52 protein-coding genes (1 of these 52 running past the window's edge) are annotated in these 57,308 nt (G+C 68.1%); 21 read left to right on the plus strand and 31 right to left on the minus strand.

Going from position 1 to position 57,308, the window contains the following annotated elements:
• Positions 1-1,015, minus strand: a 1,015-nt coding sequence (locus NX1_RS14880; protein WP_245668521.1) for a hypothetical protein, incomplete at its 3' end; no start/stop codon positions are given.
• Positions 1,016-1,166: 151 nt separating this feature from the next.
• Between NX1_RS14880 and NX1_RS14885 the strand changes: the two genes are divergently transcribed.
• The 3 genes from NX1_RS14885 (at position 1,167) to NX1_RS14895 (ending at position 4,798) form a co-directional block, all read left to right on the plus strand.
• On the plus strand, positions 1,167-1,706 hold the full coding sequence (locus NX1_RS14885; RefSeq protein WP_068058803.1) for a lipoprotein LpqH: 540 nt from the start codon (positions 1,167-1,169) through the stop codon (positions 1,704-1,706).
• Positions 1,707-1,838: 132 nt separating this feature from the next.
• A complete protein-coding gene (locus NX1_RS14890) occupies positions 1,839-2,642 on the plus strand; it encodes a hypothetical protein (protein ID WP_068058805.1) in 804 nt (267 codons plus the stop codon).
• A gap of 86 nt (positions 2,643-2,728) precedes the next feature.
• Entirely contained in the window at positions 2,729-4,798 is a 2,070-nt protein-coding gene (locus NX1_RS14895) for a PhoX family protein (RefSeq protein ID WP_068059057.1), read from the plus strand.
• Between the two features lie 57 nt (positions 4,799-4,855).
• On the opposite strand, the gene NX1_RS14900 is transcribed toward NX1_RS14895, so the two are convergent.
• Both NX1_RS14900 and ggh read right to left on the minus strand, forming a co-directional pair.
• On the minus strand, positions 4,856-5,578 hold the full coding sequence (locus tag NX1_RS14900) for a glycoside hydrolase family 25 protein (RefSeq protein ID WP_068058807.1): 723 nt from the start codon (positions 5,576-5,578) through the stop codon (positions 4,856-4,858).
• Between the two features lie 92 nt (positions 5,579-5,670).
• Positions 5,671-7,008 carry a glucosylglycerate hydrolase gene (ggh, locus tag NX1_RS14905; protein WP_068058809.1) on the minus strand — a complete coding sequence of 446 codons (1,338 nt, stop codon included), beginning with the start codon at positions 7,006-7,008 and terminating at the stop codon, positions 5,671-5,673.
• A 188-nt stretch (positions 7,009-7,196) separates the two neighbouring features.
• Here ggh and NX1_RS14910 point away from each other — a divergent pair, with 188 nt between their 5' ends.
• The gene (locus NX1_RS14910) at positions 7,197-7,898 is read left to right on the plus strand and encodes an SDR family oxidoreductase (RefSeq protein ID WP_068058811.1); all 702 of its coding nucleotides are present in this window, start codon (positions 7,197-7,199) and stop codon (positions 7,896-7,898) included.
• A 55-nt stretch (positions 7,899-7,953) separates the two neighbouring features.
• On the opposite strand, the gene leuS is transcribed toward NX1_RS14910, so the two are convergent.
• On the minus strand, positions 7,954-10,800 hold the full coding sequence (gene leuS / locus NX1_RS14915; protein WP_068059059.1) for a leucine--tRNA ligase: 2,847 nt from the start codon (positions 10,798-10,800) through the stop codon (positions 7,954-7,956).
• A 113-nt stretch (positions 10,801-10,913) separates the two neighbouring features.
• Here leuS and NX1_RS14920 point away from each other — a divergent pair, with 113 nt between their 5' ends.
• Positions 10,914-11,321, plus strand: a complete 408-nt coding sequence (locus tag NX1_RS14920) for an SdpI family protein (protein ID WP_068058813.1) — start codon at positions 10,914-10,916, stop codon at positions 11,319-11,321.
• Between the two features lie 146 nt (positions 11,322-11,467).
• Positions 11,468-11,776 (plus strand): hypothetical protein, encoded by a 309-nt coding sequence (locus NX1_RS14925; RefSeq protein WP_176580385.1) that lies wholly within the window; start codon positions 11,468-11,470, stop codon positions 11,774-11,776.
• Between the two features lie 18 nt (positions 11,777-11,794).
• On the opposite strand, the gene NX1_RS14930 is transcribed toward NX1_RS14925, so the two are convergent.
• The 6 genes from NX1_RS14930 to NX1_RS14955 all read right to left on the minus strand — a co-directional run bounded on the left by NX1_RS14930 (position 11,795) and on the right by NX1_RS14955 (position 17,401).
• Positions 11,795-12,181 (minus strand): cupin domain-containing protein, encoded by a 387-nt coding sequence (locus NX1_RS14930; RefSeq protein ID WP_245668513.1) that lies wholly within the window; start codon positions 12,179-12,181, stop codon positions 11,795-11,797.
• Positions 12,182-12,422: 241 nt separating this feature from the next.
• Positions 12,423-12,860 (minus strand): DoxX family protein, encoded by a 438-nt coding sequence (locus tag NX1_RS14935; RefSeq protein ID WP_068058817.1) that lies wholly within the window; start codon positions 12,858-12,860, stop codon positions 12,423-12,425.
• A 126-nt stretch (positions 12,861-12,986) separates the two neighbouring features.
• On the minus strand, positions 12,987-14,021 hold the full coding sequence (locus tag NX1_RS14940; RefSeq protein ID WP_068058819.1) for an aminotransferase class I/II-fold pyridoxal phosphate-dependent enzyme: 1,035 nt from the start codon (positions 14,019-14,021) through the stop codon (positions 12,987-12,989).
• Positions 14,018-15,031 (minus strand): 3-oxoacyl-ACP synthase III family protein, encoded by a 1,014-nt coding sequence (locus NX1_RS14945; RefSeq protein WP_068059063.1) that lies wholly within the window; start codon positions 15,029-15,031, stop codon positions 14,018-14,020. The genes NX1_RS14940 and NX1_RS14945 overlap by 4 nt, the downstream gene beginning before the upstream one ends.
• A 43-nt stretch (positions 15,032-15,074) precedes the next feature.
• Positions 15,075-15,734, minus strand: coding sequence for a DUF8713 domain-containing protein (locus NX1_RS14950; RefSeq protein WP_068058821.1), 660 nt, complete (start codon positions 15,732-15,734; stop codon positions 15,075-15,077).
• Positions 15,731-17,401, minus strand: a complete 1,671-nt coding sequence (locus NX1_RS14955; protein ID WP_068058823.1) for a thiamine pyrophosphate-binding protein — start codon at positions 17,399-17,401, stop codon at positions 15,731-15,733. Before NX1_RS14955 ends, NX1_RS14950 begins: the two co-directional genes overlap by 4 nt.
• 176 nt (positions 17,402-17,577) lie before the next feature.
• Between NX1_RS14955 and NX1_RS14960 the strand changes: the two genes are divergently transcribed.
• From NX1_RS14960 to NX1_RS14970, 3 genes are all read left to right on the plus strand, one after another.
• On the plus strand, positions 17,578-18,093 hold the full coding sequence (locus NX1_RS14960; protein ID WP_068058825.1) for an EXLDI protein: 516 nt from the start codon (positions 17,578-17,580) through the stop codon (positions 18,091-18,093).
• Between the two features lie 163 nt (positions 18,094-18,256).
• Positions 18,257-19,234 (plus strand): ATP-binding cassette domain-containing protein, encoded by a 978-nt coding sequence (locus NX1_RS14965; protein ID WP_068058827.1) that lies wholly within the window; start codon positions 18,257-18,259, stop codon positions 19,232-19,234.
• A complete protein-coding gene (locus NX1_RS14970) occupies positions 19,231-20,001 on the plus strand; it encodes an ABC transporter permease (protein ID WP_068058829.1) in 771 nt (256 codons plus the stop codon). Before NX1_RS14965 ends, NX1_RS14970 begins: the two co-directional genes overlap by 4 nt.
• Positions 20,002-20,101: 100 nt before the next feature.
• Here NX1_RS14970 and NX1_RS14975 read toward each other — a convergent pair whose 3' ends face one another.
• The 3 genes from NX1_RS14975 to NX1_RS14985 all read right to left on the minus strand — a co-directional run bounded on the left by NX1_RS14975 (position 20,102) and on the right by NX1_RS14985 (position 22,104).
• A complete protein-coding gene (locus NX1_RS14975; protein ID WP_068058831.1) occupies positions 20,102-20,812 on the minus strand; it encodes an anti-sigma factor family protein in 711 nt (236 codons plus the stop codon).
• On the minus strand, positions 20,809-21,393 hold the full coding sequence (locus NX1_RS14980) for a sigma-70 family RNA polymerase sigma factor (protein ID WP_084501443.1): 585 nt from the start codon (positions 21,391-21,393) through the stop codon (positions 20,809-20,811). The genes NX1_RS14975 and NX1_RS14980 overlap by 4 nt, the downstream gene beginning before the upstream one ends.
• 66 nt (positions 21,394-21,459) lie before the next feature.
• Positions 21,460-22,104, minus strand: coding sequence for a YqgE/AlgH family protein (locus tag NX1_RS14985; RefSeq protein WP_068058833.1), 645 nt, complete (start codon positions 22,102-22,104; stop codon positions 21,460-21,462).
• A 174-nt stretch (positions 22,105-22,278) separates the two neighbouring features.
• On the opposite strand from NX1_RS14985, the gene NX1_RS14990 reads away from it, so the two are divergent.
• Positions 22,279-23,040 carry a lysophospholipid acyltransferase family protein gene (locus tag NX1_RS14990; protein ID WP_068058835.1) on the plus strand — a complete coding sequence of 254 codons (762 nt, stop codon included), beginning with the start codon at positions 22,279-22,281 and terminating at the stop codon, positions 23,038-23,040.
• Position 23,041: 1 nt separating this feature from the next.
• Here NX1_RS14990 and NX1_RS14995 read toward each other — a convergent pair whose 3' ends face one another.
• Positions 23,042-23,353, minus strand: a complete 312-nt coding sequence (locus NX1_RS14995; protein WP_068058837.1) for a GNAT family N-acetyltransferase — start codon at positions 23,351-23,353, stop codon at positions 23,042-23,044.
• A gap of 161 nt (positions 23,354-23,514) precedes the next feature.
• On the opposite strand from NX1_RS14995, the gene NX1_RS15000 reads away from it, so the two are divergent.
• Positions 23,515-25,095 (plus strand): alpha/beta hydrolase, encoded by a 1,581-nt coding sequence (locus NX1_RS15000; protein ID WP_068058839.1) that lies wholly within the window; start codon positions 23,515-23,517, stop codon positions 25,093-25,095.
• A gap of 178 nt (positions 25,096-25,273) precedes the next feature.
• Here the strand turns inward: NX1_RS15000 and NX1_RS15005 are convergent, their stop codons facing one another.
• Positions 25,274-26,389 carry a glycerate kinase gene (locus NX1_RS15005; protein ID WP_068058841.1) on the minus strand — a complete coding sequence of 372 codons (1,116 nt, stop codon included), beginning with the start codon at positions 26,387-26,389 and terminating at the stop codon, positions 25,274-25,276.
• Positions 26,390-26,460: 71 nt separating this feature from the next.
• A complete protein-coding gene (locus NX1_RS15010) occupies positions 26,461-26,814 on the minus strand; it encodes a winged helix-turn-helix transcriptional regulator (protein ID WP_068058843.1) in 354 nt (117 codons plus the stop codon).
• 137 nt (positions 26,815-26,951) lie between these two features.
• Here NX1_RS15010 and NX1_RS15015 point away from each other — a divergent pair, with 137 nt between their 5' ends.
• Positions 26,952-27,842: an NAD(P)-dependent oxidoreductase gene (locus tag NX1_RS15015; protein ID WP_068058845.1), complete on the plus strand. Its 891-nt coding sequence runs from the start codon at positions 26,952-26,954 to the stop codon at positions 27,840-27,842.
• A gap of 63 nt (positions 27,843-27,905) precedes the next feature.
• Here NX1_RS15015 and NX1_RS15020 read toward each other — a convergent pair whose 3' ends face one another.
• The 5 genes from NX1_RS15020 to NX1_RS15040 form a co-directional block, all read right to left on the minus strand.
• The gene (locus NX1_RS15020; protein WP_174555485.1) at positions 27,906-28,148 is read right to left on the minus strand and encodes a helix-turn-helix transcriptional regulator; all 243 of its coding nucleotides are present in this window, start codon (positions 28,146-28,148) and stop codon (positions 27,906-27,908) included.
• Positions 28,138-28,989 carry an ABC transporter permease gene (locus tag NX1_RS15025; protein WP_068058847.1) on the minus strand — a complete coding sequence of 284 codons (852 nt, stop codon included), beginning with the start codon at positions 28,987-28,989 and terminating at the stop codon, positions 28,138-28,140. Before NX1_RS15025 ends, NX1_RS15020 begins: the two co-directional genes overlap by 11 nt.
• Positions 28,986-29,915: an ABC transporter ATP-binding protein gene (locus NX1_RS15030; protein WP_068058849.1), complete on the minus strand. Its 930-nt coding sequence runs from the start codon at positions 29,913-29,915 to the stop codon at positions 28,986-28,988. The genes NX1_RS15025 and NX1_RS15030 overlap by 4 nt, the downstream gene beginning before the upstream one ends.
• A gap of 107 nt (positions 29,916-30,022) precedes the next feature.
• On the minus strand, positions 30,023-34,528 hold the full coding sequence (locus NX1_RS15035; protein WP_068058852.1) for a DUF6531 domain-containing protein: 4,506 nt from the start codon (positions 34,526-34,528) through the stop codon (positions 30,023-30,025).
• 275 nt (positions 34,529-34,803) lie between these two features.
• Positions 34,804-35,094: a hypothetical protein gene (locus NX1_RS15040; protein WP_068058854.1), complete on the minus strand. Its 291-nt coding sequence runs from the start codon at positions 35,092-35,094 to the stop codon at positions 34,804-34,806.
• 711 nt (positions 35,095-35,805) lie between these two features.
• Between NX1_RS15040 and NX1_RS15050 the strand changes: the two genes are divergently transcribed.
• The gene (locus tag NX1_RS15050; RefSeq protein ID WP_068058857.1) at positions 35,806-36,252 is read left to right on the plus strand and encodes a nitroreductase/quinone reductase family protein; all 447 of its coding nucleotides are present in this window, start codon (positions 35,806-35,808) and stop codon (positions 36,250-36,252) included.
• A 1-nt stretch (position 36,253) separates the two neighbouring features.
• Here the strand turns inward: NX1_RS15050 and aroQ are convergent, their stop codons facing one another.
• Both aroQ and abmR read right to left on the minus strand, forming a co-directional pair.
• Positions 36,254-36,691 (minus strand): type II 3-dehydroquinate dehydratase, encoded by a 438-nt coding sequence (aroQ, locus tag NX1_RS15055; RefSeq protein ID WP_068058859.1) that lies wholly within the window; start codon positions 36,689-36,691, stop codon positions 36,254-36,256.
• 79 nt (positions 36,692-36,770) lie between these two features.
• Positions 36,771-37,352 carry an ATP-binding transcription factor AbmR gene (abmR, locus tag NX1_RS15060; protein WP_068058861.1) on the minus strand — a complete coding sequence of 194 codons (582 nt, stop codon included), beginning with the start codon at positions 37,350-37,352 and terminating at the stop codon, positions 36,771-36,773.
• Positions 37,353-37,794: 442 nt separating this feature from the next.
• Between abmR and NX1_RS15065 the strand changes: the two genes are divergently transcribed.
• Positions 37,795-39,405: an NTF2-like N-terminal transpeptidase domain-containing protein gene (locus tag NX1_RS15065; RefSeq protein ID WP_245668514.1), complete on the plus strand. Its 1,611-nt coding sequence runs from the start codon at positions 37,795-37,797 to the stop codon at positions 39,403-39,405.
• Between the two features lie 65 nt (positions 39,406-39,470).
• Here the strand turns inward: NX1_RS15065 and NX1_RS15070 are convergent, their stop codons facing one another.
• The 3 genes from NX1_RS15070 to NX1_RS15080 form a co-directional block, all read right to left on the minus strand.
• A complete protein-coding gene (locus NX1_RS15070) occupies positions 39,471-39,830 on the minus strand; it encodes a DUF3054 domain-containing protein (protein WP_068058865.1) in 360 nt (119 codons plus the stop codon).
• A gap of 96 nt (positions 39,831-39,926) precedes the next feature.
• Entirely contained in the window at positions 39,927-41,021 is a 1,095-nt protein-coding gene (locus NX1_RS15075; protein WP_068058866.1) for a lysylphosphatidylglycerol synthase transmembrane domain-containing protein, read from the minus strand.
• A 4-nt stretch (positions 41,022-41,025) separates the two neighbouring features.
• Positions 41,026-42,546, minus strand: coding sequence for an adenylate/guanylate cyclase domain-containing protein (locus NX1_RS15080; protein ID WP_174555487.1), 1,521 nt, complete (start codon positions 42,544-42,546; stop codon positions 41,026-41,028).
• 179 nt (positions 42,547-42,725) lie between these two features.
• Between NX1_RS15080 and NX1_RS15085 the strand changes: the two genes are divergently transcribed.
• The 5 genes from NX1_RS15085 to NX1_RS15105 all read left to right on the plus strand — a co-directional run bounded on the left by NX1_RS15085 (position 42,726) and on the right by NX1_RS15105 (position 47,287).
• Positions 42,726-43,991, plus strand: coding sequence for an AI-2E family transporter (locus NX1_RS15085; protein ID WP_068058868.1), 1,266 nt, complete (start codon positions 42,726-42,728; stop codon positions 43,989-43,991).
• On the plus strand, positions 43,963-45,195 hold the full coding sequence (gene macS, locus NX1_RS15090) for a MacS family sensor histidine kinase (protein WP_084501460.1): 1,233 nt from the start codon (positions 43,963-43,965) through the stop codon (positions 45,193-45,195). The genes NX1_RS15085 and macS overlap by 29 nt, the downstream gene beginning before the upstream one ends.
• Before the next feature lie 32 nt (positions 45,196-45,227).
• On the plus strand, positions 45,228-45,860 hold the full coding sequence (locus NX1_RS15095; RefSeq protein WP_068059069.1) for a response regulator: 633 nt from the start codon (positions 45,228-45,230) through the stop codon (positions 45,858-45,860).
• Between the two features lie 141 nt (positions 45,861-46,001).
• Entirely contained in the window at positions 46,002-46,640 is a 639-nt protein-coding gene (locus NX1_RS15100; RefSeq protein WP_157119767.1) for a DUF1707 SHOCT-like domain-containing protein, read from the plus strand.
• 50 nt (positions 46,641-46,690) lie between these two features.
• A complete protein-coding gene (locus NX1_RS15105) occupies positions 46,691-47,287 on the plus strand; it encodes a Uma2 family endonuclease (protein WP_068058872.1) in 597 nt (198 codons plus the stop codon).
• 9 nt (positions 47,288-47,296) lie between these two features.
• Here NX1_RS15105 and NX1_RS15110 read toward each other — a convergent pair whose 3' ends face one another.
• Entirely contained in the window at positions 47,297-48,487 is a 1,191-nt protein-coding gene (locus NX1_RS15110; RefSeq protein ID WP_068058874.1) for a helix-turn-helix domain-containing protein, read from the minus strand.
• Positions 48,488-48,809: 322 nt separating this feature from the next.
• On the opposite strand from NX1_RS15110, the gene NX1_RS15115 reads away from it, so the two are divergent.
• Positions 48,810-49,271 (plus strand): hypothetical protein, encoded by a 462-nt coding sequence (locus tag NX1_RS15115; RefSeq protein ID WP_068059072.1) that lies wholly within the window; start codon positions 48,810-48,812, stop codon positions 49,269-49,271.
• A gap of 658 nt (positions 49,272-49,929) precedes the next feature.
• Positions 49,930-51,684, plus strand: coding sequence for a DUF2339 domain-containing protein (locus NX1_RS15120; RefSeq protein WP_245668515.1), 1,755 nt, complete (start codon positions 49,930-49,932; stop codon positions 51,682-51,684).
• Positions 51,685-51,688: 4 nt separating this feature from the next.
• Here NX1_RS15120 and NX1_RS15125 read toward each other — a convergent pair whose 3' ends face one another.
• The 4 genes from NX1_RS15125 to NX1_RS15140 form a co-directional block, all read right to left on the minus strand.
• Positions 51,689-54,637, minus strand: coding sequence for an MMPL family transporter (locus NX1_RS15125; protein WP_068058876.1), 2,949 nt, complete (start codon positions 54,635-54,637; stop codon positions 51,689-51,691).
• Positions 54,637-55,365 (minus strand): NYN domain-containing protein, encoded by a 729-nt coding sequence (locus tag NX1_RS15130; RefSeq protein WP_068058877.1) that lies wholly within the window; start codon positions 55,363-55,365, stop codon positions 54,637-54,639. The genes NX1_RS15125 and NX1_RS15130 overlap by 1 nt, the downstream gene beginning before the upstream one ends.
• 88 nt (positions 55,366-55,453) lie before the next feature.
• Positions 55,454-56,263, minus strand: a complete 810-nt coding sequence (gene trmB, locus NX1_RS15135; protein ID WP_068058879.1) for a tRNA (guanosine(46)-N7)-methyltransferase TrmB — start codon at positions 56,261-56,263, stop codon at positions 55,454-55,456.
• Positions 56,264-56,322: 59 nt separating this feature from the next.
• Positions 56,323-57,308 carry the 3' portion of a lipase family protein gene (locus tag NX1_RS15140; protein ID WP_068058881.1) on the minus strand. 397 nt of this gene lie beyond the right edge of the window, so the window shows 986 of its 1,383 coding nt (coding positions 398-1,383); the start codon falls outside the window, past its right edge — the gene reads right to left on this strand; the stop codon is at positions 56,323-56,325.

Below are 57,308 nucleotides of genomic sequence, written 5' to 3' on the forward strand. Positions count from 1 at the left end.
GCCCCGGCCGCGCCGCATCCGCCAAGTGGCGCACCCGCGCCTCCCCATGGCCGCGCTCGTCCGACACCGTGCCGAACGGCGAAAGACCCACGGCGAGTGCGGCTCCGGTGGCTGCCGCGACCCGCAGCGTCTCGTCCAGCAGGGCCCACGGCGAACAGCTGCGGGCGATCTCGTCGGTGACGAGTTCCGGGATCGGCGGCAGTTCGGCGCGTTCGCTCGAGGCCTGCAACACCGTGAAGACTCGTTCGTAGATCGTGCGGTCGAACGGAAGCCCGAGGTCGGCCTTGGACGCGGAGGCGCCGAGCGCGGGCGGGCGCGGCAGCGGATGCGCGGTGAGACCGAGTTCCTGTGCGCTGTCCGGCGCCGCTCGGCGCCAGAGGTCGATACCGGAGTGGGTGCCGACGCGCGCCGCGACGAGACGGTCCAGTTCGGGCTGCCCGTCGCCGGTCGTCCGGCTGGTCGCGCACGCGTCGAGCAGGTCGTCCAATGCCACGATGTGCTCGTCGCCGACCGGGCCCGCGGAAGGCCGCCGCCGCCAAGCGATCTCGATCAATCCGCCCAGCTGTCGCGCCACCTCCGCGTCCGTGAGGTGTTCCTTGAGCGCCTGCGTGGTCCGTCCCGCGGCGAACTCGTGGATATCGCGCAGCGCGGCCTCCGCGGTCTGCCTGTCGCGCACCGGATCAGGATGGCCGTTCGTCGTCGCGAGCTCGAAACAGCGCTGGAAGTAGAGATCCTGCGGATTGCCCTCGGTGATGCGCAGCGCGCGGCGGACCTGTTTGAGCAGCGTGAACCAGGCGGCGGTGGCCCGCAGCACGTCGGCTGCGGCGAAGATGCGGGATGCGAGTAGCGTCGCGCCGTCCGCGGTCAGGATCGCCCCGGCGCAGCTCGGATGCTGGACAGGACGAATCACCAGTGGGTCGAGCAGGAGTTTGACGGTCCGGCGCAGCGGTCCGCCCTGCGGGCCGCTGAGTGCCTCGACGCCGTCGAGCCTGCGCCACACCTCGTCGAGCACCATGGCGCGCGGTCGTCGCATTCGACCAGGTTAACGGACCTTTGGCCGGTTCGGGCCGGCGAAACCTGGGATCGGTAGGCGGCGCGCGATTCCTACCTTTCTCTCAACGGCCCGATCACCGGGCCGGACCAACCGAGAGAGAGAACGGATCACCATGAACGCCAAGTACTTCCGCACCGCCACCGCCGCCGTCGCCGCCCTCGCGCTGACCGGTTTCCTCACCGCCTGCGGTGACGACTCCGCGAGCAGCTCGCCCACGACCTCGAAGCAGACCACCGCCGCCGCGCCCGCCGGGCCCGCCGCGGGCAAGTCCGCGGCGCTGGTCGACGGCAAGGCGCTGGCAGGCACCTTCGAGACCACCTGCGCGAAGCAGGGCAACACGCTGGCCCTCGCCCTGACCGACAACAACAACGCCACCTACGGCCAGCTGACGGCCAGCGCCACCATCACCGACGCCAACACCGTGCAGGCCGTCGGCATCGCTGGCAGCAAGGGCGGCTCCTCGGGTCTGCCTTACGCGGTGGGCTACGGCAACGGCCAGCCGGGCGGCTCGGCGAAGGTCGTCAAGGACGGCAACACCTACAAGGTCACCGGCGAAGGCGTCGGCGCGCCTGACCTGAGCAACCCGCTCGCGGGGCCGTCGACCTCCACCTTCGACATCACCTTCGCCTGCTCGACCATCGTCGGCGCCTGACGGACGGTCCGCGTGCTCGGCTCCCCGTCGTCCCGCGAGCCCGGCGCCACCGAGGGGTGCGCCAGGCCGGAACGACGGGGTTGCCCGGGATTCGGAAAGTCCTTCCGGCAAACAACAACTCAGGAGTACACCATGGCAACCAAACTGCGCACCGCCGCGATCGTCTTCGCCATCGCCGCGATCGGCCTCTACCTCTGGCACGGCCTCACCTACGAGCCGACCAGCCCTTACGAACCGGAGTTCATCGCCTGGGTGAACGGCTTCATGGCCCTGCCGATCATCGCGTTCACCGCGGTGGTGATGGTCTTCGCCTTCACCGGCGAGGGCATCATGTCCGCCTTGACCGGGCTCAACTCCACGGAATTCCGCGGCGGGCTGCTCGGCATCGGCACCGTGAAGTCGTTCCGGCAGACCGGGCTCACCGTCAACGACCAGCCGCAGATCCGCATCGAGTTCAGCGTCGAGGGCGTGGACGGCAAGGTTTTCGAGTCCGCGGCCAAGATGATCGTGCCGCTCACCGAGCTGGCGCTGCTGCGTCCCGGCGTGGTGCTTCCGGTGCGATACCTGCCGGACCGCACCGACAAGGTCGAGGTGGACCTGTCCGGCGACAGCGTCGAGGCGCAGCAGGCGATGAACGAATCCATGATTCGCAAAGGCTTCACCACCAAGGCCAAGCTCGACATCGCGGCGCGCGGCATCGCGGCCCAGGCGGTGGTGCAGTCGCTGTCGGTCCCGGGCGAGATCCGCAACGGCTACTCCAAGGTGGAGATCGGGCTTGCTGTCACGAGGCCCGACGGCAGCACCTTCCGCACCCGCGCCGAGAAGTTCCTGCCGCCGGCCAGCGTCGGAAATGTGCAGGTGGGCAGGATCGTTCAGGTGCACTACTTGCCGGAGAACGAGCAGGAGGTCGTCATCGCGGTTCCGGTGAACGCCTGAGACTTGGTCGGCTGTTCACCTGGGTGTTTCCTGGGAATAGCCTGGGGCGTTTAGCGTGCGGCCGACAGCCCGAGCCAGGAGTGATCGTGACCTTGAAACCACTCGCCCTCTTCGTGCAGCACGACGGTCGCTCCGCGCGCGCCGCCGTGACCTGCGAGTACAAATGCGCCAACGCGTGCTTCCACGAGACGCCGAACATCTCGGGCGGCGAGTACTTCGGTGACATCGTCAGCTCACTGAACCGGCGCGGTCTGATCAAGGGCGGCGCGGCGGCGGTACTCGCCGTCGGCGCCGCCTCCGCGCTTGCGGCCTGCGGTGACGACGACGCCGAGGCCGGCTCCACCGGCGCCACCCCGGCGGGCCTGCCAGGAACCGGAACGAACTTCACCGCCGTCGCCCCCAACAAGGAAGACGCCATCGTCGTCCCGCAGGGCTACGACCAGTCGGTCGTGATCCGCTGGGGCGACCCGCTGTTCGCCGACGCCCCCGCCTTCGATTTCGACCGGCAGACCGCCGCGGCGCAGGCCAAGCAGTTCGGCTACAACAACGACTTCGCGGCCCTGCTTCCCATCGAGGGCCAGGCCAACAGCTACCTGATGGTGGTCAACCACGAGTACACCACCGCGCCGCACATGTTCCGCGGCTACGACAAAGCCAACCCGACGCCCGAGCAACTCGCCGTCACCATGGCCGCGCACGGATTGACCGTCGTCGAGGTCAAGGGCGAATCCGGCACCGGCAAGCTGACGCCCGTCTTCGGCAAGTACAACCGCCGCATCACCGCGACCACCGAGTTCACCCTCACCGGGCCTGCTGCGGGCAGCGAGTTCACCAAGACCTCCGCCGACCCGACCGGCGCCAAGGTACTCGGCACCTTCGCCAACTGCTCCGGCGGATTGACCCCTTGGGGCACAGTACTTTCCGGCGAGGAGAACTTCCACGGCTACTTCGCCAACGGTGACAAGCCCGCAGGCGGCGACGCCGCGGCGGCGCGCGCCAAGCGCTACGGCTTCACCGCGGGCGCGACGGCCAATCTCTGGGAGCGCGCCGACAAGCGCTTCGACCTGGCACAGGAACCCAACGAGGCCAACCGTTTCGGCTACGTCATCGAGATCGACCCGTGGGACCCGAATTCGACGCCGGTCAAGCACTCGGCCATGGGCAGGCTCAAGCACGAGGGCGCGACCATCTACGTCACCAAGGGCGGCGACGTCGTCTCCTACACCGGTGACGACGAAAAGTTCGACTACATGTACAAATTCGTCTCTTCTCGCAAGGTGCAGTCCGGCACCGGCGCGGCGAGCAGGCGGAACAACATGACCATCCTCGACGCGGGCACCCTGTACGTCGCCAAGCTCACCGGCGATCACGCCGACAAGGTCGACGGCACCGGCGCCAAGCCGTCCGACAAGGGCTTCACCGGCAAGGGTCAGTGGATTCCGCTGCTGGAGACCGACGCGCAGGGCAAGGGCAAGTCGCTGGTCGACGGCATGACCGCCGAAGAGGTCGCGGTGTTCACCCGCCTGGCGGCCGACAAGGTCGGCGCCACGAAGATGGACCGCCCGGAGGACTTCGAGGCCAACCCTTACACCGGCAAGGTGTACGTGGCGCTGACCAACAACGACAACCGCGGCAAGGAGGGCAAGGCGGGTCCGGACGAGGCGAACCCGCGCAACCTCAACAAGAACGGCCAGATCCTCGAGATCGACGACGACCACACCGGCACCCAGTTCACCTGGTCGCTGCTGCTGGTCTGCGGCGATCCGGCCGCGGCGGACACCTACTTCGCCGGCTTCGACAAGACCAAGGTGAGCCCGATCTCCTGCCCGGACAACCTGGCCTTCGACCCGTACGGCAACCTGTGGATCTCCACCGACGGCAACGCGCTGAAGTCCAACGACGGCCTGTTCTCCGTGGTGCTCGACGGCGCGAATCGCGGTGAGACCAAACAGTTCCTGACGGTGCCGCGCGGCGCGGAGACCTGCGGCCCGATCGTCACCGAATCGCGGGTCATCGTGTGCGTGCAGCACCCCGGCGAGGCCGACGACGCCACTCCGGAAAACCCGTTGTCGCACTGGCCCGACGGCGGTTCCGCGCAGCCGAGGCCCTCGGTGGCGGTCGTCTGGAAGAGGGACGGCGGCCGGATCGGCGTGTAACCGGTTGTCCCCCGGGTGGTTTCGCCACCCGGGGGTGGCCCGCCATTCTCCGGTGAGTCAGCCCATGTTGGCGAAGCGGGCGAAATCGCCTTGGGCGCCGCTGTACACGTTCAGATCGGTGCGGCCCGCGATGCCCGGGATGCTGCCGCGGTCGGTGGTCTGCCAGAACGTCCAGGTCGGCCAGCCGCCGGGCACCTCGGGCTCGTCGTTGTCGCGGTAGTCGGCGATCCACAGCGGAAAGCGGGTGAATTCGCTGGTATTGGCCATCGCCGTCTTCCAGAAGTTCGGATAGGTGTAGATGATCGGCACCCGGCCGGTGAGCGCTTGCACCGTGTTGAGGTAGCGGTGCGTCCAATTGATCAGCGCCCCGGGATCCAGGCCGCCGGAATGCTCGAGATCCAGCACCGGCGGCAGGTCGAGCGGACCGTTCTGCCCCAGCACGATCGTGGCGTAAAGCGCTGCTTGCGGTTCCGGCGGCAACTGCGGCCTGGCGTAGTGGTACGTGCCGCGGGCGATGCCCGCCGCTCGCATCAACACGCTGTCCGCGACGAAGTACGGGTTGATGTAGCTGATGCCCTCGGTGGCCTTCACCATGGCGAAATCGTGTCCTGACCGCTTGACCGCGAACCAGTCGATGAACCGTCCGTCGACGTGCTGCCAGGACGAGACGTCCGGTCCGGTCGGTGTTGCCGCCGCCTGGCCGTTCGCTGAAAGGATGCTGCCCACGGTGATCGCGGACAACGCAAAAATGCGGGTCGCTCTCCAGCGCGTGCTATCCATGCCATTCGACCTTAGGTGGACGCGCTCTGGCGAGAAGGTGTTACGGGTAAATAGTTTGCTGACTATTTACCAACGGGCGATCGCAACCGCGATCATCCCAGCCAGTCCAGCACCGACGCGGCAGTCCACGACTGCTGCATGCTGCCGAGCGGCGCACCGGTGAAAGGCTCGTAGTACTCCGCGAAGGCGCCGTCGCTGGCCTGCCGCAGCCCCTCGGCGCGGAGCATGAACGCCCGCTCGGCCCAGCCGCGGCGGGCGAAGACCCAGGAGAACAGCCAGCTCATCACCGGCCACACCGGTCCGCGCCAGTACTCGCGCGGCCGGAAGTCCTTGGCGACGGGGGAGGTCGAAGGCGGCAGCGCGTAACGGAGGTCGGGGTGGCCGCAATAGCGCGGACCCTCGAACAGGCGAAGCAGGCTGCGTTCGGTGTCGCGCGGCAGGCCGCCGCACAGCAGCGGGGCGAAAACCGAGAGCGTCTCGGTGTTGATCCAGCGCTGCGCGCGCACGTCGAAGTCGCGGGCCGCGCCGGTGCGCGCGTCCGCGGTGGCGACGACGCCGGCGCGGAAGCGGTCGGCCCACGAGTACAGCTCGCGCACGTCGGCGTTCGGCTGCTTGTACTCCTCGCCGATATTGGCGAGCACCTCGCACGCCAGCGCGAAGATCGCGGTGACGAACACGTCCTCCACCGCGAAGCTCATGGTGGAGGCCAGCAGGTAGTCGTCGTAACCGGCCCGGCGCATCTGCTCGACCAGCCACAGGTACCTGTCGTACTCGCGGTCGGTGGGGCGCTGCGTCGGATCGGCGACGACCAGCACGTCCTCGCGTCGGTACGGGGGCAGGTCGCCGGGGACCACGTTCGCGTAGGCCCGGTCCCAGCGCGGCGAATTATCCATGCCGGATTCCCAGCCGTGGTAGAGCGTGATCCGGCCGTTCTCCTTCGGATCGCGGGCGTGCGCGAGCCAGCGATGCCAGCGCACCAGGTCGGGCCAGCGGCGGTTGAGGAACTCCTCGGCGGTCGCGCGGGTGCTGCGGCCGTGGCGGCGGGAGTGATCGAGAATGCGCTGCACCGCGATGGCGTGCACCGGCGGCTGGGTGATTCCGGAGGTGTCCGGTCCGTCGGGCGCGTTGGCGGCCAGCTTGCGGCACTCCCAGCGAGCCGGGCCGGGAAAGTAGCCGTCCACGCCGTTGGCGAACACGATGTGCGGGATCATGCCGTTCTTCCACTGCGCCGAGAGCAGCGTGTCCAGCTCGACGACAGCGCGTTCCACGCTGAGCGGAGCGAGGCCGACCGCGACGAACGCCGCGTCCCAGCTCCACATGTGCGGGTACAGCCGGGGCGCCGCGCTGGTCATCGTGCCCAGGTCGTTGCCACGCAGCAGGTAGGCGGCGCGGGCCGCGAGCTGGGTGGGGGTGAAACCCGGATGTGCCATCCCCCTATTCTGCGATCCAACCCGAAGATATGCCCGCTCAGCGGTGTCGCGTCGTGCCGAGGTGTCGTGTTCGGCGGATCTCACTCTCGCATTGCCCCGTCCGTGGAGATTGGTTTACCGACGTAAGCGTGCATCGCTACGGGTCCGCGCGGTGCTACGGATTTCGCGCACCCACTACGGTGGGGCGCATGAACACCGCCGTCACCAGCACCCCGAAGCCGACCGCGTTGATCACCGGAGCCAGCCGTGGGCTCGGCGCGGCCATCGCTCGCGAACTCGCGCCAGGGCACGAACTGCTGCTCGGCGCGCGCTCGCGAGAAGCGTTGCGCGACATCCTCACCGAGCTACCCGAGGCGACGCCGTGGCCGGTGGAGCTCACCGATTACGACGCGGTCGCCGCGGCGGTCGCCGGGGTGGAACGGCTGGACGTGCTCGTGCACAACGCGGGCATCGCCGACCTCGGCACCATCGCCGAATCGTCGGTGGCGCAGTGGCGAAACACCTTGGAAGCCAACCTCATCGCCGTCGCGGAGCTGACCAGGTTGCTGCTGCCCGCGTTGCGCGCCGCGAACGGCCATGTGGTGCTGATCAATTCGGGCGCCGGTCTGCGGGCCAACGCCGGTTGGGCCTCGTACGCGGCCAGCAAGTTCGGGCTGCGCGCCTTCGCCGACGCGCTGCGGCTCGAGGAGCCCGCGCTGCGGGTGACCTCCATCCATCCCGGCCGGATCGACACCGATATGCAGCGCGAGATCACCTCGGGCGAGGGACGCGAGTACCGGCCGGAGGAGTTCCTCACGGCCGAGACGGTCGCGACCGCGGTGCGTCACGCCGTGGAGACCCCGCGCGACGCGCACCCGACCGAGATCGTGCTGCGTCCGATCGCCCGCTGATCCGAACCTCCCATCGGCCGTCGCCGCGCCTGGAGCGCCGCAACGGCCGCCGAGATCAGGCGACGATGTTGACCAGTCGGCCCGGCACCACGATCAGCTTGCGCGGCGCGGCGCCGTTCAGCAGCGCCGCGATCTTCTCGTCGGCGAGCGCGGCCGCCTCGATGGCCGCGTTGTCGGCGTCGGCCGGGACCTGAATCCGGCTGCGCACCTTGCCGTTCACCTGGATCGGATACTCCACCGACTCCTCGACGAGCAGCGCGGGATCGGCGACCGGGAACGGGCCGTGCGCCAGGGAAACGCTGTGGCCCAGCCGTTCCCACAGCTCCTCGGCGACGTGCGGGGAGAGCGGAGCCAGCATCAGCACCAGCGGCTCCACCACCGAGCGCGGGGCGCCGTCGGGGTAGTTCTTGGTCAGGTGGTTGGTCAGTTCGATGAGCTTCGCCCCCGCCGTGTTGTCGCGCAGCGCGGCGAAATCCTCGTCCACGCCCGCGATCGTCTTGTGCGTAAGACGCAGCGTCTCGTCCGAAGGGGCGGCGTCGGTGACGCGCAGCGCGCCCGTCTCCTCGTCCACCACCAGACGCCAGACCCGCTGCAGGAATCGGTGCGCGCCGACGACGTCCTTGGTCGCCCACGGCCGCGAGGTGTCCAGCGGACCCATCGACATCTCGTAGAAGCGGAACGTGTCGGCGCCGTACAGATCGCACATCTCGTCCGGCGAGATGGCGTTCTTCAACGACTTCCCGATCTTGCCGTACTCCTGGAACACCGCGATCTCGTCGCCGGTCGCGGTGGTCCAGAAGAACTTGCCGTCCCGCTCGATGATCTCGGCGGCGGGCACGTACGCGCCGCGCTCGTCGGTGTAGGCGTGCGCCTGGATGTAGCCCTGGTTGAACAATCGCCGGTACGGCTCGCTGCTGCTCACATCACCCAGGTCGAACAGCACCTTCTGCCAGAACCGCGCGTACAGCAGGTGCAGCACCGCGTGCTCGACGCCGCCGATGTACAGGTCGACGCCGCCAGGATCGTTCGCGCCGTGCTCGGCGGTGCGCGGGCCGAGCCAGTACTGCTCGTTCTCCTTGGCGCAGAACGCCTCGGTGTTGGTCGGATCGGCGTAGCGCAGCTGGTACCAGGAGCTGCCCGCCCAGTTCGGCATGACGTTGGTGTCGCGCCGGTACTTCTTCGGCCCGTCGCCCAGGTCCAGCTCGACGTGCACCCAGTCGGTGGCCTTGGCCAGCGGCGGCGACGGCTCCGAGTTCGCGTCGTCCGGATCGAAGGTCACCGGGGCGAAGTCGTCCAGTTCGGGAAGCCGAACCGGCAGCATGGATTCCGGCAGCGCGTGCGGTGCGCCCTGCTCGTCGTAGACGATCGGGAACGGCTCGCCCCAGTACCGCTGGCGGGCGAACAGCCAGTCGCGCAGCTTGTATTGGATGGTGCCGGTGCCGTGCCCGTCGGCCTCCAGCCTGCCGATGACGGTGGCCTTCGCCTCCTCGACCGAAAGACCGTTCAGGTATTCGGAATTCACCAGCTCGCCCTCGCCGGCGTGCGCGCCGTTGGTGACGTCGCCGCCGGAGATGACCTCGACGATGGGCAGGCCGAAGGCGGTCGCGAACTCGTGGTCGCGGTGATCGTGGCCGGGCACCGCCATGATCGCGCCGGTGCCGTAGCCGATCAGCACGTAGTCGGCGATGAAGATCGGAATCCGGTGTCCGTTCACCGGATTGATGGCGTAGGAGCCGAGGAAGACGCCGGTCTTCTCCTTGTACTCCTGGCGCTCCAGATCCGACTTGGCCGCGATCGCCTTGCGGTAGGCGGCGACGGCGTCGGCGGGCGTGGCCGCGCCCTCGTTGGTCCAGCGCGGATCGGTGTTCTCCGGCCACCGCGCCGCGGCCAGCCGGTCGACCAGCTCGTGCTCGGGAGCCAGCACCATGTACGTCGCGCCGAACAGGGTGTCGGGGCGGGTGGTGAACACCTCGATCGGCCCCGCGTCGGAGTCGAACTTCACCTGGGCGCCGCGCGAACGGCCGATCCAGTTGCGCTGCATGGCCTTCACGTTCTCCGGCCAGTCCAGGTCGTCCAGGTCGTCGACCAGCCGGTCCGCGTAGGCGGTGATGCGCATCATCCACTGCCACAGGCGCTTACGGAACACCGGAAAGTTGCCGCGCTCGCTGCGGCCATCGGCGGTGACCTCCTCGTTGGACAGCACGGTACCCAGACCGGGGCACCAGTTGACCATCGAATCGGTCTGGTACACCAGGCGATACGAGTCGATCACCGTGGCGCGCTCGGCGGCGGACATGGTGGCCCAGTCCTTGCCGTCCGGCGCGGGCCGCGCGCCGGACGCGAACTGCTCCTCCAGATCGGCGATCGGTCGGGCGCGACCGGTCTCCAGGTCGTACCAGGCGTTGTAGATGCGCAGGAAGATCCACTGCGTCCAGCGGTAGTACTCCGGGTCGGTGGTCGCGAACGAGCGGCGCCGGTCGTGGCCGAGACCCAGCCGGTCCAGCTGGCGCTGCATGGTGGCGATGTTCGACTCGGTGGTGTCGCGCGGATGCGCGCCGGTCTGCACGGCGTACTGCTCGGCGGGCAGACCGAAGGCGTCGTAGCCGAGCGCGTGCAGCACGTTGCGGCCGTGCATGCGGTGGTAGCGCGCGAACACGTCGGTCGCGATGTACCCGAGCGGATGGCCTACGTGCAGGCCGGCGCCCGACGGGTACGGGAACATGTCCTGGACGAACAGCTTGTCCGCGGGGGTGTCCCCGGCGAGCGGCCCGGTCGGGTTCGGCGCGTGGAAGGTTCCGCGCTCCGCCCAGTTCTGCTGCCACCGGCGCTCGATGCGGCCCGCGAGGTCAGCGTTGTACCGGTGCTGGGGTACATCGCTTTCGGTTGCACGACTGTCCTGCACGGTCCTGCCTTCTTGTTTCTCGCCGATCCTGGACAAACTTCGTATTACAGGGTAGAACGTGCGGTCCGAGGGACCGAAAATCGGGCCGCGTGCCTATGCGCTAGCCTGCATAGGTGTTCGTCGTAGCCCTCGTCCTGTTCGTGCTGGCCGCCGTTGCCATCGCAACCGGCGTGCTCGGACTGACCGGCAGGCTCCCGCGCAACCGCTTCGTCGGTGTGCACACCGAAGCCGCTCTCACCTCCGAAGAGACCTTCCGCATCGCGAACCGCGTCGCCGCCCCCACCTCGGTCGCTGCGGGCGCGCTGCTCTTCGCAGGCGGTCTCGTCGCCTACGCCGCGGGCGGCGTCGTCGCCCTGATCGTCGCGGGCGCCGCCGCCGTCATCGCCCTGTTCACCCTGGGTGCGGGCGCGAACGCGGCAGGTCAGGCCATCGCGAGCCTGGTGCCCGCCGAGGACGTGGGCGGCTGCGGTCAGTCCTGCGGCGCGTGTTCCCTGCGCGACGCCTGCCAGCCCGCGAACTGATTCTCGCCGCTCCCTCGGTCCGAAGCCAGCCATTTTCCGGGGCCGCGGGCGGCTCGACCACCGGAAATTCACGCGTTGTCGTCGGTGGTCGTCGGTACCCTGGGTGACAGCTCGCCGTTCGGCGGCTTTGTCCGGGGGAGGTTCGGATGTACTTCGGTTTCGCGCTGGTGATCTTCGTCGCGGGGATGGCCGTCGCCGCGCCGTTCGGGTTCGGCGCGGCGGTCGCGTTCTTCGGCGTCGGCGCCATCTTCCTTGTCGTGGGGGTCGTCAAACTTCGACGCCGTGCGCCATTGCCGATCTCGCCGCGGAATCGCGGGCGCAGGGGTGCCGGGTGGGGTGCGGCCGGAGCCGGTGGAGTGGCGTACTTCGGCGGTGGCGGCGACAGTGGGAGCAGCGACGGCGGTGGTTGCGGAGGTGGCAGTAGCTGTGGCGGCGGTGGTTGCGGCGGCGGCTGAGCCCCGAAGATTCGGAAGTCAGCCGACGCCAGGCGGTGGGCTGATGTGGCGCGAGAGCGGGCTGCCCTTCGGGTTGAGGTAGAGGACGAACAGCGTGACCGGCGTTGCGCCGAGATTGCGGGCGACGTGCGGGTACTCCGGCCCGCTCGGTTCGCGGAACACGCGCCCGCGCTGGTACGTGACGGGCGCGCCATCGGAGCCGGGGTGGTCGAGGGTGCCCCGAGCGACGAGCACCAGGAGCGTGCCGTCGTGGTAGTGCCATCCGCTGGTGCCCCCGGGATCGATCACCGTCTGCCGCAGCAGGACGTCGCGCCCTCGCATCGTGAACTGCGCCAGCACCCGGCTGGCGGTGCCCGACGCGGGCGCGGCATTCGGCCGCGGACTGGGCAGACGCGGGATCCTCACCACTCCATCGAACCACCCCATCCCGCGCGGCAGCTCCGCTCGAGCAATCCCGGCCACCTCCGCGAACTCCGCTTACACCCAGACGCGACGACGGCCATCTGGTGCGGCGCCCAGGGGACGGGGTGCCGCGGACCAGATGGCCGCTGGATTCGATCGCCGCCAACCCGACAGGCGATCGATTCGAGAATGCGACCGGCGCTCGGTGGGGGGCCACCGAGCGCCGGTCGCGCTTATGGATTTGTCATCGTGAGAGCGAGGCGCGCAGATCGGTGATGGTGGCGCGGCGCTCGTAGGCGATCCAGGCGAAGATCGCGGCGAGGACCAGGGGGAAGATCGCCATCAGAGGCTTGTCGGCGATGAAAGCCTGCGTCCCGGCGGCGAGCACGGTGAGAACGGACAGACCCGCGGCAGCAAGGGCACTGAGCCGCGGCACCATCAGGCCGATACCGCCCGCGACCTCGACGACTCCGATGAAGATGAGCAGCCCGAAGGGGATGGTCAGATTCTCGGGGGCGTTGTCGGTCAGGGTGTTCGGTATAACGAGCTTCGGTCCGCCGGAGGCGATGATGAAGAACAGGCCGAGCAGGATCTGCAGGGTCCACAGGGCGCGGTTGCGGATCTTGCCGGGACGGTTGTTGGCGTCGTCGGAGAAGTCGGCGGTGGGGTTGGCGGTCGTCATTTCTGGTCCTTCTGGTCGGTCGCGCGGGGTTGGTAGCGCGTTCAACCAATAGGACGGAGCACCGTCCGAGGAGTCATCGCTGTGCGCGAAAGTTTTTCGGACGGGTCCGCTGAAGGGATGGCGCCATCAGCGCAATCCCGCCACCGCCGCCAGCACCGCGCGCCCCGCTTCCCGGTCGCCGACGGCGATGCGCGCGCTGCCGTCCGGGTATGCCTTCGCCGCGATCCGCGCTCGCCGCAACGCCGTCGCCACCCCGGGCCCGGGGAGGTAGAGGAAGTTGGCGTGGCTGCGGGGGACGGCGTGGCCGCAGGCGAGGAGTGCGTCGCGTAACGCTTCGCGTTCACCCGTGATGTGCCGGATCCGCGCCGTCAGCTCGGGTTCGGCCGCATAGGACGCGGATACGGCGGCGAGCGCACTGGCGGAGACGCCGAAGGGAAGTTGCAACCGCCGCACTCGCTCGACGAGCTCGCGCCGTCCGTACGCGTACCCGACGCGCAGTCCCGCCAGCCCGTACGCCTTCGAGAAGGTGCGCAGCACAAGCAGATTCGGGTGCTTGCGCAGCAGCGCGAGCGTGTCCATTCGCTCCTCGGGACCGAGGAATTCGGCGTACGCCTCGTCGAGAATTACCGTCACCCGGTTCGGCACGGCGTTCAAGAACGACTTCACCTCGCCCGCGGACAGGATGGTGCCGGTCGGATTGTGCGGACGGCACACCACGACCACCGCCGTCCGCTTGTCGATGGCCCGCCGCATCGCGGAAAGATCCTGATTGCCCGCGGCGTCCAACGGCACGGGTACCACCGTCATCCCGACCATCTCGGCCATGATCGGGTACCCGTCGAAGGTCGGCGCGCCGGTGACGATCTCCGCGCCGTCGAAGGCGACGGACTGCATGATCTGCATGGCCACCCCGGTCGCGCCGGAACCGACCACCACCTGGTCGTCCCGCACGCCGACGTGTCGCGCGATGATTCCGGGTAGCTGCCTAGGCAGGAACTCGGGATACCGATTCGCGTGCGCCAAAACCTCGTTCACGGCGCGCAGCACGGAAGGCAATGGCGGGAACGGATTCTCGCTCAGCGACAGGTCGAACCGCACCGGCGGTGGCGGCCGCCGGTGGTGCCGCGAGGACCGGGTGTCCTCGCTGAACCGGATGCTCATCCCGCCGCGCCCCAGCGCACCGCCGCGGCGGCGGCGAAATCACCCGCGTGCGCGAACGCGGACATCAGCACCACCGACCCGTTGCGCAGCCGACCGGCCCGGTTCTCCACATCCAGGGTGACGGGAATGGCCGCGGCGAACAGGTTTCCACACCGATCGAAGGTGTCCGGGTGCCGTTCGGGGGGCAGTTCGAGTGCGTCGTGCCAGTTGCGCAGGAACAGCCGGTTCGGCTGGTTGGTGACGAAAGTGTCGATGTCTCGGCCCTTTACACCGATCCGATCGCACACCGCGAGCGCCACCTCCGGCACCAGCCGATTGCCTCGCGCGAACACTTTCGTGACCTTCGATTCGGTGAAGCTGACGCATGCCTGACCCTCGCCGGGCTCCCAGTACTTGCGCTCGCCGTTTGTCGAGAAGTCCATGTCACCGGCGAATTCTGGATAGGTGCGGCATTCGATGTCGAGGACGGGTGCGCTGTCGTCCTTGACCAGCAGACCGACGCCGCATCCGTCACCGGGCACGGGCGCCTGCGCGAGCTTGCGGATCTCGGTCTGGGTGAACACCGGGCCCGCGCAATTCTGCGCGACCGCGATGAGCGCGGTGCGAGCGTCGCTGGTCTGCAAGATCATTCGGGCCAACGCCATCATGTTCACGAAGGCCGCGCACCCCCCGTTGTGGATGTCGTAGACGACGCGCGGCCGCATGCCGAGTCGCCTGGCGACCTCGGGACCGCCGCCCAACACCGGATTGTCCGGCAGCTGGGTGTGCGTGATCAGTACATCGATGTTCGAAAGAAGTTGCGTCCCATGACGTTCCCGCAACGGCTCGGCGGCGCGCTGGATCATGTCGACGGCCGTTTCGTCCCTGCTCACGTGGTGGCGAGCGCGCGGTGAGCGGAACATCACGTTCTTGGCCATCCGGTCCGAGCGGGCGAACTGGGTGAAGTATTCGGTGTCGACGGGCTCACCCGGCAGGTAGGAAGCCACGTCGACCAGGCTGACGGTCGGCATCGGCGAGGTATTCGGGTCGGTCGGGTACATCGGCTTACACTCCTCACTTCATCCACTCGGGCTTGATCGGAAGACCGTGCGCGGCACGGTATTCACAGATCGCCTTGAGGTTGTCGAGCTCGAGCTGGTGACCGGCGGAGAACATCTCCCAGAAGTCGCCGACCCACACCGGTCGCCCGGCGGGCGCGGTCTCGGGATAGGGGTTCTCGTCGTAGAACGGATGACGGCAATTCGTCCACAACACGACCGAACCCGGCTTGTGCAGCACCACCTGCGCGTCGACCACCCGCATCAGGTAGACCATCCACAGGTGTTCGCCCTGATCCCACGCGCAGTGGTAGTCGACGGTCATCGCGTCCGGATTGGCCACCGTGCGAGTGAATATCCGGGTCGCGTCGCCGAGCCGGTCATAGGCGAGCCACAGGCCCTTCTCCTCGGTTTCGGTGAATCCGCGCAGGCTGTAGGTCCATTCCTCCAGCGACCTGGTGTCGGCCAGATAGTCGTACACCTCGCGCGGCGGCGCGGCGATGTAGCCCTGGACCGGACAGAAATCGCCGAAGATCTGGTCGTGCGGATACACCGACCGCAGCATGTCCATGATGATCGGGGTTGTCGCGTCTTTGTCGGAATTCTCGATCCGCAGTACGCCGGGTACGGCGTCGTCCGGGATGTCGCTGAGCGCGGGCAGGGCGCTGGTCGTCACGGGGTCCTCCTGGAGTTCTCGATTGTGTCGATAAACGGGGTGAACGGGGGGATCTCGTCGGGGTCGCAGTCGATCGCGAGGAACGACGGCCCCGCTGTGCCGAGGCACTGGTCGAGCGCGCCGGTGAGCTCGTCGGTGGTGCGGACGGTGTAGGTGGGCAGGTCGGGAAACATGGCGGCGATGCCGTCGCCGAGAAAGGCGGGCCGGAAACGGTTGAAGCTGTAGCGGTCTCGGTAGTAGAGCTGTTCGCGGGTGACGCACATGGCGTGCGCGTTGTTGTTCAGCACCACGAAGGTGATCGGCAGCCGGTGCTGGACGGCGGTGTGCACCTCCATGCCGTGCATGTAGAACGATCCGTCGCCCGCGATCACCACGGTGTGTCCCGGCCCGCGTCGGGCGAACGCGGCGCCGATGCCCGCGCCGAACGCGTAGCCCATCCCGCCCATGCCGAGCGCGACGACGAAGCGCCCGCCGCGCGGCACCCGCAGGTGATGCACCGCGGCGGCGCCGGTGTTGCCCGCGTCGGCGAAGACGTCGGTGCCGTCGGGCAGCGCCGCGCCGATGATCTCGACGAGTTCGCGATAGCGCAGGCCCGGCCCGTTCGCCGGCGGCACCTGGAGCGGCGTCAGCGCGGCCGCATCCGGATCGGCGTGCGATCTGATTGCGGGGGAAGCGAATTCGTGGGCGAGCTCGCCGAGCGTGATCGACAGGTCGGTGCTCGTCGCGTGGATCGAGGGCAGGTACGGTGGCGCTACCCCGACGCTTGCCACGGTGAGGCCCGCGAGCAGATCGTCGAGCCCGGCGCGCGCGGTGACGGGCAGCCGGGTGCCGATCAGCAGGCAGAGCGCGGCGGACCGGAGGTCGGCGGTGAGTTCCGGATGACCCATGCTGCCCGCGACGCCGCAGAAGCCGGGGTCGAAGTTGTCGTAGGTGTCCTTAGCGTCCGGGGTCACTCCCACGGCAGCGTCCAGAGATGTTGCGAGACGGGCCAATTCGGCTCGCGCGTCATCGCGGGCGATCTGATCGCCCGCGATGATCACTATCTTCCCGGTACTTCGCGCTTCGGCGAGCGCGGAGCGCACCGCGGCGAGTCCGCTGACATCTCGACGGTGCGCTCGCGGCGGTATCCGGAACGGCGGGACCGCGTCGAGTCCGGACTGCTGCACATCCTTGGGTAGCAGCAGGACAGCGGGCCCACCGCGCCGGGCGGCGGCGACTGCCCTGACGACACTGTCCTGCAGTCGATCCGCCGTCTCCACGCGGGCGCAGTACCGGCTCACGGAGCCGAACAGGCGGACCGCATCGATCGCGCCCGCGCGCCCGCTGGAGTCCTGGAACGCCCCTCGGCCCTCCAGCGCCGTCGGCGGCTGACCGACGAGCGCCAGGACAGGCACCCGGGACGCGTACGATTCGGCAAGTCCGGCAACGAGATTCATCGCCCCGCCGCCGGAGGTCGCCGCGACGACGCCGAGCCCACCGGTCACCCGCGCGTAGCCGTCGGCCATTGTGGCCGCGGAGAATTCGTGCTTGGCCACCACTCCGGTGACCTCGGAGTCGAACAGTGCGTCGTAGAGGTCTTCGATATTCGCGCCGTCGACGCCGAAGATATGGCGCACGCCGAGTGCCGAAACCGCCCGAACCAGATGATCCACGACCCTGTTCGGCATGGACGCTCCCTTCCGCGGAGGTCGGCCGCTCGCGTGCGCACCGGCCGACCACATACCTCGTACACGAGGGATACGAATCAGTCCGGTGGCTGGTTCAACATCGAACGATTCGCGGCCGAGAAACCTGTTCGGCAGAGGTGCTTGCGTGTACGTATACATCTACGTATAGTGAGTCCATGCCCAACAAGACCATCTACGTGGCCGACGACGATCTACCGCTCTTCCAGCGCGCGCAGGAGCTGGTCGGCGGCAATCTCTCCGGCGCGGTGACCACGGCGCTGCGTCGTTTCATCGAGCTGGAGGAGGGTCGTCAGGAGGGGTACGAAGAGCTGGTCCTGCGGGTCGGCCACAACGGTGCTCGGCAGGTGCGGTTCGCCGGCAGCCTGCTCGGCGAATGGCGCGACATCAACGACAAGCGCATGGAGCACCTGCGGGTGTTTCGTACCAGGAAGGGCAAGTTCGCGCTGCACGCGCAGTACTCGAACTGGTCCGAATTCCCCACTGACACGAACATTTTCAAGGACTGGCGGCAGTGGCGACGCTTCCTCGGCGTAGGTGAGCAGGACTGGGGTGATTTCGTCTTGGAGATCGCCGACTCGCTCGCCGAGCTGAAGGACAAGATGCCCGCCAAGTTCTACGCGCGCGTCGCCGACATCGCGGACCATCCGCAGATCGAGGACCTCGACATCTAGGGGGTCGTAGTCGCGCGAACCACTCACGGCGTGGTCCGCGCGAAAAATCCACCGCGACAACCGAACAGCGTTCCATAGCGACACCGCACCGCCATTGGGCGGCGGTGCGGGTGATACATGCGCTTATTCGCATTCAGTTATTTGTTTTCACGAAAGGATCACCATGATCAACGGTCATCGCGTGCCGGCGATCTCGGCGCTCGGCCTGCGCAAGGCGTACGGCGAGCACGTGGTGCTCGACGGCATCGACCTCACCGTGCCGGAAGGCACCATCTTCTCGCTGCTCGGGCCGAACGGCGCAGGCAAGACCACCACCGTGCAGATCCTCACCACGCTGATCGGCGCGGACGCGGGCGAAATCCGCATCGGCGGACACGATCTCGTCACCGAGCCCAACGCGGTGCGGTCGGTGATCGGGGTGACCGGCCAGTTCTCCGCGGTCGACGAACTGCTCACCGGCCGGGAGAACCTGCTGCTCATGGCCGATCTGCACCACCTGCCGCGGCGCGAAGGCAAACGCCTGGCCGAGGATCTGCTCGCTCGGTTCGACCTGGTCGACGCCGCCGACAAGACGGCGGCGACCTACTCCGGCGGTATGACCCGCCGTCTCGATCTGGCGATGACGCTGGTCGGCGACCCGCGCGTCATCTTCCTCGACGAACCGACCACGGGCCTCGACCCGCGCAGCAGGCGGTCAATGTGGGAGATCATCAGGGCCCTCGTCGACGACTACAGCGTGACCGTCTTCCTCACCACGCAGTATCTGGAGGAGGCCGACCAGCTCGCCGATCGGATCGCCGTGCTGGACGGCGGACGCATCGTCGCGGAGGGCACCGCCGCGGAGTTGAAGAGGCTGGTGCCCGGCGGGCATATACGCCTCGAATTCGCCACGGCCGCAGCGCTCTCAGCGGCGGCGCTGGCACTCGGAGAGACCACCCGCGTTGTCGATTCGCAAGGCGACGGCGAACTGACTCTCGCCGTGCCGAGCGACGGCGGCGTGAAATCGCTTCGTTCCGTGCTCGATCGGCTCGACGATGCGCGGATCGAGGTCGAAGGCCTCTCCGTGCACACCCCCAACCTGGACGACGTATTCCTCACCCTCACCGGGCACCCCACCGCCGATAAGGAGACCGTGCGATGAGTACTCCCTCGCTTGCCCTCGCCGACTCGGCGACCATGCTGCGCCGAAATTTGTTGCACGTGAAACGTTATCCCGCGATGACGTTCAGCATCCTGGTGATGCCGGTCGTGCTGATGCTGGTGTTCACCTTCGTGTTCGGCGGCGCGCTGGAGAAGTCCTCCGGCGGCAATTACATCGACTACCTCACCCCGGGCATGATGCTCATGCTTCCGGCCTACCTGACGGTCTCTGTGGCGGTCTCCATCACCACCGACAAGACCAAGGGCATCGTGAATCGCTTTCGCACCATGGCGATCTCGCAGTCGTCGATGCTGGCCGGGCAGGTCGTCGGCGCGCTGATCCAGGCGCTGATCGGCGTGGTACTCATGGTCGCGGTGGCGCTGCTGGTCGGGTTCCGCCCGAACGCGAACCCGGTCGAATGGCTCGCGGTGTTCGGTCTCATCGGCCTGGTGATGTTCGCGTTCTCCTGGCTGGGAGTGGCGATCGGCCTGGTCGCGCCCACACCGGAGAGCGCGAGCAACATGCCGTTTCCCCTGGTGATGCTCCCGTTCCTCGGCAGCGGCCTGGTCGCCACCGACACCATGCCGGTCGGCATGCGCCAGTTCGCCGAGTACCAGCCGTTCACGCCGGTGACCGAGACGCTGCGCGGGCTGTTGATGGGCACCGAGATCGGCGCCAACGGCATCATCTCGATCGCCTGGTGCGCGGGCCTGGGCTTGGTCGGCTACGTGTGGTCGATGTCGCGGTTCCGCAAGCAGATCGCCTGATCACGCTGCGCAACAAGGTAATTCCCCCGCCGGAAGCTTCCGGCGGGGGAATTCGTCTTGCGGGCGGGTGCGGGCCGATGTCGGCTGACACCTCGACGTCCTAGATCGTTCCGGTCAAAACGATCTTGTTGGTCGCCGCCGACTTGATCTCCACCTTCTGCACCTGCTCGGGCGACATATCGATGGTGCGGTCGACAGTCAGCACGGTGCCGGGTCCGGCGGGCCACTGGTCCAGTTCGAGCTGTCTCCCGTCGGCGCCGGTCACCAGCAGCGTGTACTTGTAGGTGTATTGCAGGTCGCTCTCCCCGTAGGTGCAGGTCATCACGACGCGGGCGCGATCGCCGTCGGCCATCAGCTTGAAGCTGGCCGAGATCGGGGTCGCCTCGAGCGGGCTCATCGACCGTTCCGCGATCACCTGCTCGGCGACCGGCGGTGCGGGTTGGGGCGTCGTTTCGATCATCGGGACGGCGATGGCCACGGCGGCCGCGGCCGCCGCCACCGCACCGCCGACCGCGACCCATCGGCCGCGCCGCCTGCGCCGCCGTTCGGCCGCGGCGAGCTTGGGCAGGAGGTCGGGCACCGGAGGCGACGCTTCGAGTACCGCACCGTCGGGCATCCCGATCATGCCGAGCGCGGTCTCCGCCGGCACCAGCGCGAGCATGCCGGGCATGGCGGCGAGTTCGGCGACGGCGTTGCGGCAGTCGGGGCAACGGGTCAGGTGCTCCTCGTATTCGCGGCGCTCGCCGCCGGTGAGGGAGCCGAGGACGTACGGCGCGTCCCATGTCGTGTAGTCGTCGGCGACGTCCGTCATCGGTTCGTCACCCCCATTTCGTGCAAAGCCAGCCGCAGCGCCCGCATACCGTAATGCATGCGGGATTTGACGGTGCCGGGCGGAATCTCCAGTTCGGCCGCGATCTGGTGGGTCGACAGGCCGCGATAGTATGCGCGCACGATCACCTCCCGGTGGTCGCTGCTGAGCCGGGCCAGCGCGTCGGCGACCAGCCAGCCGTCCAACGTCCGATCGGCCTGATCCGGCGCCGGTTGTTCGGGCGGGTTGTCGGTGCGGAACTCCCTGCGGTTGCGCGCGCTGCGATGCTCGTCGACCACCAGGTTGCGGGCCACCGTGAACAACCACGCGCGCGCCGACATCGTCTGCTGATCGAGCACGTTCGGACGTTGCCACGCTCGCAACAGGGTCTCCTGCACGATGTCCTCGGCGCGTCCGGGGTCGTGCACCAGGCCGAGGGTGTAGCGCCACAGCGCGGGCGCGTGCTCCTCGTACAGCACGCGCATCAATTCGGCTTGGTCGCCCGACGCGCCCGCGGACTCGCGGTTCGCCGCGGTAGCGTCGTTCGGCCGAGGTTGGTCCGGCGTGCCCGGTGAGTTACCCATGCACTCACCGGATCAGTTCTTGCGCTTCACGATGTGGACTCCTTCTCGTCTGAGGAGTACACGAGCTCAGTTGCGTTCCAGTTCAATCGGGTGGGTGGCCAGCAGCGAGAGCGGCAGCGGCTGGCGGCGCAGCACATGCGCCCAGAGATCGGAGCGGCCCGTGCTGATCGGGTCGGAGGAGAGCGCGGAGAGCACGATCCAGTCGTCGTTCTCCAGCTCACCCTCCAGCTGACCGAAGGTCCAGCCGGAATAGCCCGCGAAGATCCGGACGCCCTCGACGAGCGGGGCGATGCGATCGGGATCGGCGTCGAGATCGACGAGAACCACGCGACCGTCGACCCGGCGCAGGCCGGACACGCCCGCGGTGGTGGCGCCTGCCTTCAGGGTGCCGAGACACAGCGCGGCGTCCCGTTTCACCGGCCCGCCGCTGAACAGGGTGCGCGGTGTGGTGGCGAGATCGGCCCAGCGCGGCAGCACGTCGTGCACCGCGGTGTCGGTCGGGCGGTTGAGTACGACGCCGAGGCTGCCGGAGTCGTTGTGCTCGATGATGTACACGACGGTTCTTCGGAAGGTCGGTTCGACCAGATCCGTCGTCGCCAGCAGCAGGGTGCCCGCCCGTACCGCCTGCTCGCCGCGCCGGAAATCGCGACGGCGACGGTCACCGTGCCCGCCGTGAGTTTTCCGATCATCCGGGTCGTCTCCGCGTGCCACTCGCACATCATCGCAGTTTGTGCGCCGCAGTGCTCGTTTCCAGGCCCCTTGATTTCGGCCGAAGTTCACGTCGGGACAAAAACGGCGGTAACTGTCTGAGTCAATTTTCCGCACCGGCTCGGCGGTCCGCCGCCCGATGTGGCACATACGCCGCAACGTCGTAGAGTCGGCGTTATGGAAGCGCCCGAGGTGATCCTCGAGAACAGTGACGCCGTGTACGACTACTACCGCGATCACCGGCAGAACCGGCTGAAGGCGATGGCCGCGTATGCCCTTCTGGGACGCCGCTACCATCCCCGGGTCAGCTATGCCGAGCGGGCCAAGGAAGCGGTGCGGGCGCTGACCAGGTCGGGCAAGCCGATCATTTTCGCGATCAACCATCTTTCGCAGAACGATCCGTACACGGTCGCCGCGGCGGCTTGGCGCAGCCCGCTGCGCTCGATCATCGGCCGGGTGCGGGTGCTGGCCAAGGACGAGCTGTTCATCGACCCCGACCAGCGGCGCAAGGTCGACATGATGGGCGGCATCCCGGTCTTCCGCGGCAAGGATCACGGCATCAGAGCGGTGAACGCGGCGGGACAGCGCATGATGGACGTCTGCGCGGAACGCCTCGCGCGCGGCGATCACATCGCGGTCTTCCCGGAAGGTACGTGCAACGATGTCGACCCGACCAAGGTGCAGTCCGTCGGCAGCGGCATCGGGCACATCGCGTTCCGCGCCATGAAGCTGGGCGTGCAGCCGACGCTGGTCAGCCTCGGCCTGAGCTACGGCCCGCGTCCCGACCCGAAGATCGAGCCGACGAAGGAAGAGGCCAAGTCGGCCAGTTTCTACTTCCAGTCGCCGATCGCCGACCTGCCGGGCAAGCCCGCGGAGATCGCGCGCCTGGTGCACGCGGATCTACAGCTCGCACTCGACGGCGCCGTCGCGAACTACTGAGTCACTGCGGCAGATCGAGGCGCTGTCTGGCCCACTGCGGCACCGCGGCAATGTACTCCGGATGTGTCTGCACGAAATGGTGGACCAAGGGGCACATCGGCAGCACGCCGAACCCCTCGCGCCGAGTGCCGGCCAGCGCCGTGCCGATCAACTGCGTGGCGTAGCCCTGCCGCTCGTAGTCCGGGTAGATCTCGGTGTGCACGAACGCGCGCTCGGACGCGGTGTCCTGGTACTCCGCGTATCCGGCGATCGCACCGTCGACGTAGATCTCGAAGCGTTCCAGGGCGATATTGTTGCGGATCTCGGTCGACATGGCTCGACGCTACTCCGGTGCGCCCTTCGGCGAGACATCGCAACGCGTCCCGGTGTGAAATCGCCCGTTCGACTTGTCTACCCGGCGACGGCCCGACCAGAATGCTCTTGGTCGCGCCGTGCGCTTTGCCGAGAGCGGCGGTTCGGCGGAGGTGCGAAAACATGATGAGGACGCGTATTTCACGGGTGGCCGCCGCGCTCGCCGCGGCCGGACTGCTCGCCGGATCGGTGGTGACGGGATTCGCTAGCGCCGCACCGATTTTCGGATCCTGCCCGGAGGGTTCGGTGCCGGCGGGATCGGGCGCGCAGTGCGCCGTGATCAGCGTGCCGATGAATCACTCCGAACCCGACGGCCCGCGTATCGATCTCACCGTCAGCCGGATCGCCGCCACCGGCGAACGGCACGGCCTCATCTTCGCCAACCCGGGCGGTCCCGGTGCGGACGCGCTCGGGTTCTGGGCGCAGCGCCTCGAGGTCGTGCCCGCCGAATTGAACGCCCACTACGACCGCGTCGCCGTGCAGCCGCGCGGGCTGCGCTGGGCTACACCGCTGCGCTGTGCATCCGGCCCGGAAAATGCGGAGGGACAGCAGGTTTCGATCGGCGGTGGTAGCCGCGACGAGATCAAAGCGGCCTGCGACGCCGCGCAGCCCGGCTACCTGGACACCATCACCACCGAGAACACCGCCCGCGACATGGACGCGGTGCGCGCCGCCCTCGGCATCGAGCGGATCAGCTATCTCGGCACCTCGTACGGCACCTACCTCGGCGCGGTCTACGCCTCGCTGTTCCCGGACCGGGTGGAGCGCATGGTGCTCGACTCCAATGTGCACCCGGACTGGGTGTGGAACGAGGAGTTCGCCCAGCAACAGGCCGCGGGCAAGCAGCGCCTCGACGACCTGTTCGCCTGGATCGCCGAGCACAACGGCGATTACCGGCTCGGCGACACGGCATTGCGCGTCTACCAGAACTGGGTGCGGTTGGTCTCCGCGCAGGGCGGCGGCTGGTACGCCAATCTGACGCCGCCGCCCGCTAGCGTGGCCGACCTGCCGGGCGAACTGCCCGAGCCGCTGGCCGAGCTCGCCCGCGACGGCTTCAACGGCACCGTCGAACAGGGCGGCAAACTCCAGAACCTGTTGCGCACCTTGATCTCCGGCGGCGGCTCGGCACAGGTGCCGCTGGTCGGTGCGACCGCGGTGGCGACCTACACTCGTTCGTTCTGGCCGACTTTCGCGCGAGCGATGTCCGACGCCAACGGCGATCCCGCCAACGTGCAGCGGCTGCTCGCCATCGAGGGCGCCACCGCCACCGACCCCACCGGCCGCTTCGTCTTCTCCGCGATCACCTGCAACGAGAACGCGGTGCCGGGCCGCCCGGAACTGATCGGCGCAGCCATCGGCACCATCGCCTCCGGCGGCAACGCCATGGACGCCCGCGCCGACCTGGTTCGCGCCGGCCTCAGCTGCGGAGGCTGGCGGCCCGTCGCCGAACCGGTTCCGCTCAGCGGCGCCGCCCTGCGCACGAAACCGCTTCTGCTGCAAAGCAGATACGACGCACTCACGCAATACGAAGGCGGCCCGGCGATGGCACGGGCGCTCCAGGGTTCGCTGATCACCGTCGAAGGAGGCGACCACGGCACCTTCGGCCGCGGCAACCCCGCGGTCGACGACGCGGTGCTCACGTATCTGCGCACCGGAGAGGTCACCATCAGCCACGCCGAACAGGCGCCGCTGCCGAGCCGGTGACGCCTGTACCTCCCGGTTTCCCGCCCAGGTCCGGGGTCGCATAGCCTTTGCACGCCTCGCAGACCGCAGAGCCTCTGCGAGGTGTGCGGAAGGTGTGCGACGCCCGATATGGCAGGTCCGGCGCCATGCGGTGGAAATGCGCTGTTCGGATGTCGAATGAGCTGGTGTCGTGTGCCGTTCAGAGGTGCCGCTCGGCGATGCGGACGCCGATTCGTTCGAGCAGTTGTGCGGCGTTAGCCATGGAGCGAGTCGGGTCCGGTTCCAAGTCGCTGAGCGAGTAGCAGGCGGTGAAGCCTGCGGTGCGCAGTGCGTCCGGTTCGAGCTGAACGCGGCCCGCGACCGCGACGGCCGGGACACCGGCGGCGCGCGCCGCCGCGCAGACGCCGATGGGTGCCTTGCCGTGCAGGCTTTGGGTATCGAGCGAGCCCTCGCCCGTCACCACGAGCGTCGCGTCGCGGAGCAGCGAGGGGAAGTCGAGGAGTTCGAGCAGCACCTCGATGCCGCTGCGCACCTGTGCGCCGAGCACCGCGAGCGCGCCGAAGCCTGTGCCGCCCGCCGCTCCGGCACCCGGCCTCTCGGCGAATTCCGTGCCGACAAGCCGCGCCCAATTAGTCAGCGCCGCTTCGAGAATCGCTCGCTGTGCGGCGTCGGCGCCCTTCTGTGGCGCGTACACCGCGACCGCGCCGTTCGGCCCGAGCAGCGGATTGTCCACATCGCAAGCGAGCGTGAAGCGGGCAGCGGCCGCCGCGGGGTGCAATCCGCCGCGATCGATGTGTGCCGCACAGGTCAAAGCGCCTCCGCCCGAGGGCAATTCACGGCCTTCGGCATCGAGGACGCGGACGCCGAGCGCGCGCAGCAGACCCGCGCCACCGTCGGTGGACGCGCTGCCGCCCAAGCCGAGCACGATGTGCGTGGCGCCACGCTCCAGTGCGTCGGCGATGAGCACGCCGAGCCCCTCGGTCCCCGCGCCGAGCGGATCGAATTGTTCCCCAGGCAGTTTCGACAGGCCGACGACCTCGGCCAACTCCACGACGGCGGTATCGCCCCGCACCGCGTAGGACGCAGGCGCGGGCACGCCGGTCGGCCCCGGCGCGATCGACTCGACCCGCTCCCATCCGGCGGCGACGAACGCGTCGACGGTGCCCTCACCGCCGTCGGCGACCGGAACCTGCCGGATCTCCGTGTCCGGTCGCGTCGCCGCGATCCCGGCCGCCAGCGCGCCCGCTACCGCCGATGCGGGCAGCGAACCCTTGAACTTGTCGGGCGCGAGCAGCACCCGTGGCGCAGGATTCATTCCCACATTCTCGGCTCGAGCTCGAACCACCGCGCGCCGCGGCAGTCCGCGTTGTGGGTTCTTCTGTGTCCTCAGCCGACCGACGCGAGATTCCCGAGCAGTTCCACCCGGTGCTTGTCGCCCCACTCCTCGAGCGGGCGCAGCGCCGCCGCGAGCTCGTGGCCGATCGGGGTCAGCGAGTACTCGACGCGCGGCGGGATCTCCGGGAACACCTCGCGGTGCACGACGCCGCTCGACTCCAGCTGGCGCAGATTTTCGGCGAGGACCTTCTCGCTGACGCCTTCCAGCAGGCGCCGGATTTCGCCGAAGCGTTGCGGGCCCGCGCCGAGCACCCACATCAGGTGCAGTTTCCATTTGCCGCCGACGACGTCGATCGCGACCGACATGCCGCACACATCGTGATCCGCGTCACTCTTGCCGTTCATCGCCGACCTCCTGACCATATTTCGGACCTCGAGGTAAGTATCCCCACCTCGACGTACGGTCTTGTCGACTCTACCTGCGCAGACGACCATCGGTTCCGGCGCCGCGAACCAGCAATCCAGAACCGAAGGGGCACACAATGTCCGAGCAGTCCACCCGTTCCGTTTCCGTCATCGGCCTCGGTCCGATGGGCCAGGCGATGGTGCGGGCCTTCCTCGACGCGGGCGTCGAGGTGACCGTCTGGAATCGCAGCACCGCCAAGGTCGACGCGATGGTCGAACTCGGCGCGAAGCGGGCCGCGACGGTCGCCGACGCGCTGGACGCCAACGAGGTGACCGTGCTCAGCCTGACCCACTACGCCGCCATGTACGACGTGCTCGGCCAGGCCGAGGACCGGCTGGCGGGCAAGGTGATCGCCAATCTGTCGTCGGATTCGCCGGAGAAAGCCCGCCGTGGCGCGGCGTGGGTGCGTGAGCGCGGCGCCCAGTTCATCTCGGGCGGCGTCATGTCGGCGGGCGACAACATCACCCATCCCGCGTCCTACATCTTCTACAGCGGTCCGCGCGAGGTGTTCGACGCGCACGCCGAGCTGCTGCGCCCGCTGAGCCCGCAGGAGTACCTCGGCGAGGACGACGGTCTGGCCCAGATCTTCTACCAGGCGCTGCTCGTCATCTTCCACCCGTGGCTGCTGGCCTTCGACCAGGCCACCGCCGTGATCGCGAAGTCGGGCCACGACATCGCGCAGTTCGTGCCGTTCGCGGTGCGGTCCAGCGAGGCGTTCCCGTACTTCATGCAGGAGTTCTCCGTCGCCAACCAGGCGGGCGGCTGGGCCGACCTGGCCAGTTTGAAGATGATGGACGCGGGCGCGCAGCACATCATCGACGCCAGCGAGGAGGTCGGCGTCGACGCCACCTTCTCGCACACCGCACAGTCGTTCTGGCGCAAGGCCATCGCCGCCAGCGAGGAGCGCGGCAGGGCGGTCTCCACCTACGAGCTCATGCTGGGCGAGCGCGCGGCGGACGCGGTGTGAGCCGCCCGGACGCGTCTCGCTCGGTGTTCGTCATCGGCCTCGGAGCAGCATTCGCCCACTGACTCAAGCGGTTTCGGACCCGGAGCCGAGACGGGGGAACGGGGCGGTGGAGAACACGACCTCCACCGCCACCTCGAAGTACTCCGCGATGCGCAGCGCGAGGTGCAGGCTCGGGCTGTATTCGCCGCGCTCGAGGTAACCGATCGTCTGATAGTGCACGCCGAGCGCCTCCGCCAGCTCGCGCCGGGAGATGCCGCGCTCGGCGCGCAGCATGGCGATCCGGTTGTAGATGACCTCAGTAGGCACGCTGCATGGCCTTCTCGCGTCGGGCGGCGACGCTGGAACCCGATTCCCGCCGAGCCATCCTGCGCAACAGGATCGGCGCGAGGACGAATCCCGCAGCGGCCCAGATACCAAGCACCGCAATGGTTTCCATGTGTCGCCAGGAGCCGCCGAGTTCGACGGCCGCCGCCTCGTCCGGCAACATCGCCGCGCGCATGCCGAGGCCGAGCCAGTAGATCGGGAAGCACTGGGCGATTCCCTGCACCCAGCCCGGCATCGAGGTGATCGGGTAGAAGATGCCCGATACCGCGACCAGGCCCATGATGGGCATGGACGCGAAACCCACCCCGCGCGGGTTGGCGAACAGCGAACCGATGGACGCGCCGATGGGCAGCGTGGCCAGCATGCCGAGCAGCACGATGCCGATCAGCGACAGCCACGCGCCCGCGGTGTTCAGCGCGACATCGCCCACCACGAACAATCCTGGAACGAGCACGATGACGAACGGCACGAGCACCCAGCCCGACACCGTGACCACCTTGCCGACCAGGTAGCCGACCATGCCGTTCGGAGTCGCCTTGGCGCGCAACAAGGTTCCGTCCTCGCGCTCCATGCTCAGCAGCTGGGCGATGCCGAAGATGCCGTTGAACGAGATCAGCATGCCGAGAATGCTTGGCAGCGCGAGCGTCCCGAGCATGAAGCCGCTCGAGCCGAACGTCGCGTCGCGCATGAAGATCAGCACGACCACCATGATGACCGGCCAGAACAGCAAGCCGAACAGATCCTGGCCGTTGGTCACCGTCTGGCGCAACTCGATCACTCCGCGAGCCAAGCCCGCGCGGACCGCGTTCGTGATCGGGTTCATCGCGTCACCTCCTCCAAGGCGTGGACCTCGTTCTCCAGCTGTCCGGATTCGAACTGCCGCACCAGTGTCATATACGTGTCCTCGAGCGACGCGCGCCGCACCTCGAGTTCGCCGATCTCCTCGCCGTACTGCTTGAACAGCTCGTAGACGAACTTGGTCGACTCGGTGGTGGTGTGCACGAAGCGCTGGCCGTCGCGAGTCCAGCGCACCTCGGCTTCGCCCGCGATGCGGCGGGACAGTTCGTCGGCCGAACCGTCCGCGATGATCCGCCCGCCCGCCAGGATCAGGATGCGATCGGCCAGCTTCTCGGCCTCGTCCAGATCGTGCGTGGTGAGCAGGATCGTGGTTTGCAGTTCGTCGGCCAAACGGTGGATGAGGTCGTGGAATTCGCGCCGGGCCTGGGGATCGAAACCGGCCGTCGGCTCGTCGAGGAACAGCAGTTCCGGGCGGCCGACGATGCCGATGGCCACGTCGAGCCTGCGTCGCTGACCGCCGGACAGGGACATGATCTTCGTGCCTGCCTGTTCGGTCAGGCCGACGGCCTCGATGAGTTCGTCGGTATCCCACGGCCTGCGGATTCGCTCGGTGCCGTACGGCGCGTAGTAACCGCCGAGATTGGAAAGCAGTTCGCGCACACGCCATTTGCCGTGATCGCGCCACGATTGCAGGACGACGCCGATGCGGGCGCGCCAATCCTCGCCGCCGTGCGCCGGATCGGCGCCGAGCACCTCGACCCGCCCCGCTGACCGGATGCGGAAGCCTTCGAGTATCTCGATAGTGGTGGTCTTGCCCGCGCCGTTGGGCCCGAGCAGGGCCAGCACTTCACCGTGCCGAGCGTGGAAGCCGACACCGTGCAGGACGTCTTTCGCGCCGTACCGCATTCGCAGACCCTCGACTTGGATCACGACGCCATCGCCCACAGTCATGGCACCCTCCCGTTGTGTGGACCAGATGATTCGTAGCATAACTACTACATCTCGAGGGAACAATGCTTTATTCGACGGCCGATCTTGGTCGTGGCGTGTCGAGCCGGCTAGCTGCCAGGGGGAAACAGGTAGTCGCCGACCTGCCGATAGCCCGCATTCCTGAATTGTTCGAGCTCACGAGCGAAAACCGTTTGACCGTGTGTCGGGTGCACCAACGTCGCAGGGGTCTGCGGCGACGCCACGTAGACCACGCGGTTCTCGTTGATGATCGATTGGACCCATTGGTCGTTCAGCTCCAGGGTCCAGTCGTCCACGTCCAGTACGTGATGCCCCGGCCAGTCGATGGCGACGCTCGTGTCTTGCAGGCGGCCTATGACCGGTATCTCGCCCTCTGGAATCCGAGGACTCGAAGGATTGTCGGTACAGGACAGGCCGAGTGGATCCAGCCATGCCGTGGGGTTGTGGGGATAGGTGTTGGGGTTGGCGGCAGGCGCGAGTCCGAGAGGGTCACGGGTGAGGAAGCGTCCGGTACCCGGGTCGTACTGGCGGTGATGGTTGTAGTGGAGGCCGGTCTCGGCGTCGTAGTACTGACCGGGAAACCGGAGGGGGGTGCTCGCGGTGCCGTACCAGCCGGCGCGGCCCCACAGATCGATGGTGGCGGTGGCGGCCGTGTCGCCGGTGCTCGGATCGATCAGCTCGATCGGTGTACCGACCAAATCGGTGATGACGGCGAAGAATTCGCGGTCGTATGCCGACTGTTCGGTGGCCTGGGTGAGGGGAGTGTATGTGCCCGGCTGGTAACTCCACCGCGTCGTCGACCGCGCGGTCGTTTCTTCGATGAGGTGGGTGCCGTCCCAGGTGTAGTCGGTCCGGTCTGGGATGGCGGTGTGGTCGCCGCTGATGTGTTGTTTGGTGGTGCGGCGGCCGAGCGCGTCGTAGGTGTAGTGCCAGTGTCGGTGGTCGGGAGTCCAGACGTCGGTGAGCTGGTCGAAGGCGTTGTAGCGGTAATGCCAGACATCCGGTCTACGGGAGAGGCGGGTGCGCGTTCTTCGGACGAGACGCCCTGCGGCGTCGTAGTGATACCGTGTGCGGCCGTCTCGGACCAGAAGGTTGTTATGGAATTCGCGGCGTCCGCCGTTCGTGTCCAGAGCATGTTCGACGGTGATCGGACCGGTAGCTTCGGCATCGGTGAAATTCACTGAGGCCGTGAATGTTTGGGCGCGTATGACGTTGTTCAGTTGATCGTAGGCGTATTGCTCTGTGGTCGTGCCGTTGTCGACGACCGCCGTGACGCGTCCGATTCGATCGAGGTCGTAGCGGCGGTGCCGTGGGTTCTTACCGGGGCGAATCGTCCTGTGGCAGACGGGGTATCCATCCGCGCGGTAGGTGTATTCGTCGTGGCGGATGGGGCGTGCCGCCGGATCGGCGACCGGCCGGAGGTTCGTGTCCGGAGCCAGAGCGCGCGGTACGGCGATGACGTCTTGGGCGGTGAGCAGGCCGGTGCTACTCACCCTTCGGGCGATGGTGAGGGCGTCGACGGCCCATGCCGTGAGGCAACCCGCCGGATTGTAAGTGAATTCGATGCTGTGGCCGTCCGTGGCAAGGGTTCGGACGCGGCCGGTGATGTCGTGCCGCCAGTGGGTTTCGGAACCGGTGGGGCTGGTGCGGCGGGTGCGCGCCCCCGTTTCGTCGTAGTGGTAGATCGTCGGGAGTCGTCCGTCGACACGCTGCGCGATGAGCCGACCGTCGGCGGCGTAGCCGAACTCGACGGTGTGAACGGTCGTGTCGCCGGCCCCGGACACAGCGGTGCGGGTTCGCCCGGCGAGGTCGTAGGAGTACGACAACCATTCGCCCGTGTCGGCCTCGATGCCGGTGAGGCGGCCGAGCGAATCGTAGGAATAGCGCCGGGTGACTCCGGTCGCGGGAGTGACCGTCTCGACGCGTCCCGCCCGGTCGTGAGTGAGAGTGGTTGTGGCGCCGGTGTAGTCGGTTTCGGAGATCAGGCGTCCGGCGGGGTCGTAGATGTAGCGCCAGGTCTGCCCCAAAGGGTTGATTACGCTGGTGAGTCGCTGTTCGGTATCCCAGGTGTATCGGGTGACCGCACCGGTCGGATCCCACTTTTGGTTGAGCAGGTCGAACGCGCCGTACTGGTAGCGGGTAATGCCCTGGTTGGGGTCGGCGTGCAGGACGAGGTTGTTCTCGCCGTCATAGCTCCATAACTCGTCCTGACCCTCGGGACCGGTGCGGCGCAGGAGTTTGCTTTCGCCGTTCCATTGGTAACGGGTGACCGCGCCTAGGGGATCGGTGACGCTGACCGGCCGACCGAGGTGGTCGCGGTCGACACGTGTGTGACCGCCGCCTGAGTCGGTGACCGCGATGGGCAGCCCTGCGCCGTCGACCGCGATATTCGTGATCGCACCGGTGGCTTGCCTGATCGTGGCGATCGCACCGGTGGAGTGGTAGGTGTATTCGGTGCGGATTCCGGCCGGGTCGATGACCGCGACGCGGTCGCCGTTGTCGTCGTATTCCTGCTGGTAGACAGCGCCGTCCGCGGTTACGACACGGCATGGCCGATCGCGGGCGTGATAGTCGATGTCGATCCGGTGACCGTCGGGGCGAACGATGGTGGTTAGGTCGCCGTCAGCGTTGTAGCGGTATGTCTTCGTCGCACCGTCGGGGCCGATGACTTTCGTGGGGCGACGGTCGGAGTTGTATTCGGTGCGAGTGCACGCCCCGCCGGGATCGACGCGTTCTCGTAGCCGCAGGTCGGCATCGAAGACGTAGGTGGTGGTGGCGCCGAGGGAGTCGGTGTGCAGGGTCCGTCGGGTGGCGCCGTCATGGGAGGTGAAGTAGTCGAATTCGGCGTTGACGATGCCGGAGTTACCACGCTGCCGGACGACGCGACCAGCCTCGTCGTACATGTTGACGAGTTGGTTGCCGTTGGAGTCCTTCCACGACAGCATGCGGTGCTCGTCGTCGTAGGTGAACCTGGTGACAGCGCGGACGCCGTTGGTCACCGACACCAATTCGCCGGACTCGTAGACGAATTCACGGACCTTGGTCTCGGCGTCTGTCGGATTCGCGCCTAGGACGGTCAGCGCGGTGATGCGGTCGTCGGCGGTGTCCACGCGCACCCGGTAACCACCGGAATGCGACACCTCGGCGGGGTTGCCGTCGGCGTCGTAGCTGAAAAGGATGCGGTTGCGGTACCGGTCGACGATCGAGGTGATCGAGTAGCTGTCCAGCAGCGCGCCGACGCGATCCGCGGAGGGGAAGAACTGCCAAGTGATTTCACGATCGGGCTCGTGAACCTGGTAGCCGCCGGATTCCGTGCGCGTCATCGGCCAGCGCTGACCGCCGTTGGCGGGCAATACCGGTACGCCGGGGCCTGCGTGCGGGTAGGTGAGCAGGAGCCCGTCCTCGCCGACGAAGGTCACGCCCTGCTGGTCGACGATCACCCGAACATCGAAAGTGCATGACCAAGAGGGCCCGAACCATCGCCCGAACCGGTAGCCGGAGCGGTGCATTCGGTTCAGCGTCAACGGCAACAGCCCTGGCAGCTCGATATCGGTCGCCGGGAGCAGGAATTCGCCGGTGGCGGCGTCCACCGGGTCACCGCATTCGGTCCGATCGGCCTCTTTCTGGTTGTCCCGCGGGTCGTTCTTACGGGCCTGGTCCGTGGCCTCTTTGTCCGTGTCGGCCTTGCCGGTATCCGGCTGGGACGAATCCGGTTTGCTCGACGGCGCATTCGACTCCGGCTCTGCGCCGTCGGCGGATTGCGGTTTCGTGTCGGTGTTGTCGGGCTTGCCTTTCGGAGGCTTCGCCGCGGCCGGAGTCGTGTCGGCCGTCCCGGACGACTTGCCACGCAGCTTCTTCGCGATATCCCCGAACACGCCTTTCAGACGCCTCAACAGCGGGGTCAGCTTGGCCATGGTCCTGGCCAGCTTCTGGAAAAGGTTCGCGATGGTGGTGAGGGTTTTGGCGACATAGGTGGTGGCCTGGGCGGCGATCACCGGGGTGGCCACACCGAACGAGAACAAGGCTTCGGCCGCCCATGCGGCGAGCCGTCCGACCGCCTGAGCGACGATGTCTCGCACCGTCGTTCGGACCGCGGCGACGATTCCACCCGCCATCTCGATCGCGTTCGACGCGGCTGCCGCGGCGGATTGCGCCGCCGCGAGTGCGTCGGCGGTCTCTCGGCCGCGAGCCTTGTAGGCGCCCGCGGCGGCTCCGGACCAGTCGGCGATGTCCTGCTCGAGCGCCGTCCGATGGGTGGCAACGGTTTCGCCGACCTTGTCCGAGACGTTGGACCACGTTTCGGCGTAGGCCGCGATCTGGTCGGGATCGCCTGCCACCCAATCCAGCGCTTCGGACAGCGGTTCGACATGCTCGATCAGGAAGCCGACGCCGTATGAGGCGAGGGTGCCGAGCGGGTCGACGACGACCGAGGCGACTTCGGCGCCGATCCCGGCGATGCCGAGCCCCGCCTCGATCCAGGAGCCCGACGAGATGGCATCGGAGAGGTCGTTGACGGATTCGAAGAGGCTGACGCCGGTGTACCACTCGGTGGAGTCGTCGCGTTGGGCGATCAGCGAATTCGAGTCGTCGGTCACTTCGCCGATCCGTACTTCGCGAGCTGCACCGTGGCGGCGGTGAAAATACCCGTCCTGTTCAACGTTCGAGCTGCGGCTGACGCCCGAGCTCTCCGAGCGTCGAGCTCGTTGTCGGTGCCGACCCCGTTCCGGTCCACGACGAACTCGTCGCGCACAATGCTGTACCTCCCCCGGCCGGTAACTACCGGCGCCTGACACGACCGCTCAACTCCCAGAGCTGCCGATCGTGATACTAGCGGCTTGTCCGGGATGGGAGGGTTGGAAACGTCAGCGGCTCAAGGGTTGCCGAATTCCGCATCGATGCGCTGTTCCCAGCCCGCATCGGCCAGTCCGACATCGATCATCAGATCCCGCCAGTCCTGTTGCGCATCGAGCGCGGCGCGAGCGAATCTGTCGGCGTCCCCTCGGCTGTAGAGGAGGATGGCGGCGGCGATCCTCTCCTCGACCACCGGGCGGCCGCGGCCGACCGCTTCCACGACTTCCCCGAGAAGCTGTGTGATGACCGCGATCTCGTCCTCGGAGAAGTCGTTCTCGATACGGCGAACAATTCTTGCGGAAAGCGTCACCAATTCTCCCTGCGAAATCGAAAGATCCGGATCGAGCGACCGCGCCCGTACGCGCTCGTCGATTCTTGCCCGAAGTAGCGCAGTTCGTCCAGCAGAGCTCATGAAGGGCAGAGCATCTCGAGGCCGTCGATGACGCTGTCGCCGTCTCTCCGGTCACCGCCCGCTTTTCCGATCAGTTCGACGCCACGCCGCGCTGGTCGTTGCCTTCCGTCTCTTCGTTATTCAGCCTTAGCTATGCCCGACACCTGCCCCACCTGCTCCTGGTCCTCGCCGATGCTCGTTTCCTCGCATCGCTCTGTCCGCTATTTGCGCTGCGTGTGTGGTAGATGGCTGGTCTCGCACGGTGGTGGGGTCGATCTGGTCGCCGAACGCGGCAGCGCCGCCGAGCCGATGGTCGCGGAGCATCTCGAACTGATTCCACTTCCCGAGAGGTGAACGCGAATTCGGCCTCCGGTGGCCGAAGCGTTTACGGCGTACTGCGGTAGCTAATCGCGATCGGTGCGCTATTCGGCTGGTGTGCCCAACACCCACACGCTGGTGTGCCCGCCGAGTTGCGACGGCGCGCTGCCTGACGCGTGGTTCGTGGCGTACGTCGCATCGCGGTGGCGCGGACTCCCACACTGACAGAAAAGAGAGCACTGCTCTTGACTTTGCGCGCGCAGGCGTGGATCATTGTTCTCAACAGAGAGCAGTGCTCACGAAGGAGTAGCCATGAACGCCGCCACCCGCTACGTCGCCCCCACCGGCCTCGACCCCGTCATGAACCGCATCTTCAACTGGCTGCCCAAGCTCGGAATCAGCATCGCGGGATCGCGGCTGCTCGCCGTGCGCGGCCGTAAGAGCGGAGAGTGGCGGACGACGATGGTGAACCTGCTCGTGGACGAGACCGGTACGAGCTACCTGGTCGCGCCGCGCGGGCACACGCAGTGGGTGCGGAACCTGCGGGTCGCGGGTGAGGGCGAGCTGCGGCTCGGGCGCAAGGTGCAGCCGTTCTCGGCCACCGAGGTGGCCGACGCGGACAAGGTGCCGGTGCTGCGGTTGTACCTGGAGAAGTGGGGCTGGGAGGTCGGCCGCTTCTTCGATGGCGTCACCAAGGACGCGAGCGACGCCGAACTGGCTGCCATCGCACCGGGTTTCCCGGTTTTCCGTATCGCGTGAATCAGCGGGTGGCGAGGAATTCGATAGCGGCGGCGTAGCCCTGAATTCCCATGCCAGCGATCACCGCGGTGGCAATGGGAGAGATGAAGGAGTGGTGCCGGAATTCCTCGCGGGCGTGCACATTGCTGATGTGCACCTCCACGATCGGCACCTCGGGAATCACCAGCGCGTCGCGCAATGCGACCGAAGTGTGGGTGAGCCCGCCGGGATTGATGACGATCGCAGACTCCGCGCCCCGCGCCTGGTGGATCCGATCGATCAGCGCGCCTTCATGATTGGACTGGAACGCCGCGATCTTCCTGTCGAACCTCGCCGCGGTCCTTTCGCACAGTTCGACCACGTCGTCGAGCGTGGCCGATCCGTACACCTCGGGCTGGCGGGTGCCGAGCATGTTCAGGTTCGGCCCGTTGAGGACCAGGATCGGGGCGATGTCGGCCATGGGCCAACCCTAATGGGCGCGGCCGCAAGCCGAACCGCGCCCGGGCCGAGCCGGACCGCCCGGCTCGCGAACCCCCGGCTCACAGACCCTTCGGGCCCTCCGACCGCAGATCATCGACCTTGCGCATCGCCGTGCGCAGCTCCTCGAGCCATGCCTCGGCGTGCTTGCCCGCCAGCTTCACCGTCCAGGCCAGCGCGTCGGAGCGCGAGCGGGCGACGCCGGAATCGACGAGGGTGTCGAGCACCTTTCGCTCGGGTTGGCGCAGCCGCGTCATCACCGGAACGGCGAGCTGGGTGAACATGATTCGTTCCCCGTCCACCGAAACGCCCCACGCCACGTTACGGCCGTAGCGGTGCTGGGCCTCGCCCGCGATCTGCATCCGCGCCGGACGGGTGGATTCGCGGAAGCGGGCGACGGCGCCCTCTTTTGTCGCGGCCGGGATTTTCTCGGTGGGCGCGTCGGAGGCCTCGGGCTTGGGCAGTGGCAGTTCGCCGATGACGACGATCTCGTCACGGTCGACTTCGATGACCGGTTTGCCGACGAACCAGTCGCTGGGCAATCTTCCGGCGAACCAGTCGGGCACATCGGCGGGATCAGGGAGGTCGGCCTGCTGCCAGCCGCCGGGGCGTCCGAAACCTCGTCCGCGGTGTTCGTGCCTCATGGCGAATCTCCTTTGCAGTTGTTGCAATGATTACAAGATTACGCCGCAAGGGTGTGCGGTGGTTCCGCTCTGCGTGAACAGGGTGGGGAAGGGGTACTCCTGGGAGGTCGCACCGTGCTGGGCGCGCTCTGTTCGGGGTGGATCACCGACCGGGAGGGTTCTTGCCCGCGTCGGCGTTTCGGCAGGTACGGTAGCGGCGCCGGTTATCGCCTTGTGACTGGCTACCGTTATCGATCGGGACCTTCGACACGCGTTTTCGGGCACAATTGACAATGCTGAGCATGGGTAACAGCCCGATCACCGGGACGTCGCAAAGAGATTCATTTCAGGTACGGTGGTCTTGTTGCTGGAGTGACAAGAGTGAAGAGTGGGCGACATGGATGTGAGGGGATTTCGCCGCTTTCGCGTAAGGGGCGCGCTAGCACTCGCGGGAGTGGCGGCTGTGGCAGTCACCATGGGCTCCTGCGGGTTTCGTGAGGAGCCCAGCGAGCCCGCGGCTGTCGTCGAGCGCTTCACCGAACTCCTCGACAAGCAGGATTACAAGAAGGCATCGGAGCTCACCTCCTACCCGAACGCCGCTTCGGCAACCCTGAAGCAAATGTTCGAGGGTCTGCATCCAGGCAAGGTCGACTACCAGAAGACCCAGTTCATCGGCCTCGACTCGCAATCGGCGATCTTCAGCATGGACGTCGATTGGAGCTTCGGCGCGAACAAGAACTGGAGCTACAGCATCCAGGGCACGATACGCAAGCTCGCGATCGGCTGGCGGATCTCATGGGAGCCGTCGGTCGTGATGCCGCAGTTACAAGGCAACCGCACGGTGAAGCTGGTGCGCACCACGCCGACCCCGCCACCGCGGGTCCTCGACATGGTCGGCGCGCCGCTGATGCACGAGCAGGTCATCAACGTGATCAAGCTCGACCCGACGCGGATGCCTGACCCGGTCGCCTCCACCGACGCGCTGGCCAAGGCCATCGAACCGGTCGCGCCGCTGATCACCGGACCCGCGCTGATGCAGCAGCTGGCGTCCTCGCAGGGCAAGCCGATCGTGGCGGTCAACCTGCGCGAGGGCGACTTCGCGATTCTCGAGCCGCGTATGGCGCCGATCCCCGGCGTGGTGATGGAGAAGCACCCGCGGCTGATCTCCTCGGACCGCCGGGTCTGGTCGCCGCAGCTGGACGCGCTGCGCAAGGTCTGGGAGACCAGCCAGGACGAGCACTCCGGCTGGGGCGTGCAGATCTTCGAGCCGGACGGGCGATTCATCAGCCAGGTCGCCGGCTACCAGGGCCCGCCGGGACCGGACATCGTCGCCACCATGGACCAGCGGTTGCAGCGCGCCGCCGAGGACGCGGTGGTGAGCGTCGGGACGCCCGCGACCATCGTGGCGATCCAGCCGTCCAGCGGCGCGGTGGTCGCGGTCGCGCAGAACAGCTACGCCAGCGAGCACGGTCCGATCGCGTTCACCGGCCTGTACCCGGTGGGCGGCAATATCGAGCTGTTCCGCGCCGTCGCGGCCATCGGTAACGGCAAAGCCCCGCAGGACGTTTCGGTGCAGGACGCGGCGGAGGCCGCGAGCAGGCTCGGCATCGGCATCGACTTCCAGGTGCCAGGTCTCGACGAGGTGACCGGACGACTGGCCATTGCCGGACGCAGCGCCGAGCAGGTGCGCCAGGGCGGCGGGTCGGACGCGGTGCTGGCCAGCCCCTTCGGGATGGCGATCGCGGCGGCGTCGATCGCGCGCGGCGAGGTGCCCGCGCCGAAGATCGAGGTCGCAGGCACGGGCGGCACCGACGCGCAGCTGACGCCGCTGGGCGGCGAGCTGACCGAACGGCTGCGCACCATGCTCCGCGAAGCCACCGGCACCCCGGACCTGTCGCCGCTGCGGCCGTACCCGGTGATCGCCTACGCGGCGAAAGCGGGCGACGACGGCTGGCTCATCGCGAACATGGGCGATCTGGCGTTCGCGGTGCACATCAACGACATCGACAGCGGGAATGCCACGTCGCGGATGGCCGCGAGGATGTTGCAGTCGCTGGCCGCGCCGGAGCCGTGATCGCCACGCTCGGGTTCACGAGCCGAGCCGTCCGCCGAAGGGATTGCGCTATCGCGGGCGGCCTATCAGTTCAGCGCTCGGATCGCCGCGCGCCAGCCGAGCAGGAACAGCGCGAGCACGGTGGCCGCGACCAGTACGAAGCTGAACGCGACTCCCTGCCCGCTGATCGCGCGCAGCACCATGCCGCCGCACAGCGTGCCGAGCCACACCAGGACTCCCGTCGGCCACAGCAGGGTTCCGTCGGTGCGTCCCGCGCGGCGCCACACCGCGATCGCCACGGCCCACCCGATCGCCAGTCCGATGGCGAACGGCCACAGCGTCTTCAACAGGCCCGTGATCACCGCCTCGTCGTGACTGCGCCGGCCGATGACGCAGAACAAGATCACCAACAACGCGTCGACCACCACCGGGACCAGTCTCTTCACGGGCGCAAGCGTAGTGCGGCATCGTTTCGATCTCGATCTCGACACCGATCCGATACTGGCCCTGTCCAGTCACTCGGCCGGGACGGCGGGCGGTGTTCAGAGCGTGCGCCGCGTCTCGAACTCCTTCTCGTAGGCGGCGTCGTCGGCCTGGGGTGTGCGGAAGAGGAAGGCGAAGACGATCCAGCCGACGATGGCGACGAGGATGAAGCTGACCAGCCGGTAGACGAAGGCGGCGGCGACCGCCTGGGCGGCGGGCAGTCCCGCGCCCGCGGTGAGACCGTAGATCAGGGTCGCGTCCACGTACACGATGCCGCCGGGCGCGAACGGGATGGAGCCGACGGCCTTGCCAGCGGCGTAGGCGATGAGCAGGCCGGCGAGCTTCGGTTCCGCGCCGACGGCGTAGCAGGCCGCGCCGAGCGAGGCGACGTCGCCGAACCGGTGCACCAGCGCCCAGCCCGCCACCCAGAAGCCGTCGCGCTTGCCGAGATCCACCGACTCGAGCTGGCTCAGGATGTCGGCGACCTTGCTCATGCCGTGGTCGGCGGGTCGCTTGCGTACCCGGTTGACCAGCGCGAGCAGCCGTCGCAGCACGTTCTCCAGCGAGCCGGGGTTGCTCGAGATGTAGTTGCCCGCCCAGATCAAGGCGGCCACCGCGGCGAGCGAGAGCACCAGCTTCAGCGGTCCGACCCGATTGCCGACCAGCAGCGCGCCGCCGACGCCGAGCAGCGCGAGCCCGGCCGTCGCGATCACACCGGAGATGACCAGCTGCCAGGACGCCACGATCGGACTCGCGCCCCAGCGCCGGGTCTGCCGGTAGGTGAACGCGGTGGAGAACACCTGGCCTGCGGGCAAGGTCACCGACATCGCGGTCGCGCCGTACACGACTGCCACCGATTTGCGCTGACTCACATCGACGCCGCCCGCGTGCAGCAGTTGTTTCTGCACCCGGCCGAATCCGCTCATCGAAAGCGCTTGGAACCAGATGCAGGCCGCGACCCAGCCCCAATGAATTTCGGTCAGTTTTCGCCATGATTCGTTGAGCCGCGGCCACAGATAGACGGCTTCACCGATCAACAAGGCCAACAGCGCCGCGCCCAGCAACCATTTGACCCACCAGAATTTGCCTCGGCCTTGCTCGACGGTGGACGCTCGCGGCGCAGGCTCGCCCGCTGTGTCCCCGTTGGCCGTCACGCCGTCAGCCTAACGAATCCGCTGTTCGAACGTCGGCATCGGTGCGCGGGTCGGCGCCTTCTTTCGGCCAAGCCAATCGGGTTTTCCGGCGGCGGCCGCGCAACTGCACCTCTTCGCCTTCCACCCAGAACCGCTGTTCGCTTTCCTCCGCGAAATACAACGCACTGCCGGAGGCGAGTACGCGGCCGGGTTGATCTTTGGCCAATTCGGTCAAACGGGAAGCCTCGTTGACCGGGTCGCCGATCACCGTGTATTCGAAACGATTGGCGGCGCCGATATTTCCGGCGACTGCCAAACCCGCGGACACGCCGATCCCGATGTCGAGGCCGGAGACCTCGCGCAATGCCTCGCGGAGTTCGCGACCCGCCGCCAGCGCCGCGGTAGGCGCGTCCGGCCGGTCCAGCGGCGCGCCGAAAATGGCGAGCGCGGCATCGCCGACGAATTTGTTGACGAACCCGTGGTGCCGGTCGATCACGTCGACCACGATCCGGAAGAACTCGTTGAGCAGGCTGACCACCTCGGTGGGCGGCCGTTCGGCGGCGGTGGCGGTGGAGCCGACCATGTCGACGAACAGCACCGCGACGAACCTGGTCTCGCCGCCGAGCTCGGTGCCGTAGTCGAGGGCGCGCTGCGCGACTTCCTCGCCGACGTGCTGACCGAACAGCTCCTGGAGCTCGCGGCGCTTGGCCGCCTCCTCCATCATCCGGTTGAAGCCCACCTGGAGCAGGCCGATCTCGCTACCGTCGAACACCTCGACCTGCACGTCGCGGGCGCCCTCCTGCACCCGGTCGATGGCTTGGCTGAGCTGGCGCACCGGATCGGAGATGCTCGAACCGGTGAGCATCGACAGCGCGAGCGCCTGCAGGATCACCACGCCGCAGAGCAGCAGGATCGAGATCGCCAGCGATTGGGCCGAGAACTTCACTTCCGAGGAGATCTGGGTGACGCACAGCAGCACGATGGCGATGGTGGGCGCGAAGGTGCCCATGCCCCAGGTCATCGCCATCCTGGTGCCGACGCCCGGCGTCAGGGTGTGATCGAAGGTGCCCTCGGTCAGCGCCTGCGCCGCGACCGGACGCAGGATGCGCTCGCCGAGCATGTAGGTGAAGCCGAACACGATGGTCGCCGCCATGCACTCGGTGACGATCACCGCGCCCGCCAGCGCGGGCGTATCGGAAATGATGAGCCCGGCCAGCACGCCGCCGCCGATCAGCCACAGCGCCAGATGCAGGATCGCCTGCCGAAGCGGTGCGTGCAGTGTGGCCATCTGTTCCTGGCGGCTCGGCGGACCGCCGCGCATCTGCCACCGCATGACCGGTCGCAGCATCAACGCGGAAGCGGCGAGGCTGAGCAATCCACCGGTGATGAAGACGAGTGCGGGGATGAGCAGACCGGTTCGTCGAGTGCCGGCCGCCTCGCCTTCCGGAACGGGGAGTCCGTATTGGATGAACGCCCACACCAGCACCGCGCCGAAGGCGTTGGCCAGCAGCATCGATGTCAGGTAAAGCGGCCAGCGCGTGTGCATGGTCTGCTTGACCGCTTCCAAGGGCGCTGACACGCCCCCTAATCTAGCGTTTCGATCATTCGTCCACGTGCGGCTGTCTCACGCTCCGAGCTCGTACGCGGAGAAGGCGCTGCCGGACGCGGTCAGTCCATGGCCCGCGCACGGCCGGAGCTGCGGGGGTACGCATTACCCTCGACGAGGTGACCGAGCTCGAGGAACGTCCCCGCCGGGATTCCGCCGCGGACGCGGTGCACCCGATCGTCCGGCAGACCGCGGAGTGGGCCTGGCGTCTGCTGGTCATCTTCGTCGCGGTGATCGCCCTGGTGACGATCGTGCAGCGGCTGGCGACCGTCGTCATTCCGACGGCCATCGCGCTGCTGGCGGCCGCGCTGCTCGCGCCGCTGGTGGACTGGATGCAGCGAGTCGGCATACCGAGGTGGGTCGGGGTGTTCGTCTCGCTGGTCGGCTCGCTCGGGCTGGTCGCAGGCATTCTGACCTTCGTCGTCGAGCAGTTCGTCGCGGGCGTGCCGCAGCTGTCCGACGAATTCACCGGCAGCATCCACAAGATCCAGGACTGGTTGATCAACGGCCCGCCGCACCTGAGCGACGATCAGATTCGCAACGCGGGCGACGCCATTGTCAAGACGATCCAGTCCAATCAGGACAGTCTCACCTCCGGTGCGCTCACCACGGCCACGGTGATCGGGCACATATTGACCGGAACCTTCCTCACTCTGTTCATCCTGATCTTCTTCCTCTACAGCGGCGACCAGGTCTGGGAGTTCGTCACCCGGATCGTGCCGACCGCGCACCGGGAACGGGTCCGGCTGGCCGGGCAGCTCGGCTTCGGCTCGCTGGTCGGCTTCGTGCGGGCCACCGTCGCGGTCGCGGCCGTCGACGCCATCGGTATAGGAGCCGGGCTGGCGATACTCGGAGTGCCGTTGGCTCTTCCGCTGGCCTCGCTGGTCTTCATCAGCGCGTTCATCCCGATCATCGGCGCGTTCCTCGCCGGATTCATCGCGGTGTTCATCGCGCTGGTCACCAAGGGACTGGTGACGGCGCTGATCGTGCTCGGCATCATCATCGCGGTGATGCAGCTGGAAAGCCATGTGCTGCAACCATTGCTGCTCGGGCGGGCGGTGAGCATCCATCCGCTGGCGGTGGTGCTGGCGATCGCGGCGGGCGTCGTGCTCGGCGGAATCGCGGGCGGTCTGTTCGCGGTGCCGTTCGTCGCGGTGATGAACACGGCCATCCGATCGCTGCTCGCCGGAAGCCCGGAGGAGGCGTTCGGCGAACTCCAGACCGCCGACCACCGGCTGTATTCGGCGGAACCGGACCGGCCGGATCCGGGGAGGTTCGATGTCGAGGCGACGCTCGCCGAGGAAGTCGCGCTGCTGAGCAAGGCGCGCGGCGGCGACGCGGGCATCGGACGGCTGGATGCCGATGAGCCCGACCGCGTCGACTGAAATCAGCCCCGCCGACGCGGCGACCGCACCGCTGTGGCGGGCCGTGCAGGCATTCCGGCTCGTCACGCTGCTGTACGCCGTCGGTCAGCAGATCGCGTCCGTGCCCTACTACCAGAACCAGCGTCTGAGCTGGGTGTTCATCGCGCTGATGGTGGTCTGGTCCGGGTTGTCGGCGCTGATGCTCTCGCAGTGGCGCGACGACGTGGCCAGGGTGCGGGTCTGGGTGGTGATCGGCGACCACCTCGTGGTGATCGGGCTGATCGCCGCCACCCGGCTGGTCGCCGACTACGACTGGTATCACGGGCACCAGACCCTGCCGACGACCATGTGGGCGGCGAACGCGGTGATCTCGGCGGCGATCCTGCGCGGTCCGGTCGCGGGCATCGCGTCCGGGCTGTCGATCGCGGCGGTGATCATCACCGTGCGTGACCAGTGGGGGCAAGACGTGTGGGCGGACGCGACGGCGCCGGTGCTCGTCTCGGTGGGCCTCGCGCTCGGGCTGGCCGCCAACACGGCCCGGCGCGCGCAGGAGCAGTTGCAGCGCGCGGTTCGCCTGACCGCGGCGGCCGAGGAGCGTGAGCGGCTCGCCCGCGAAGTGCACGACGGCGTGCTCCAGGTGCTCAGCTACATCAAGCGGCGTGGCAGCGAAATCGGCGGGCCCACCGAGGAACTGGCGTTGCGCGCCGGTGAGCAGGAGGTGGCGCTTCGGGTGCTGATCTCCGAGCAGGGCGTGCGCGAGGACGCGGGCGGCGCCGAGGTGGATCTGCGTCCGCTGCTGACCGTGCACGCGACGCCGAAGGTGTTCGTCTCGACGCCGGGCGAGCCGGTGTGGGTAGGGCATTGGGCGGCAGGCGAAATCGCCGCCGCCGTGGCCACCGCCTTGGTCAACGTCGAGTTGCACGCCGGGCCGGACGCGAAAGCCTATGTGCTGCTGGAGGACATGGGCGACGAGCTGATCGTCAGTGTGCGCGACGACGGTGTCGGCATCGCCGCGGGCCGGCTCGCCGAGGCGGAAGCCGAAGGCCGGATGGGGGTTTCGCGATCGATCGTCGGGCGGGTCGGCGCGCTCGGCGGTATCGCGGAGCTGCTCACCGAGGGCAGCGCGGGCGATGGTGTCGAATGGGAATTCCGTATTCCGCGCGACGCACGCCGACCTGGGGCTTCTGGCACGATGAACGGTACGGCGAAAGGAGCGGTGCGGTGACCGATGACGGTGCGGCCGGTCCCATTTCGGTGATGGTGGTGGACGATCACCCGATGTGGCGCGACGGGGTATCCCGCGATCTCGCCGAGGCCGGGTTCGTGGTCGTCGCGACCGCCGACGGCGTCGGTTCGGCCACCAGGCGCGCCGCGGCGGTGCGGCCCGCCGTTGTGCTGATGGACATGCAGCTGCCGGATGGGAACGGCGCCGTCGCCACCGCCGAGGTGCTGCGGGTCTCGCCGCAGAGTCGGGTGCTGGTGCTCTCGGCGTCGGCCGAGCGCGACGACGTGCTCGAGGCGATCAAGGCGGGCGCGTCCGGTTACCTGGTCAAGAGCGCGTCGGCGGCCGAACTGATCGACGCGGTGCGCGCGACCGCCGCGGGTCAGCCGGTGTTCACGCCCGGGTTGGCGGGTTTGGTGCTCGGCGAGTACCGCCGGATGGCGACCGCGCCCGCCGAACCCGACGCACCACACCGGCCCGCGCTCACCGAACGGGAGACCGAGGTGTTGCGGATGGTGGCGAAAGGGTTGTCCGCCAAGCAAATCGCGTCGCGACTCGGGTTGAGCCACCGGACGGTGGAGAACCACGTGCAGGCGACGCTGCGGAAGTTGCAGCTGGCCAACCGGGTCGAACTCACCAGGTACGCGATCGAACAGGGGCTCGAGTAGGCCGGGTCGTCCGACCAACGGAGGATACGACGCGCGCCGGAATCCGGGATCGCCCTGATGCCGAGACCGGCGCCCCTCGGTAGCCTCGAAGCCATGGGCGGATCCGAATCGATATCCAATGGTGTCGGCTCCGATGGCGCGATCGGCGATCGGGATCTGCGCGTCTCCGACGCCGAACGCGAGCACGTCGGGCAGCTGCTGCAGCGGGCTGTCGGCCTCGGAATGCTCTCGCTCGGCGAGTTCACCGAGCGGATGGACACCGCGCTGGCCGCCAAGACCCGCGGCGAACTCAACGCCGTGCTCATCGACCTGCCCGGCGTCCGCCTGATCGGGCAGCCCGCCGCTCGGCCCACGACGTTCGTGAACTCGACGCCCTCGTTCGCGAATCGGCCGCCGATGCCGCCTGCCCCGGCGGGAAATGTGATTCGAAGCCGCATGTCGAGCGTGACCAGGCGCGGGCCGTGGCATGTCGCGCCTACGCTGCACCTGAACACCTGGTTCGCGGGCGTCACTCTCGATTTCACCGAGGCGGTCATGTCCACCCAGGTGGTCGAGTTGAGCGTCGACGACTTCTGCAGTTCGCTCACCCTGGTGGTGCCCGCCGAGGCCACCGTCGACATGAACGGTCTGGACCTCATCGGCGCGAGCGTCAACAACAAGGTCCGCACCGGTCCTCCGATCGGCCCGCTGCACCTCGTCGTGCACGGCCGCGTCCGCTTCGGGTCGGTCACCGCCAAGCACCCGTTCATCGCCCAGTGGCGCAAACTGCTCGGGCAGTGATAGGTGCCGCGCCCTGGCCGTGGGCGCCGACCTGCAGGTAGCCTCCTGATATGACCGCCGCCGAGCACTTCGAGGAGCCCATCAGGGGTCACATGGTGCTGGTTCCGACTCCACCGCCTGGCGGGTTCACTGCTCGTGATCTACCCCGACTGATGGAAGTGATCGATGCGCGGTTCGAACTCCTGGACGGTGAAGTCGTCATGATGGCGCCGTCGACCCACTGGCACAACGAGGTCATCGATATCCTCAAGTTCGCCTTGCGCCGAATCGCTCCGGATTGGGCCGTCATCGCGAGCGAGCAGGGTGTCGACTTGGGGTCGACCGTTCCGGAGCCGGATCTACTCGTGGTGTCCCGCAGCGTCGTTACCGCGGATTCACTCGCCTTTCGGCCGGAGGATGTGCACCTGGTGGTGGAGGTCGTCTCGCGCGGCACGAGGACCAAGGACAGGATTCTTCGGCCCGCCCAGTACGCCGAGGCCGGAATCAAATGCTTCTGGCGTGTAGAGAACGAGTCGAACGCCATCGTCGTCTACACATTCGAGCTGCTGCCGGAGGGCGGCTATGCGCCGACCGGCGTGCATCGGTCACGGGTCGTCGTCGATCGGCCGTTTTCGATCGACATCGAATTGCCAGAGGTGACTTGGTAGTTCGGGCGGTCAGGTGTTGACGCCGATGCGGCGGGCGAAGGCGCGCAGCGGGACTCGGCGGTCGTGGTCGAGAAGCTCGGAGACGATGTGGCGGGGCAGGGACTGGTATTTGATCCAGTCGACGCCGCCGACGCGTTCGGCGTTCAGCAGCGCGTCGAGGGCGCGCTGGTGCTGCCCGGTCCTGGTCAGGGCGACCGCGGTGTCGGCGAGGTGGCGGGCGCGCGAGGCCTGCGGCAGGCCGCTGTTCGCGGGCATCTCCTTCGCCGCGGCCAGCGCCTCCGGATAGCGCTCGGAGGAGACGTTCACGTCCACCGTCTGCATGACGACCTGGGAAGGCCCGAAATACGTTTCGTAGTCCTGCCGGTCGCCGCCGATGCGCAGCGCGATCTCGCTCGCCGCCTCGACCAACGACAGCGCGTCCGGCACGTTCTGGGCTCGGCCCGCCGCGGTCGCGCCCTGGAGCACGAGGGAACCGTAGGCGGACAGGTGCGCGGCCTGCACCTCGCCCGCGGGCTCCAGATCCGTCGCGGCGCGCAGGGCGACCCGGCGCGATTCGTCGTAGCGGCCCTGCACCAGCAGCTGCCACGCCACCGACCCGCGGATGGTCGCCAGCAGCAGCGGATCGTCACCGCGCTCGGCGGCGGCCAGCGCCTGGCGGATGGCGAGGAACGCCGGATCGGTGTGCCCGAGATGCACCAGGGTGCAACCGGTGACCCAGCACATCCGGGCGAGCAGCTCGTTGGCCGGGGCGACCGTGCCGTTGCGCGCGGCGTGCACGGTGGCGCGCAGTTGGGTGAGGCTGGCGGGCAGGATCGTGGTGAGCAACTCGTAGCGGCCCGCCCAATACGCGCCCCAGGCGTAGTCGACCGCGCGGCGGCCGTCGTCGAGGCTCACCGCCTCCTCCTCGGGCACCTCGCCGAGCAGATCGTCAACGGGGGTCAACGCGCGCCGGATGGCGACGATGCCCGCGTCCGGGTTGCCGGAAGGTATCCCGTGGCGCTTGCCGATCAGATCGGAGATGTCGACATCGAGCGCGCGCGCCAGTTTCTGCAGGCTCGCGATGGAGGCTGTCTGGCGTCCACCTTGCTCGAGCTTGCGCACGAGATCCACGCTCACACCGGCTTGGTCGGCGAGCTGGCGCTGCGTGAGCGCTTTGCCGCGAAAGCGCCGGATCCGCACCCCGATCGACGATTCGTCCATGTACCCAAGTCCTTTGTTAAATCTGGGTTTCAGAGTACGACGCTACGGGATGGACTTCACCCGAAGTGGGACATTGCGTACGACTCGTTGGCCGCTGGTTGGAATACCGTTGCCTTTCTGCAACTTTGAGAATGCAAAGGGCGGCGGCAATGACAACGATGCCGAACACCACTGTGCGAGCCCGGCGCGCCGATCGCGCGACCGCGTCGCAAGTTTTTCTCGCTCGACCCGAACAGTTGCGCCCGCACGGTCGTGACGTGCACGACCTATTACGTCGACGGCCGATCAGCTACAGCAACGTCATCGCGTGAGGGGAAGCATCATGTTCGAACTCTGTCACAGCCCGCTCGAGGCGGCGCACCTGCTCCGACATAGGTTCGGATTGCCGGTCCAGCTGCTCGCCGGGCGACCCGTGGTGACCACGGGCAGCCTGCTCGGTGGCGTCGTTATGCCGCCGGATCTCGGCAGTAAAGTGCTCGCCACGCTGGACCGCCAGATGACCGCCCCGGTAGTCGCCGACCCCGGGGACCGCACCTGGACGTTCCTGGTGACCCCGCCGAGCCCGGTCACCCCGGTCGACGTGCACGTCCGGCGCTGCCTGGCCGCACATCAGGTCACCGTGATTCCCGGCGGCCGTCACGTGCTGTTGCCGAGCACAGACTCTCGCCTCGGCTGGCATTGGGCGTCCGAACCCGACGCAGGCGTGCTGCGTATGCCGCCGCGTTCGGCGGTTATCGGCGCTATCCATCACGTGACCGGCATGCGGGCCGCGCCCGCCTCATGACCGCCTGGCGCGACCGGCCCCCACCCGGCATCCGGTTGGGGGTCGGTCTGGGCGAAATCGGGTAGATATCGGGCATCGGCCGGGGGTTTCTACTCATGCTCGGTAAGGATGAGGGGCCGAGCATGGGGTCATGACTACATCTCTCGATCCGGCGCTGATCTCGCGCTTGTCCGGTGAGTTCACTGCGCTGGGGACGCGGATGGGCGCACTCGGGCGGGATCTGGCGCTGCTGCACGAACAGGTGGCCCCGGAACGTGCCCCGGACGCGGGTACGTCAGGCGGCCCGGCGGCCCCGGGCGTGGCGGAAGTGATTCCGGCTGCGGCCGAGGCCGGCTCGCCTGCGAGCGTGAGTTCGGGCGCGGATGACGCCGAAGGACCGTCGAGTTCGTCTGATATCGAGGCTGGTTCGGCTGCGGCTGCGCGGTCGGGTGCCGGAGGTGCTACGGCCGGTGTCGGCTCGGCCGGTACAGAGGGCGGGTCGCCTGGTGGTGCAGGTCCGTCGGGTTGGCCGGGTGCGGTGTCGGCAGTGGGTGGGGTTTCGGCTGCGGCCGCTGTTCCGCCGCCCCTTCTTCCGCCGACGGCGCCCCAGCCTGTTTACGGGGCTGCGTATGGGCCTGCGCCGGAGCGGAATTGGGTCTGGCTGCCGGGATCGGGTGCGGTGGTCCCGCCGGGTGCGGTGCCGCCAACGGGCATCCCGCAGCGACCGGGCGTGCCGCAGGGATGGTCGATGCAGCCGGGCTTGCCGCCGAATGTGGGCAGGCGGATGATGCCGCCCGCGCCGCCGCGGCGGGAGCCGCAGGTTCCGTGGTGGCAGCGGGACGGGGTGATCAGCCGGGTGCTCGCGGTGGCGGGTGTGGCGGTCACGCTGGTCGGTGTGGTGATGCTGTTGGTGCTCGCCGCGCAGGCCGGGTTCTTCGGGCCGGTGCCGAGGGTTGTTTCGGGAGCGGTGTTCTCGGCCGCGCTGGTCGGCGCGGGTGTGCGGGTCTTCGACAAGGCCGGTGGCCGGGTCGGCGGAATCGCCTTGGCGGCAACCGGTGTCGCGGGTACTTATCTCGACGTGGTGGCCGTGACGGCCGTCTATCACTGGTTGCACCCGGTGCTCGGACTTGCGGTGGCGCTGGCCGTCGCGGCCAGTGGCGTCGGGCTCGCGATGCGGTGGAATTCGCAGCCGCTGGCGGTGCTCGTCGTGCTGGGCGCGGCGCTGCTCGCGCCGTTCGTGACCGCCGACCTGGTGCTGCTCGGATTCCTGATCGTGCTGCAATTGGCTTGCATTCCGGTGCAATTCGGCCGGGACTGGCCGTTCCTGCACGTGGTGCGGACCGTGCCCGCGGTGCTGGCCACCCTGGTCGGTGTCCTCATCGCGCTGGTGGAGCCGTTCGACAGCACGCGCGAGCTGTGGCTGCTGGAAGCATCGATCGCGATCGCGGTGGTCGGGTTGGCCGGGACCGTGCTGGTCGTGCGCGGGCGCGCAGGTGACATCACCGCGACGCTGGCCTTCGCGATCTCGACGACCCCGCTGCTCGCGGTGGTGGCGCTGTTCGACCGCCGTATCGCCGCCCTCATCGCAGCGGCGCACGCGGTGGTGCTCTTGTCCGTCGCGGCGACCGCATCGACGCCGAAAATGCGTGCGCTGGTGAAGGTTCCCGGCCATACCGCCATCGCAGCCGCGGTCGCTGGTTCCTTCGCGTTGCTCGAGGCATGCGTCGGCGTGACGAGCGCCCAGACCCTCCCCATCGCGACACTGCTGGTCGCGCTCGGCTTCCTCGGGGTGGCAGGCCAGGTGCGCTCCGGCGCCGCCGCCTGCCTCGGTCTCGCCTTCGCGCTGATCGGCGGCCTCGCCTTCGCGGCCATGGCGACGCCGGAAAAGCTCGCGTCGCAAGATCTTGCCGAGCAGTACCTGTCCCTTTCCACCACGTTGGCGGCAGTCATCGGACTGGCCGTCGTCGCGGTGGCGGTCTGGACCGTCCGAAGACTCGCGGGCACGCCGAAGGGCGGGGCGGAGGAATCGATGCTGTGGATCGCCGCGAGCGGCGCGGCGCTCTACCTGGTGACGGCCGCGATCGTCGCGGTCGGCGTCGCCGCCGGCGCCGCGGACGGCTTCGTCATCGGCCACAGCGTCGCGACCATCGTGTGGATGGTGGCGGCCACCGCGGCCCTGCTCTACGGTCTGCGCAACCTCGCCCGCTCCGCCGCCATCGCCAAGGTCGCCCTCGGCTCCGGCCTCCTGGTCACCACCGCCGCACTGGCCAAGCTCTTCCTCTTCGACCTGGCCACCCTGGACGGCCTGATCCGCGTCGCCGCCTTCCTGGTGGTCGGAATCCTCCTGCTGCTCACCGGAACCCGCTACGCGCGCGCCTTCGCCGAAGCGGGAGCCCCTGGCACCGCATCGCCGGACGGCAACGAAGCCCGCTGAGCGATCAGTCCTCGTCGCGGCGGCGGAGAAGTTCGTTGACGCTCACCGAGCGCCCGTCACCGCTGTGGTGCCTGCCTTCCTCCGAGTCGGCCACGCGGCGGCGGGCGGAGCGGAGTTCGGCCATCCAGTTCTCGATGCTGGTGCGGTTGTCGGTCGGCGTTTCGGATGCGCTGTCGTCCGGGGCCGTGTGCTGGGAAGGCTCCGGGGTCGCCCGGTGGTGAGTGGAACCCGATGCCGCGGAAGCGGTTTGGTGATTCGCCTCGGCATAGGTGTGATGGCCGGCGGCGACGGCCGGATCGTAGGCAGTCGACCCGTGCGGGGGCGAATCCGGCGCGGTGCCGCGCGCGCGGGAGGTCGCTCCTGATTCGAGGGGCCGGGTCGCATCGTCCATGGGGTCAGCGGTTTCCCGCACCCGGGGCGGTTCGGTGAACGGCACGGCACGCGGCCGCGGCGGCTCCGCCGGCGTCGGCTGCACCGGCCGTCCCGTGTTCTGTTCCGGCAGCCCCGACAGCGAACTCGCCCGCGGCCGGGTCGGATCGTGCGGTCCGGACGCCACCGGGCGCGGCGGGGCGGGCGGCGCCGGACGCGCCCCCGGAGTCGCCGGACGCGGTGCGGGCGGCGGGACCGAATCGATACTTTGCGTAGGCGCTTCGGCCTCGATCTCCTCGATGGTCCGCGGACGACGCGGAGTGCGCGGCTGCTTACCCTCCGACACCGCGGGCATCTGCATCGTCACCGGATCGGTGATGGGGGTGGTCTTGACCAGGTCGACCACCTCGCCGCCGCCGGGGCGCTCGTCGTCGAGGATGGGCTCGCCGAGGCCGATCTTCTGCTGGATGCGCTTCATCCAAGCGGGAGCCCACCAGCAGTCGTCGCCGAGCAGCTTCATGGTGGCGGGCACCAGCAGCATGCGCAGAATGGTCGCGTCGATGAACAGCGCCGCGATCAGGCCGTAGGCGATGTACTGCATCATCACCAGGTCGGAGAACGCGAACGCGCCGACGACCACGAGCAGGATCAACGCGGCCGCGGTGATGATGCGTCCGGTGTGCGCGGTGCCCGCCCGCACGGCCTCCGTGGTGGACGCGCCTTGCGTGCGCGCCTCGACCATCCGCGAGAGCAGGAAGACCTCGTAGTCGGTGGACAGACCGTAGATCACCGCGATGATCAGCACCAGAACAGGCGACATGATCGGCTGCGGCGTGAAGTTCAACAGGCTCGCGCCGTGACCGTCGACGAAGATCCAGGTCAGAATGCCCAGCGTGGAGCCAAGACCGAGCGCGCTCATGAGCGCGGCCTTGATCGGCAGCACCAGCGAGCCGAAGGTCAGGAACATCAGCAGCGTGGTCACGAAGATGACCAGCGCGATCATCAACGGCATGCGGTCGAGCAGCGCGTCGATGCTGTCCTTCTGGATCGTCGGCTGACCGCCCACGTAGAGCTGGACATTGTCGGGCACGTCCATCGAGCGCAGATACTCGATGGTCGGATCGGCGTTCTCCGAATCCTCCAGCGTCGCGCTCGTCCGGTAGACGTCGGGATCACTGGTCGAGCGGCTCGGCACCTCGAACTTGCCGGTGAGGCCGGGCGCTTCGCTCGCCTGCTTCCAGACCTTGCCGACCGCGGCGCTGTCGTCGGAGACCATCACCAGCTGCACCGGGTCGGTCTTGCGCAGCGGGAAGACGTCGTAGAACTCCTCCAGCGCGACGCGGGTCTTGTTGTCCGGCGGCAGGTATCGCTCGTTGATGCCGCCGAAGGCCAGGTTCTTCACCGGGATGATGAGCAGCAGCAGGCCGATGCAGATCGGCACGGCGATCTTGAGCGGGTGCTTCATCACCCACTGCGTCGTCCTGCCCCACAGGCCGTTCTCGACTTCCTCCGCGGTCTTGGTCTTGCGGAAGCGCTTGAGGCCGAGCATGTCGACGCGCTTGCCGAGCACGCCGAGCATCGCGGGCAGGATGGTGATCGCGGTGAGCGCGGCCAGCGAGACCGTCGCGATGGTGCCGTAGGCGACCGATTTCAGGAAGCCCTGCGGGAACAGCAGCATGCCGCCGAGGCTGGCGATGATCATGGTCGCGGAGAACACGACAGTGCGGCCCGCCGTCATCACCGAGCGCCGCACGGCCGCGCGGGTGTCGTACCCCTCGGCCAGTTCCTCGCGGAAACGGCTGACGATGAACAGGCCGTAGTCGATGGCGAGGCCGAGGCCGATCATCGAGACGACGCCGGAGACGAACGAGTTCACCTCGGTGAACTTCGTCAAGAACATGATGATGCCGTTGGCGCCGATCACCGTCAGACCGCCGACTACCAGCGGCAGACCCGCCGCGACGAGACCGCCGAAGATGAAGAACAGCAGCACCGCCACCGCGGGGATGGCCAGTATCTCCATGCGCTTCTGGTCGGCGGCCATGGTGTCGTTGAGCGTGCCCGACACCGCTTGCAGGCCGGTGACCTGCACGTCGACGCCCGGAATGTAGAAGACGTCCTTCACTTTCCGGTAGTTGCGCACCATCTCGGTGTCGTTGTCGCCGACGATGGCGATGGAGGCGAAGGTGTACTTCCTGTCCTTCGAAGCGAAGGTCAGCGGAACGCCCGGTCCGGTCTCGGTCTGCCAGTAGGCGCCGTTGACCTTGGCGATCTCGCTCGGGTGTTCCTTCGGCAGCCGGTTCAGGCTGTCGACGATCTTGTCGCGGAACTGCGGGTCGTCGATCGTCTTGCCGTCCGGTGCGGTGTAGAGCACGATCACGTCGCTGTTGTGATCGCGCCCGAAGGCCGCGTCGGCCGTCCGCGCGGCCTGCGCGGATTCCGATGTCGGGTCGTCCCATCCGCTGGAGCTGAGGTGGTGTTCCAGGCCGAGGCCGTAGCCTCCCAATGCCAGGAGGGCCGCGCAGACGATGCCGATGACGGCCCAGCGCAGCCGGTAGACCAGATCGCCCCAGCGTGTGAACACTAAGCGACTCCTTGGGCGGGGCGAGAGGTGAGCAGCGCCGACAGCGGCCGGAACGGCTGCAGCCAGGCGCCCTCGTCGGGCAGCGAGTCGAGGCTGACCCTGGGCAGCGGTTCACGGAACACGCCCGGGATGTCCTCGAGGTCTATGAATTCGAGCGTATCGGATGTTACGGCCCAACTGGCGTGCTCGCGGAAGCCCAACACCTGAACGGGAATTCCGCGCGAGGCCAACCGTTCCAGCGGCTCGCGGAAGGCTTGCCCGTCGGCGGAGGCGACCATGATTCCGGCCAGTCCCGCGCCGCGACTGCGCAACTCGATGTGCGCGAGCATGTCCGCGTCGACATCGGAATCGTCGTCGACCTTCGGTTTGGCGAACACGGCGTAGCCGACGTTGCGCAGCGCCTCGACCCACGGGCGCACCACGTCGGCGGTGCCGGGCGCGATGTTGGTGAAGACGGTGGCCTCCGGCTCGACCCGGGTCGTGCTGCCGACCGACAGTTCGGCTGTGCGTGCGAGCAGCCAGCGGCCGAGCGCGTCGAACCGAGGACGGTACGCGGCGGTCGGGCGGCCGCCGAGGATGGCGCCGAGACCCATGTCGAGGTTGGGCGCGTCCCAGACGAGCAGCACCCGGCGCACGTCGGGCGCGGCGCCGCCGAGCCCTTCCGATCCGGCGCCGTGCCCCTCCGCGGTGACGTCGACCACCTCATGGGCCATCTCGCTGACGCTCATGCCTGCGCCTCGCTGACGCTCGGCTCCGGCATGCGTCTCATGACCGTCATGACGGCCGAGCTAACTGGTCGCTCGCTGCGCTCGCTCATCATTCGATCTTGCCCCATATGAACTCGGTGATGGCGCTGCCCGCCCGATGTGCCTTGCCTTCGAATTTGGTGACGGGGCGGTCGAAGCCGATCGGGGCGCTGTCCTCGTTGTCCGCGCTGACGCCGCCCGTCGCCTCGTTGAGGCCGATGAACAGCGGTTCCGCGGCGCCGACTTCGGCGATGTGTTCCGCGTAACCCGCGTGGTCGGTCGCGACATGCAACACACCTCCCGGACGGAGGCGGTTCGCGATGAGCGAGAGGGTCGCGGGCTGCAGCAGCCGCCGCTTGTGGTGCCTCGCCTTCGGCCACGGGTCGGGGAAGAACACGCGGACGCCGGTCAGCGACTCAGTAGCAATCATGTGCTCGAGCACATCTACGGCGTCGCCGCGGAGCAGCCGGATGTTACCGATGTCCTCGCGCTCGATGCGCTGCACGAGCTGAGCGAGGCCCGGCTGGTACACCTCGATGCCGATCAGGTTCAGGTGCGGCTCGGCCAGCGCCATCTCGGCGGTGGCAGTGCCTGTCCCGCAGCCGATCTCGATGACGAGCGGGGCTTCGCGTCCGAACCAGGCGGTGGCGTCCAGCGGTGCGTCGGATACCTCGCGGCCGATCTTCGGCCACATGCGATCCCACGCGCCCTGCTGGTTCGGGGTCAGCGCGCCCCGGCGGGAGCGGAAGCTGGTCACCCTCGGGTAGAGGCGGGAGCCGGTTGGCGATCGTCTGCCTGCTTCGAGCGGGGCCGATGCTGTGGACGGCCTGCCCGGAACCGACTCGACAGTGTGGTTGGCGGCGTCGTTCACGGCGTCCATTGTCCAGCATCCGGAGAACAGCACGGCAATCGAACCCCGACCGCGCGGTCTTCGCGAGGTCAGGCGGCGCGTTCGGCGACGATCCTCGGCGCGGGCGGGGTCTCGCCGCGCAGCGGCCGCCCGAGCACGACCTTCACCGTGGTGGTCGCCATTTCCAGTAGCCCGCGCAGTCCGGTCGGTGAGGCGAGCACCGACCACACGGTGGAGTCGGAGTCGGCGGTCGGCGGCTCGCCCGCCAGCCGGTCGGCCAGCCACGCCAGGCTGATCGGGGTGGCCAGCGGCAGCATCGAGAAGTGCTCGCTGAGCCGGTCGCGCACGTAGGTGACCGACGCGCCGCCCTTCCGGTAGCGGGCGACCTGACCGTCCACGCCCTCTATGTGGATGACCTGGTCGTGCACGGGTTGCAGCATGAGCAACGGGCAGGTGGGGGTGGAGTGGCCGAGACGCAGGTCGTCGAACAGGTCGCGGAACTCGGGGGTGGAAAGCAACTCCTGCAACGGGCGCTGCAGGAAGTCGTCCATCTTCTTGCCCGCGAGCGCGAGGATCGCGCCGAGCGGCGTCGAGGTCTCGGCCGTGGTGACGAAGTGGCGTCCTTCCGGCGTGAGTTCCTCGTCGATCACGGCGCCGAGGGCCGGGTAGAGCTTGCGCAGCGCGGCGATCACGATGGCGGGCAGACCGGCGTAGCTGCCGCCGTTGAGCCTGCGAAACACCTGCTCGGGGTCGCCGACCGGTGCGCCGAGCACCGCGCCGGCGATGTTCAGCTCCGGCGCGTAGGTCGGCGCCATCTCCACCACCCAGGAGCTGGCCATGCCGCCGCCTGAGTAGCCCCAGACGCCGACCGGTGTGTCGGCGTGCAGGCCGAGCGGTGCGAAGCCGAGCGCCGCGCGGATGCCGTCGAGCACGCGATATCCGGGTTCGCGCGGTGCGCCGAAGTTGCCGTGCGGTCCCTCGTGATCGGCGATCGAGACCGCCCAGCCGCGGCGCAGCGCGTTCGCGACCAGCAGCCACTCGACCTGGGTGACCGCGCCGATCGCGCGGGAACCGC

Origin of the sequence: Nocardia xishanensis NBRC 101358 (assembly GCF_001613365.1) — a bacterium.
In the GTDB taxonomy this organism is placed as follows: domain Bacteria; phylum Actinomycetota; class Actinomycetes; order Mycobacteriales; family Mycobacteriaceae; genus Nocardia; species Nocardia xishanensis.

Excerpts from the sequence above, each read along its gene's own strand:
- NX1_RS14885 (WP_068058803.1), top strand. The coding sequence starts at position 1,167 with ATGAACGCCAAGTACTTCCGCACCGCCACCGCCGCCGTCGCCGCCCTC.
- NX1_RS14890 (WP_068058805.1), top strand. The coding sequence starts at position 1,839 with ATGGCAACCAAACTGCGCACCGCCGCGATCGTCTTCGCCATCGCCGCG.
- NX1_RS14900 (WP_068058807.1), bottom strand. The coding sequence starts at position 5,578 with ATGGATAGCACGCGCTGGAGAGCGACCCGCATTTTTGCGTTGTCCGCG.
- ggh (WP_068058809.1), bottom strand. The coding sequence starts at position 7,008 with ATGGCACATCCGGGTTTCACCCCCACCCAGCTCGCGGCCCGCGCCGCC.
- NX1_RS14910 (WP_068058811.1), top strand. The coding sequence starts at position 7,197 with ATGAACACCGCCGTCACCAGCACCCCGAAGCCGACCGCGTTGATCACC.
- NX1_RS14925 (WP_176580385.1), top strand. The coding sequence starts at position 11,468 with ATGTACTTCGGTTTCGCGCTGGTGATCTTCGTCGCGGGGATGGCCGTC.
- NX1_RS14935 (WP_068058817.1), bottom strand. The coding sequence starts at position 12,860 with ATGACGACCGCCAACCCCACCGCCGACTTCTCCGACGACGCCAACAAC.
- NX1_RS14940 (WP_068058819.1), bottom strand. The coding sequence starts at position 14,021 with ATGAGCATCCGGTTCAGCGAGGACACCCGGTCCTCGCGGCACCACCGG.
- NX1_RS14945 (WP_068059063.1), bottom strand. The coding sequence starts at position 15,031 with ATGCCGACCGTCAGCCTGGTCGACGTGGCTTCCTACCTGCCGGGTGAG.
- NX1_RS14955 (WP_068058823.1), bottom strand. The coding sequence starts at position 17,401 with ATGCCGAACAGGGTCGTGGATCATCTGGTTCGGGCGGTTTCGGCACTC.
- NX1_RS14960 (WP_068058825.1), top strand. The coding sequence starts at position 17,578 with ATGCCCAACAAGACCATCTACGTGGCCGACGACGATCTACCGCTCTTC.
- NX1_RS14965 (WP_068058827.1), top strand. The coding sequence starts at position 18,257 with ATGATCAACGGTCATCGCGTGCCGGCGATCTCGGCGCTCGGCCTGCGC.
- NX1_RS14970 (WP_068058829.1), top strand. The coding sequence starts at position 19,231 with ATGAGTACTCCCTCGCTTGCCCTCGCCGACTCGGCGACCATGCTGCGC.
- NX1_RS14975 (WP_068058831.1), bottom strand. The coding sequence starts at position 20,812 with ATGACGGACGTCGCCGACGACTACACGACATGGGACGCGCCGTACGTC.
- NX1_RS14980 (WP_084501443.1), bottom strand. The coding sequence starts at position 21,393 with ATGGGTAACTCACCGGGCACGCCGGACCAACCTCGGCCGAACGACGCT.
- NX1_RS14990 (WP_068058835.1), top strand. The coding sequence starts at position 22,279 with ATGGAAGCGCCCGAGGTGATCCTCGAGAACAGTGACGCCGTGTACGAC.
- NX1_RS14995 (WP_068058837.1), bottom strand. The coding sequence starts at position 23,353 with ATGTCGACCGAGATCCGCAACAATATCGCCCTGGAACGCTTCGAGATC.
- NX1_RS15000 (WP_068058839.1), top strand. The coding sequence starts at position 23,515 with ATGATGAGGACGCGTATTTCACGGGTGGCCGCCGCGCTCGCCGCGGCC.
- NX1_RS15005 (WP_068058841.1), bottom strand. The coding sequence starts at position 26,389 with ATGAATCCTGCGCCACGGGTGCTGCTCGCGCCCGACAAGTTCAAGGGT.
- NX1_RS15010 (WP_068058843.1), bottom strand. The coding sequence starts at position 26,814 with ATGAACGGCAAGAGTGACGCGGATCACGATGTGTGCGGCATGTCGGTC.
- NX1_RS15015 (WP_068058845.1), top strand. The coding sequence starts at position 26,952 with ATGTCCGAGCAGTCCACCCGTTCCGTTTCCGTCATCGGCCTCGGTCCG.
- NX1_RS15025 (WP_068058847.1), bottom strand. The coding sequence starts at position 28,989 with ATGAACCCGATCACGAACGCGGTCCGCGCGGGCTTGGCTCGCGGAGTG.
- NX1_RS15030 (WP_068058849.1), bottom strand. The coding sequence starts at position 29,915 with ATGACTGTGGGCGATGGCGTCGTGATCCAAGTCGAGGGTCTGCGAATG.
- NX1_RS15050 (WP_068058857.1), top strand. The coding sequence starts at position 35,806 with ATGAACGCCGCCACCCGCTACGTCGCCCCCACCGGCCTCGACCCCGTC.
- aroQ (WP_068058859.1), bottom strand. The coding sequence starts at position 36,691 with ATGGCCGACATCGCCCCGATCCTGGTCCTCAACGGGCCGAACCTGAAC.
- abmR (WP_068058861.1), bottom strand. The coding sequence starts at position 37,352 with ATGAGGCACGAACACCGCGGACGAGGTTTCGGACGCCCCGGCGGCTGG.
- NX1_RS15080 (WP_174555487.1), bottom strand. The coding sequence starts at position 42,546 with ATGCACACGCGCTGGCCGCTTTACCTGACATCGATGCTGCTGGCCAAC.
- macS (WP_084501460.1), top strand. The coding sequence starts at position 43,963 with ATGCCGATGAGCCCGACCGCGTCGACTGAAATCAGCCCCGCCGACGCG.
- NX1_RS15095 (WP_068059069.1), top strand. The coding sequence starts at position 45,228 with ATGGTGGTGGACGATCACCCGATGTGGCGCGACGGGGTATCCCGCGAT.
- NX1_RS15105 (WP_068058872.1), top strand. The coding sequence starts at position 46,691 with ATGACCGCCGCCGAGCACTTCGAGGAGCCCATCAGGGGTCACATGGTG.
- NX1_RS15110 (WP_068058874.1), bottom strand. The coding sequence starts at position 48,487 with ATGGACGAATCGTCGATCGGGGTGCGGATCCGGCGCTTTCGCGGCAAA.
- NX1_RS15115 (WP_068059072.1), top strand. The coding sequence starts at position 48,810 with ATGTTCGAACTCTGTCACAGCCCGCTCGAGGCGGCGCACCTGCTCCGA.
- NX1_RS15130 (WP_068058877.1), bottom strand. The coding sequence starts at position 55,365 with ATGAGCGTCAGCGAGATGGCCCATGAGGTGGTCGACGTCACCGCGGAG.
- trmB (WP_068058879.1), bottom strand. The coding sequence starts at position 56,263 with ATGGACGCCGTGAACGACGCCGCCAACCACACTGTCGAGTCGGTTCCG.